This window comes from Blastopirellula sediminis (genome assembly GCF_020966755.1).
Classification (GTDB): domain Bacteria; phylum Planctomycetota; class Planctomycetia; order Pirellulales; family Pirellulaceae; genus Blastopirellula; species Blastopirellula sediminis.
Map to the genome: position 1 here is coordinate 2,534,905 of NZ_JAJKFT010000010.1, position 56,458 is coordinate 2,591,362.

At 58.5% G+C, this 56,458-nt stretch carries 53 protein-coding genes (2 of these 53 running past the window's edge); 23 read left to right on the top strand and 30 right to left on the bottom strand.

Annotated features, from left to right (window positions below; all coding sequences use genetic code 11):
* Together ilvD and LOC68_RS21905 are read left to right on the top strand one after the other, a co-directional pair.
* A protein-coding gene (ilvD, locus tag LOC68_RS21900; protein WP_230222695.1) for a dihydroxy-acid dehydratase crosses the window boundary here: on the top strand, positions 1 to 488 show its final stretch. Its footprint begins 1,195 nt before the window's first position; 488 of the gene's 1,683 nt are visible here — the last part of the coding sequence; its start codon lies off the left edge, out of view; its stop codon occupies positions 486 to 488.
* Between the two features lie 65 nt (positions 489 to 553).
* Complete coding sequence (locus LOC68_RS21905) at positions 554 to 955, top strand: DMT family protein (protein ID WP_230222697.1); 402 nt, start codon at positions 554 to 556, stop codon at positions 953 to 955.
* A gap of 275 nt (positions 956 to 1,230) precedes the next feature.
* Here LOC68_RS21905 and LOC68_RS21910 read toward each other — a convergent pair whose 3' ends face one another.
* Complete coding sequence (locus tag LOC68_RS21910) at positions 1,231 to 3,612, bottom strand: VIT domain-containing protein (protein ID WP_230222698.1); 2,382 nt, start codon at positions 3,610 to 3,612, stop codon at positions 1,231 to 1,233.
* 355 nt (positions 3,613 to 3,967) lie between these two features.
* On the opposite strand from LOC68_RS21910, the gene LOC68_RS21915 reads away from it, so the two are divergent.
* Complete coding sequence (locus LOC68_RS21915; protein ID WP_230222700.1) at positions 3,968 to 6,910, top strand: c-type cytochrome; 2,943 nt, start codon at positions 3,968 to 3,970, stop codon at positions 6,908 to 6,910.
* Between the two features lie 257 nt (positions 6,911 to 7,167).
* Here LOC68_RS21915 and LOC68_RS21920 read toward each other — a convergent pair whose 3' ends face one another.
* Positions 7,168 to 8,046, bottom strand: a complete 879-nt coding sequence (locus LOC68_RS21920; protein ID WP_230222702.1) for a LysR family transcriptional regulator — start codon at positions 8,044 to 8,046, stop codon at positions 7,168 to 7,170.
* 116 nt (positions 8,047 to 8,162) lie between these two features.
* Here LOC68_RS21920 and LOC68_RS21925 point away from each other — a divergent pair, with 116 nt between their 5' ends.
* On the top strand, positions 8,163 to 9,890 hold the full coding sequence (locus LOC68_RS21925; RefSeq protein WP_230222704.1) for an NADPH-dependent assimilatory sulfite reductase hemoprotein subunit: 1,728 nt from the start codon (positions 8,163 to 8,165) through the stop codon (positions 9,888 to 9,890).
* Positions 9,891 to 9,908: 18 nt separating this feature from the next.
* Positions 9,909 to 10,106 carry a hypothetical protein gene (locus LOC68_RS21930; protein WP_230222706.1) on the top strand — a complete coding sequence of 66 codons (198 nt, stop codon included), beginning with the start codon at positions 9,909 to 9,911 and terminating at the stop codon, positions 10,104 to 10,106.
* 17 nt (positions 10,107 to 10,123) lie between these two features.
* Here LOC68_RS21930 and LOC68_RS21935 read toward each other — a convergent pair whose 3' ends face one another.
* Entirely contained in the window at positions 10,124 to 10,351 is a 228-nt protein-coding gene (locus tag LOC68_RS21935) for a hypothetical protein (RefSeq protein WP_230222708.1), read from the bottom strand.
* A gap of 157 nt (positions 10,352 to 10,508) precedes the next feature.
* Positions 10,509 to 11,066, bottom strand: a complete 558-nt coding sequence (locus LOC68_RS21940; RefSeq protein ID WP_230222710.1) for a PEGA domain-containing protein — start codon at positions 11,064 to 11,066, stop codon at positions 10,509 to 10,511.
* A gap of 216 nt (positions 11,067 to 11,282) precedes the next feature.
* Between LOC68_RS21940 and LOC68_RS21945 the strand changes: the two genes are divergently transcribed.
* From LOC68_RS21945 to LOC68_RS21960, 4 genes are all read left to right on the top strand, one after another.
* Positions 11,283 to 12,632, top strand: a complete 1,350-nt coding sequence (locus LOC68_RS21945; protein ID WP_230222712.1) for a PP2C family protein-serine/threonine phosphatase — start codon at positions 11,283 to 11,285, stop codon at positions 12,630 to 12,632.
* A 114-nt stretch (positions 12,633 to 12,746) separates the two neighbouring features.
* Positions 12,747 to 13,916: an LptF/LptG family permease gene (locus LOC68_RS21950; RefSeq protein ID WP_230222713.1), complete on the top strand. Its 1,170-nt coding sequence runs from the start codon at positions 12,747 to 12,749 to the stop codon at positions 13,914 to 13,916.
* Between the two features lie 143 nt (positions 13,917 to 14,059).
* The gene (locus LOC68_RS28645) at positions 14,060 to 15,727 is read left to right on the top strand and encodes a sensor histidine kinase (protein ID WP_230222715.1); all 1,668 of its coding nucleotides are present in this window, start codon (positions 14,060 to 14,062) and stop codon (positions 15,725 to 15,727) included.
* A 4-nt stretch (positions 15,728 to 15,731) separates the two neighbouring features.
* A complete protein-coding gene (locus tag LOC68_RS21960) occupies positions 15,732 to 17,120 on the top strand; it encodes a sigma-54-dependent transcriptional regulator (protein WP_230222717.1) in 1,389 nt (462 codons plus the stop codon).
* A 179-nt stretch (positions 17,121 to 17,299) separates the two neighbouring features.
* Here the strand turns inward: LOC68_RS21960 and LOC68_RS21965 are convergent, their stop codons facing one another.
* On the bottom strand, positions 17,300 to 17,755 hold the full coding sequence (locus LOC68_RS21965) for a transposase (RefSeq protein ID WP_230222719.1): 456 nt from the start codon (positions 17,753 to 17,755) through the stop codon (positions 17,300 to 17,302).
* Positions 17,756 to 17,902: 147 nt separating this feature from the next.
* Positions 17,903 to 18,523, bottom strand: a complete 621-nt coding sequence (lexA, locus tag LOC68_RS21970; RefSeq protein WP_230222721.1) for a transcriptional repressor LexA — start codon at positions 18,521 to 18,523, stop codon at positions 17,903 to 17,905.
* 244 nt (positions 18,524 to 18,767) lie between these two features.
* Here lexA and LOC68_RS21975 point away from each other — a divergent pair, with 244 nt between their 5' ends.
* Together LOC68_RS21975 and LOC68_RS21980 are read left to right on the top strand one after the other, a co-directional pair.
* Positions 18,768 to 18,956: a Flp family type IVb pilin gene (locus tag LOC68_RS21975; protein WP_230222723.1), complete on the top strand. Its 189-nt coding sequence runs from the start codon at positions 18,768 to 18,770 to the stop codon at positions 18,954 to 18,956.
* Positions 18,957 to 19,175: 219 nt separating this feature from the next.
* On the top strand, positions 19,176 to 19,568 hold the full coding sequence (locus tag LOC68_RS21980; protein ID WP_230222725.1) for a hypothetical protein: 393 nt from the start codon (positions 19,176 to 19,178) through the stop codon (positions 19,566 to 19,568).
* A 20-nt stretch (positions 19,569 to 19,588) separates the two neighbouring features.
* Here LOC68_RS21980 and LOC68_RS21985 read toward each other — a convergent pair whose 3' ends face one another.
* From LOC68_RS21985 to LOC68_RS22000, 4 genes are all read right to left on the bottom strand, one after another.
* Positions 19,589 to 20,575, bottom strand: coding sequence for a PstS family phosphate ABC transporter substrate-binding protein (locus LOC68_RS21985; RefSeq protein ID WP_230222727.1), 987 nt, complete (start codon positions 20,573 to 20,575; stop codon positions 19,589 to 19,591).
* Between the two features lie 126 nt (positions 20,576 to 20,701).
* Positions 20,702 to 21,355, bottom strand: coding sequence for a hypothetical protein (locus LOC68_RS21990; protein WP_230222729.1), 654 nt, complete (start codon positions 21,353 to 21,355; stop codon positions 20,702 to 20,704).
* Between the two features lie 158 nt (positions 21,356 to 21,513).
* Positions 21,514 to 23,403: a glucosamine-6-phosphate deaminase gene (nagB, locus tag LOC68_RS21995; RefSeq protein ID WP_230222731.1), complete on the bottom strand. Its 1,890-nt coding sequence runs from the start codon at positions 23,401 to 23,403 to the stop codon at positions 21,514 to 21,516.
* A 262-nt stretch (positions 23,404 to 23,665) separates the two neighbouring features.
* Positions 23,666 to 24,412 (bottom strand): phytanoyl-CoA dioxygenase family protein, encoded by a 747-nt coding sequence (locus tag LOC68_RS22000; protein ID WP_230222733.1) that lies wholly within the window; start codon positions 24,410 to 24,412, stop codon positions 23,666 to 23,668.
* A gap of 32 nt (positions 24,413 to 24,444) precedes the next feature.
* On the opposite strand from LOC68_RS22000, the gene LOC68_RS22005 reads away from it, so the two are divergent.
* The gene (locus tag LOC68_RS22005) at positions 24,445 to 24,810 is read left to right on the top strand and encodes a hypothetical protein (protein ID WP_230222735.1); all 366 of its coding nucleotides are present in this window, start codon (positions 24,445 to 24,447) and stop codon (positions 24,808 to 24,810) included.
* On the opposite strand, the gene LOC68_RS22010 is transcribed toward LOC68_RS22005, so the two are convergent.
* From LOC68_RS22010 to LOC68_RS22065, 11 genes are all read right to left on the bottom strand, one after another.
* Positions 24,789 to 25,298 (bottom strand): hypothetical protein, encoded by a 510-nt coding sequence (locus LOC68_RS22010; RefSeq protein WP_230222737.1) that lies wholly within the window; start codon positions 25,296 to 25,298, stop codon positions 24,789 to 24,791. The genes LOC68_RS22005 and LOC68_RS22010 overlap by 22 nt on opposite strands.
* 49 nt (positions 25,299 to 25,347) lie before the next feature.
* On the bottom strand, positions 25,348 to 26,775 hold the full coding sequence (gene purB / locus LOC68_RS22015; RefSeq protein ID WP_230222739.1) for an adenylosuccinate lyase: 1,428 nt from the start codon (positions 26,773 to 26,775) through the stop codon (positions 25,348 to 25,350).
* Between the two features lie 268 nt (positions 26,776 to 27,043).
* Positions 27,044 to 27,706 (bottom strand): hypothetical protein, encoded by a 663-nt coding sequence (locus LOC68_RS22020; protein ID WP_230222741.1) that lies wholly within the window; start codon positions 27,704 to 27,706, stop codon positions 27,044 to 27,046.
* Positions 27,707 to 27,965: 259 nt separating this feature from the next.
* Positions 27,966 to 28,616, bottom strand: a complete 651-nt coding sequence (locus LOC68_RS22025) for a hypothetical protein (RefSeq protein ID WP_230222742.1) — start codon at positions 28,614 to 28,616, stop codon at positions 27,966 to 27,968.
* 358 nt (positions 28,617 to 28,974) lie between these two features.
* Entirely contained in the window at positions 28,975 to 29,466 is a 492-nt protein-coding gene (locus LOC68_RS22030) for a hypothetical protein (protein ID WP_230222744.1), read from the bottom strand.
* A 65-nt stretch (positions 29,467 to 29,531) separates the two neighbouring features.
* Complete coding sequence (locus tag LOC68_RS22035) at positions 29,532 to 30,491, bottom strand: DUF1559 family PulG-like putative transporter (protein WP_230222746.1); 960 nt, start codon at positions 30,489 to 30,491, stop codon at positions 29,532 to 29,534.
* 442 nt (positions 30,492 to 30,933) lie between these two features.
* Positions 30,934 to 31,347 carry a hypothetical protein gene (locus tag LOC68_RS22040; RefSeq protein WP_230222748.1) on the bottom strand — a complete coding sequence of 138 codons (414 nt, stop codon included), beginning with the start codon at positions 31,345 to 31,347 and terminating at the stop codon, positions 30,934 to 30,936.
* Between the two features lie 83 nt (positions 31,348 to 31,430).
* Positions 31,431 to 32,372 (bottom strand): DUF1559 domain-containing protein, encoded by a 942-nt coding sequence (locus LOC68_RS22045; RefSeq protein ID WP_230222750.1) that lies wholly within the window; start codon positions 32,370 to 32,372, stop codon positions 31,431 to 31,433.
* A 648-nt stretch (positions 32,373 to 33,020) separates the two neighbouring features.
* A complete protein-coding gene (locus LOC68_RS22050) occupies positions 33,021 to 33,497 on the bottom strand; it encodes a hypothetical protein (protein WP_230222752.1) in 477 nt (158 codons plus the stop codon).
* A 55-nt stretch (positions 33,498 to 33,552) separates the two neighbouring features.
* Complete coding sequence (locus LOC68_RS22055) at positions 33,553 to 34,497, bottom strand: DUF1559 domain-containing protein (protein WP_261360169.1); 945 nt, start codon at positions 34,495 to 34,497, stop codon at positions 33,553 to 33,555.
* 520 nt (positions 34,498 to 35,017) lie between these two features.
* Positions 35,018 to 36,001, bottom strand: a complete 984-nt coding sequence (locus LOC68_RS22065) for a beta-ketoacyl-ACP synthase III (protein ID WP_230222754.1) — start codon at positions 35,999 to 36,001, stop codon at positions 35,018 to 35,020.
* 226 nt (positions 36,002 to 36,227) lie between these two features.
* Here LOC68_RS22065 and LOC68_RS22070 point away from each other — a divergent pair, with 226 nt between their 5' ends.
* From LOC68_RS22070 to LOC68_RS22090, 5 genes are all read left to right on the top strand, one after another.
* Complete coding sequence (locus LOC68_RS22070; protein WP_230222756.1) at positions 36,228 to 37,187, top strand: aspartate carbamoyltransferase catalytic subunit; 960 nt, start codon at positions 36,228 to 36,230, stop codon at positions 37,185 to 37,187.
* An 8-nt stretch (positions 37,188 to 37,195) separates the two neighbouring features.
* Entirely contained in the window at positions 37,196 to 38,464 is a 1,269-nt protein-coding gene (locus LOC68_RS22075; protein WP_230222758.1) for a dihydroorotase, read from the top strand.
* A 96-nt stretch (positions 38,465 to 38,560) separates the two neighbouring features.
* The gene (locus LOC68_RS22080; protein WP_230222760.1) at positions 38,561 to 39,322 is read left to right on the top strand and encodes an NYN domain-containing protein; all 762 of its coding nucleotides are present in this window, start codon (positions 38,561 to 38,563) and stop codon (positions 39,320 to 39,322) included.
* Between the two features lie 448 nt (positions 39,323 to 39,770).
* Entirely contained in the window at positions 39,771 to 40,247 is a 477-nt protein-coding gene (locus LOC68_RS28650) for a hypothetical protein (protein ID WP_230222761.1), read from the top strand.
* A 221-nt stretch (positions 40,248 to 40,468) separates the two neighbouring features.
* On the top strand, positions 40,469 to 41,215 hold the full coding sequence (locus LOC68_RS22090; protein ID WP_230222763.1) for a tetratricopeptide repeat protein: 747 nt from the start codon (positions 40,469 to 40,471) through the stop codon (positions 41,213 to 41,215).
* A 10-nt stretch (positions 41,216 to 41,225) separates the two neighbouring features.
* On the opposite strand, the gene LOC68_RS22095 is transcribed toward LOC68_RS22090, so the two are convergent.
* The 5 genes from LOC68_RS22095 to LOC68_RS22115 all read right to left on the bottom strand — a co-directional run bounded on the left by LOC68_RS22095 (position 41,226) and on the right by LOC68_RS22115 (position 45,071).
* Complete coding sequence (locus tag LOC68_RS22095) at positions 41,226 to 42,356, bottom strand: sialidase family protein (protein WP_230222764.1); 1,131 nt, start codon at positions 42,354 to 42,356, stop codon at positions 41,226 to 41,228.
* 67 nt (positions 42,357 to 42,423) lie between these two features.
* Entirely contained in the window at positions 42,424 to 43,164 is a 741-nt protein-coding gene (locus LOC68_RS22100; protein ID WP_230222766.1) for a hypothetical protein, read from the bottom strand.
* A gap of 71 nt (positions 43,165 to 43,235) precedes the next feature.
* Positions 43,236 to 43,835 (bottom strand): hypothetical protein, encoded by a 600-nt coding sequence (locus LOC68_RS22105; protein WP_230222768.1) that lies wholly within the window; start codon positions 43,833 to 43,835, stop codon positions 43,236 to 43,238.
* Between the two features lie 381 nt (positions 43,836 to 44,216).
* Complete coding sequence (locus LOC68_RS22110) at positions 44,217 to 44,417, bottom strand: putative motility protein (RefSeq protein WP_230222770.1); 201 nt, start codon at positions 44,415 to 44,417, stop codon at positions 44,217 to 44,219.
* Between the two features lie 132 nt (positions 44,418 to 44,549).
* A complete protein-coding gene (locus LOC68_RS22115; protein ID WP_230222771.1) occupies positions 44,550 to 45,071 on the bottom strand; it encodes a 3'-5' exonuclease in 522 nt (173 codons plus the stop codon).
* Between the two features lie 192 nt (positions 45,072 to 45,263).
* On the opposite strand from LOC68_RS22115, the gene LOC68_RS22120 reads away from it, so the two are divergent.
* From LOC68_RS22120 to LOC68_RS22130, 3 genes are read left to right on the top strand one after another with little or no spacing between them, the layout of a single operon-like run.
* Positions 45,264 to 46,694, top strand: coding sequence for a sulfatase-like hydrolase/transferase (locus LOC68_RS22120; protein WP_230222773.1), 1,431 nt, complete (start codon positions 45,264 to 45,266; stop codon positions 46,692 to 46,694).
* Positions 46,695 to 46,735: 41 nt separating this feature from the next.
* The gene (locus LOC68_RS22125) at positions 46,736 to 48,223 is read left to right on the top strand and encodes an arylsulfatase (protein ID WP_255670762.1); all 1,488 of its coding nucleotides are present in this window, start codon (positions 46,736 to 46,738) and stop codon (positions 48,221 to 48,223) included.
* A 32-nt stretch (positions 48,224 to 48,255) separates the two neighbouring features.
* A complete protein-coding gene (locus LOC68_RS22130) occupies positions 48,256 to 49,398 on the top strand; it encodes a hypothetical protein (RefSeq protein WP_230222775.1) in 1,143 nt (380 codons plus the stop codon).
* A 70-nt stretch (positions 49,399 to 49,468) separates the two neighbouring features.
* Here the strand turns inward: LOC68_RS22130 and LOC68_RS22135 are convergent, their stop codons facing one another.
* The 4 genes from LOC68_RS22135 to ispF all read right to left on the bottom strand — a co-directional run bounded on the left by LOC68_RS22135 (position 49,469) and on the right by ispF (position 53,553).
* Positions 49,469 to 50,791, bottom strand: a complete 1,323-nt coding sequence (locus LOC68_RS22135; protein ID WP_230222777.1) for a leucine-rich repeat domain-containing protein — start codon at positions 50,789 to 50,791, stop codon at positions 49,469 to 49,471.
* 168 nt (positions 50,792 to 50,959) lie between these two features.
* Entirely contained in the window at positions 50,960 to 52,489 is a 1,530-nt protein-coding gene (cysS, locus tag LOC68_RS22140) for a cysteine--tRNA ligase (protein ID WP_230222779.1), read from the bottom strand.
* A 105-nt stretch (positions 52,490 to 52,594) separates the two neighbouring features.
* On the bottom strand, positions 52,595 to 52,969 hold the full coding sequence (locus LOC68_RS22145) for a GxxExxY protein (RefSeq protein ID WP_230222781.1): 375 nt from the start codon (positions 52,967 to 52,969) through the stop codon (positions 52,595 to 52,597).
* 95 nt (positions 52,970 to 53,064) lie between these two features.
* The gene (ispF, locus tag LOC68_RS22150) at positions 53,065 to 53,553 is read right to left on the bottom strand and encodes a 2-C-methyl-D-erythritol 2,4-cyclodiphosphate synthase (RefSeq protein ID WP_230222783.1); all 489 of its coding nucleotides are present in this window, start codon (positions 53,551 to 53,553) and stop codon (positions 53,065 to 53,067) included.
* 197 nt (positions 53,554 to 53,750) lie between these two features.
* Here ispF and LOC68_RS22155 point away from each other — a divergent pair, with 197 nt between their 5' ends.
* The 3 genes in view from LOC68_RS22155 to LOC68_RS22165 are tightly spaced (at most 24 nt apart) and all read left to right on the top strand, a layout consistent with a single transcriptional unit that may run on beyond the window.
* On the top strand, positions 53,751 to 54,764 hold the full coding sequence (locus LOC68_RS22155; RefSeq protein WP_230222785.1) for an ABC transporter ATP-binding protein: 1,014 nt from the start codon (positions 53,751 to 53,753) through the stop codon (positions 54,762 to 54,764).
* Between the two features lie 24 nt (positions 54,765 to 54,788).
* Positions 54,789 to 55,646 (top strand): ABC transporter permease, encoded by an 858-nt coding sequence (locus tag LOC68_RS22160; RefSeq protein ID WP_230222787.1) that lies wholly within the window; start codon positions 54,789 to 54,791, stop codon positions 55,644 to 55,646.
* 1 nt (position 55,647) lies between these two features.
* A protein-coding gene (locus LOC68_RS22165) for an ABC transporter permease (RefSeq protein WP_230222789.1) crosses the window boundary here: on the top strand, positions 55,648 to 56,458 show its 5' portion. Its footprint extends 47 nt past the window's final position; 811 of the gene's 858 nt are visible here — the first part of the coding sequence; it begins with the start codon at positions 55,648 to 55,650; its stop codon lies beyond the right edge, outside the window.

Sequence of the window (56,458 nt, forward strand, 5' to 3'; positions counted from 1 at the left end):
CCGGCAAGGAAGGTCTGCGTTTCCAAGGGACGGCCAACGTCTTCGACAGCGAAGAAGACATGCTGCACGCTCTGGAAGAGAACAAGATCAAAAAGGGGGACGTCGTCATCATTCGTTACGAAGGTCCGAAGGGGGGCCCCGGCATGCCGGAAATGCTGACCCCGACCTCGGCGATCATGGGCGCTGGTTTGGGAAGCGACGTGGCGTTGCTGACCGACGGCCGGTTCTCCGGCGGTTCGCACGGCTTCATCGTTGGTCACATCACCCCGGAAGCGCAAGAAGGGGGCCCGGTCGCGTTGGTTCAAAACGGCGACATCATCACGATTGACGCCGATACGAACTCGATCGACGTCGACGTGCCGGCCGAAGAAATGGCGAAACGCAAGGCCGCTTGGAAGGCGCCCGCCTACAAGGCGACCCGCGGTACGCTGTACAAGTACATCAAGAACGTGAAGAGCGCTTCGGAAGGTTGCGTCACGGACGAATAACCACGCAGCGAATTCCAACTCCAACACTACAGTTGAGGCGACGCCCTACGGGGCGTCGTTTTTTTATGGCTACCATCATCTTGCTGATTCTGTCGAACATCTTCATGACGTTCGCCTGGTACGGGCACTTGAAGTTCAAGAGCAGCGCTTTGTGGGTCGTGATTCTAGCGAGTTGGGGGATCGCGTTTTTTGAGTATTGTCTACAAGTGCCGGCCAATCGTTGGGGACACGAGCGGTTCAGCGCCGCTCAACTGAAGATCATGCAGGAGGTGATCACGCTGGTCGTGTTTTGCGTCTTCGCAGTGACCTTTCTCCGTGAGCCGCTGAAATGGAACTACGTGGTCGGTTTCGTGATGATCCTGCTGGCGGTCGTCTTCGTCTTTGGGTTCGACCGACCGACGAAAGGGGCGCCCGACGATTTGCCGAGCGTCGGTCAGATGGAAGAAGATCCGCCGGCCGAAGGGTGAAACGCGGTCACTAGCCCGAGGCGCAAGCCGAGGGAATGCGGTTTCATGCCTTCTTGAAGATGCGATTCTGATTCGAGCCGCAAACCAACTGGAAGCGATTGCTGAGCGTCCGTCCGCATTCCCTCGGCTTGCGCCTCGGGTTAGTGTGGAGTGGAAATTCGCCTGAGCGAACAAAAAAAGAGGATGACCAAGTTGGTCATCCTCTTTTCGGTTTCCGCTTCTCGCCGCGGCGCTTTAACGGCGCCGAGGCGAGCTTTCTCTCTTTGTTCCGGCCCCTATTTGATCAGGTAATACTGACCACGCAGGTTGCATAGCAGTTGTTCGCCTTGTCGCTGTTGGGCGAGCAATGCGTTCTGCTGCTTATTGTTCGCAGCGACCAACGCGAAATATTCCTTGCTGAATCGCTCGACCGTTTTGATCTTGTCCTTGTCCTTCGCCGGATCGACGTCGCCGGCGCTTTCCGCGATCCAGATCTTATCCCGCAGGAACAGGGTATCGTTGCCGATGTTGCGGACGTTCGACGCGACGACCGTGCGGTCATTTTCGACGTCCTGGAAGACAGCGCCTCCAGCGTAGGCGTTCGCCGCGGCGCCTGGAGTTGCGGCCGGCGCCGCTGGTCCGCTGGCGGCTCCTAAACCACTTTGGTTGCCTCCTCCAAAACCGCCGGCGTATCCACCAAAGCTGTCGCTAGCGGCTCGATCAGCTTTCCGGTAGGCGCCCTTCTGGGCACGTTGGGCGAAACCGGACCGGCCGGCTGATTCGGCCAGTTTCCGCGTCTCCGCTTCAGCTAGCTCAAAGCTATGCATGCCGCCGCGACGTGCGTCAGCTAGATCGCTGATTGTGGCGTTTTCGTCGGCCAGGAACGACGTGTACGGCGTGATGATGCCGTGCTTGGTCGAGAGGGCGACCAACTCTTTGACCAACTCGTCGTTCTTGCCGTTCAGATCGATGTCGTCGATGATCTCGCCGATGCGGCGCATCGCCCAGAGCTTCTCGACGAAGGCGTACGTCTGGTCGTCGCTCTCTTTGACGAACTTGGCCGGGAAGTCGACCTTCTGCTTCTTGTCGCCGACGTTGCCGACGATCGTGATCTTGGCGTCGCCATGCTTGCGATATCGACCGGCGACGATCAACTGTTCGCCGGCGAACAGGTCATGCGCGTCTTTCGGCTGCAAGCGATTCACGAAGTTGCCGCCGCCGTTTTCCAGGTCGTACTTGATCGTCACGTCGGTCATGACCGGTGCGCTGATCTTGCTATAGAGTCGTGCGACGTGCGTTTCGATGTCTTCGTTCGGGCGGACATATTCGCTTTGGCCGAAGCACTCCCGCGTCAAGCGATCGAGCAGCCGGCTGTTGACGTCGTAACCGACGCCGAAGCTGATTACCCGGGCTCGGATGTCGTTATGCTTCTTGGCGTTGGCGACGATCTTCGCTTCATTCTGTTCGCCATGAGTTGGCAGACCGTCGGTCAAAAACAGGATGTAGCTGGGACGCGTGTCGTCCTTAAGCATCGCCATCGCTTTCGAGAGGGCGCCGTCGATGTTGGTGCTGCCGCCGGCGTAGAGATTATCGACGAAGTCGAGGGCCCGCTTGCGCGACTTTTCATCAAGCTTTTGCAATTCCGGCTCGAACGATTCGACGTCGCTGTCATAAGCAATGATGTTGAAGGTGTCCTCTTCGTTCAGGTTGTTGAGGACGAATTTCGCCGCTTCTTTCGCTTGTTCGATCTTTTCGCCGCTCATGCTTCCCGAGCGATCGACGACGAAGATCACCGACTTTTTCGTCTTCACCTCGGGGTCCTGCTCAATCGGCGGACTGGCCAACAGCAGGAAGTAGCCGTCTTCGCCGGCGTCAGGACGATAGGTCAAAACGCTGGCGCTGAGATCGGTCTTGGCGGTGTCAAAGAAGAGCCGGAAATCGCTGGTCGGTACGCAATCTTTTTCTTCGATGGTGACGACCGCTCGATTCTTCCCTTTGCGTTCGACTTTGACGTCATGCGTCGGACTGTAGACGCTCTTCAGCTTGTCCTTGGTATTGACCGTCAGACGCATCCGCAGCGATTCGAGCGGCTTGTCGGTGAAGCGGGCCGTCGACAGCGGGAAGAGGAAGTCGGTCAGCCGATTATCTTTTCGCAGCAGTTGGCTGTAGGTGATCGTCACCTTGCGCGTGGCGCCGGCCGGAACCGGAAAGACGCTCGTTTGGAACATTCCGGTGCCGACCCATTCGAGCAACGCCGGATCTTGATTCTTGCGGACGATCGCTTCGTAGATTTCTCGCGCCTTATCTTTCGGCAACAGCTTGGCCGGATATTCTTTTCCGTCGACCAACAGCGTCAGGCTGTCGATCGCGCCGTCATACGGCAGAGGGAAGAGAAACGAAACTTGCAGTTGGCGACTGCACGTGTTTTCAAACGTTTGCGAAACCTGCACCTTGGCGATCTGGTCTTCGATGTTCGCGTCGACCTCCAGGCTCTTGATCTTGTACGACTCTGGAATCGGTTGCGGCGACGGCCGCGGAATTGGCCGCGGAAGCGGAATCGGGCGAATCGGATCGTGGATGATCACGACCGTTTGCGCAGATGCGTTCAGCGCTCCGCTGAATAGGGCGATCAACAGAGCCAGCGGACCCCAAAGAGAGAGGCGTACGAGACGAGACATGGCGGTGCTCCTAGCGACGAGATATCGGGCTTTGTAGCTTAGACGACGTTGGGGGCGGCACGGTTTTGCCAAGAATCGAAAAGATTCACGTCCCCTTTTGAGTAGGATTTCGGGGGTTAAGGAAATGAATTGCCCCTTAGTCCACTCAGGGTGCTGTAGATACTGGCGTCTCGCTACTCTTTATCTATAATCCTGCTAAGCCGACGATGATTCCTTTGCAAAAAATCTTCATCGGTTGAATCTTGTTAGTCGCGGCGACATTCTCCTCTCTCGGTCGTTTCTCCTGACAAGTTCGATTTCCCACCTACCGCAACTTCACCGAACATCCTCGCCCCTTTTCTGGGAGTCCTTCCGAATGCGTCGTCTAGGGTCATGGTTCGTCCTCTTATGTTTCGCATCGATTTCGTGCGCCCAAACGCCGATGTGGATCTGGAATTCCAACAGCGCGGCCGATAAAGAAACGGTCTACGCTCGCAAAGAGTTCAAACTCGCCGGTCCGGTCAAGGAAGCGACCTTGTACGCGACCGCCGACAACCATATTTCCGCCACCTTCAACGGCAAGCCGGTCATTCAACACGACGATTGGGCCAGTTGGGGCAAAGCGAACGTGACCGGCCTGATCCGCGACAAGGACGCTTTGGTCGCCGTTACCGGCAAGAATGATTCGGGCGCCGCGGCGATGCTGGTCAAACTGGAAGTCGTCTACAAGGATGGCAAGAAGCAGACCTTCGTCAGCGACGCCAGCTGGACCGTCTCGAAAGAAGCGGCTCCGGGTTGGGATCGCACTGACTTTGCCGCGGATTGGAAGAAAGCGACCGTTCTCGGCAAGCTTGGCATGCAGCCGTGGGGGAACGTCGGAACGGCGACGGTTGCCGCGGCTCCGGGCGAAGCGACTCCGGTTGAGAACATCAAATCGCTCGATGGCTTCGTGGTCGAACGTCTGTACTCGGTTCCGCTCGGCGAAGAAGGTTCGTGGGTCAGCATGACTGTCGATCCGAAGGGACGCTTGATCTGCTCCGATCAGTACGGCGGACTCTTCCGCGTCACTCCGGGCGCCGACGCCGACAGCACCAAGATCGAAAAGCTGAGCGTGCCGATTGGCGACGCGCAAGGTTTGCTCTGCGCCTATGACGCGCTCTACGTTTCGGTCAACGGAGGCGCCGCTCAAGGCTCCGGCTTCTACAAGGTGACCGACACCAACGGCGACGATCAATACGACAAGGTCGAACTACTGAAGAAGTTTAATGGCGGCGGCGAACATGGTCCGCACGCGATTCGTCTTGGTCCCGACGGCATGCTCTATGTGATCGCCGGTAACCACACCGACATTCCGCAAGGAAGCGAAGTGGGCGCCCCGCACAAGAACTGGGCCGAAGATCTGCTGCTGCCACGCAATCCGGACGGGAACGGTCACGCGACTGGTCGCATGGCTCCGGCCGGCTGGATCGCCCGCACCGACAAAGACGGTAAGCAGTGGCAGCTGCTCTGCGCCGGCTTCCGTAACCCGTACGACATCGCCTTCAACGCCGACGGCGAACTGTTCACCTACGACGCCGACATGGAATGGGATACCGGGGCGCCCTGGTATCGTCCGACTCGCGTCAATCACGCCGTTTCCGCCGCCGAATTCGGCTGGCGCTACGGTACCGGCAAATGGCCCGATTACTACGTCGACAGCGTCGGCTCGGTGGTCGACATCGGCCTCGGCTCGCCGACCGGTATCGAAATGGGCTTGGGCGCCAAGTTCCCGGCCAAGTACCAGACCGCGCTTTACATCAATGACTGGACCTACGGCGTGATCTACGCGGTTCACATGCAACCGCAAGGCGCCACCTACACGGCGACCTTCGAGAAGTTCATCACCGGTCGTCCGTTGCCGGTCACCGACATCTGCGTCAATCCGAAGGATGGCGCGTTGTACTTCACGATCGGCGGTCGCAAGACGCAATCGGGGCTTTACCGCGTGACCTACAACGGTCCCGAATCGACCGCTCCGGTCGCGACGACCGAAGGGGAAGAAGGCCGTGCCGCTCGCGCTCTGCGTCGTGAACTGGAAAAGCTCCACACGACCAACCCGGAAGGCGCCCTGGGCAAGATCTGGCCGAGCCTGGCCAGCAACGATCGTGCGATCCGCTACGCGGCTCGCGTCGCTCTGGAAAACCAGGACCTCGCCTCTTGGAAGAACAAAGCTCTGGCCGAAACCAACGTCAACGCGACGATCCAGGCTCTGACCGCCTTGTGCCGCACCGGCGACAAAGCGGATCAAGCGGCGGTTCTGGCCAAGCTGAATACGCTGCCGTATGACCAGATGAGCGAAGAGCAGATCCTCGACGCCCTCCGCGTTTATCAGCTCGCCTACATCCGCTTGGGCGGCAAGCAAAACGACGCCGCCAACGAAGCGGTGATCGCGCTGCTCAATCCGCGGTTCCCCGGAGATAGCGAAAAGGTGAACCGCGAGTTGCTCAACTTGCTGGTCTACCTGGAAGCCCCCGGCATCGTCGAAAAGGGGATGAAGCAACTCTTCGCCGGTCAGACCCAGCAAGAGCAGATGTTCTACGCGTTCGTCCTGCGTAACGCGGAGAAAGGCTGGAACATGGATCAGCGGAAGGCCTACTTCAGCTGGATGAACCTCGCCGAAAGCAAGTATCGCGGCGGTAACAGCTTCAAGAAGTTCGTCATGCAGATCCGCAACGACGCTTCGCAGAAGCTGGCCAAGTCCGATCTGGCCGAACTGAAGGAGATCATGGAAGGCGCCCAGACCGAAGAAGTCGCCAACCTCGAAACGACTCGTCAGTTCATTCACAACTGGCAAGTCGACGACCTGGTCGACATGTTGCCCCAGGTCGAATCGGGACGCAACTTCGAAAAGGGTCGCATCGCGTTTGAAGCGGCCCAGTGCACCAAGTGCCATCGGTACGCAGGGCAGGGGGGCGGAACTGGCCCGGACCTGACCGGCGTCGGCAACCGCTTCGCTCCGCTCTACGTGTTGGAAGCGATGGTCGTGCCGTCGAAGGTCGTTTCGGATCAGTACGTCAACACGATCTTCCAGACCGATTCCGGCGACATCCTGGTCGGCCGCATCATCAGCGAAACTGACGACGCGTACCAGATTCGGACCGGCCCGTTCGCCAAAGAACTGACCGTTGTGAAGAAGGACGAAGTCGAAGGGATGAAGCACTCGCCGCAATCGGAAATGCCGAACGGCCTGCTCAATACGCTGACCCAGGAAGAGATCCTCGACCTGATCGCTTACCTCCGCTGCGGCGGTAACGCGGACGACGCCGCTTTCAAGAAGTAAGCGTGTAGGTCAGGCCTCGGCCTGACGAACGAACGTCAACCACGGAAAATGGGCTGCCGACTATGGCAGCCCATTTTTTTTGTGTGTAGAAACTGGGTGCCGTTGCCACGTCTTCGTGGCAATGATTGTGCATGGATCATGCAGATTAAGTATGCACTGCAAGCATGTCGGAATGGAAGACGCACGAAATGGGAGTCGCTCCCTTGAATTGCCTGCCGCATTCATTGCCACGAAGACGTGGCAACGGCACCCCAGATTCAGAGATCGCACAGCACATCTCGAAAGGCCCGAGCCGCCGGTCCCGCAAAACGATCCTGCGCCTGAACCAGATGCAGCGGCCGCGGAATCTGCAAGTCGGCCAGCCGAATCGCACAGAGTTCGCCAGAGGCGAGCTCCGCTTCGACCGAGAGCCGCGACACGATCGCCAGGCCGACTCCTGCGGCGACCACGTGCTTGATCGCTTCGGTGCTGCTGAGGGTCATCACTTCGTTCACTTCCACGCCGCACATCGAGATCGCTTGTTCCTGCACCGCTCGGGTGCCGGAGCCGGATTCGCGGAGCACAAAGCTTTGCCCGCTTAAGTCCTCCGCTTTCACCTTGCGCTTCTTCACCAGCGGATGAGACGCCGCGGCGACGACGACCAACTCATCTTCGGCGAAGCTGGTCGAAGTTAGTCCCGCTTCTTTGACGAACCCTTCGGTCAGGCCGAGATCGACCCGATAGTCGAGCACTTGCTGATGGACGAAGTCGGTGTTGCCGACTGAAACGTGGACGCGGATCTGCGGATGTTGGTGGTGGAAGCGGGCCAACACTTGCGGCAACAGATAGCCGGCGATCGTGGTGCTGGCCCCGACGAACAATTCGCCGCGGCTCACCTCGCGCAGCTGCGCGACCGCTTGTTCCGCTTCCGCTTCCAGCGTGAAGATCTTCCGGGCGTATTCGTTCAGCAGCTTGCCGACCGTCGTTAGTCGCAGTCCTTTCCCGGTCCGGTCGAACAGCTGCTCGCCGAGAGCCGCTTCAAACTCGCGCAGCTGCTTCGACGCGGCCGGCTGGCTGATCATCAGGTTCTCAGCGCCCAAGCTGACGCTGCCGGTTTCGGCGATCTCATGAAAGATCGCGAGATGATGCAAATTCATGGTATAGACCTAGGTTATGCGGATCATGAATTTTATGTCTTTGATTTATGTACGGCAAGTCTCGATATTTACAGGCGTGGAAAGCAATTCTCCTGTTCACCGGACGGAATGAATCGATGAGCCAAACGACTCTCAGCAAAATCGAACTTCTGAAACTCGACAGCCGCCAGCTGCGGGGAACGCTAGCAGAGGAATTGCAGAACGATCGCCCCGACTTTTCGGCTGATGCGATTCAGATGTTGAAGTACCACGGCAGCTATCAGCAGGACGACCGCGACGTTCGCAAGCAGAAGAACGCCGACGGTACGAAGAAGGAGAAAGCCTACTCGTGCCTGATCCGGACCGCAGTTCCCGGCGGAAAGGTGACGGCCGAGCAGTTTCTGGCCGAACTTGATCTGTGCGATCGCTTGGGCAACGGCACGCTGCGAATCACCACTCGCCAAGGTTTTCAGCTGCACGGCGTGCTGAAGAGCAACCTGAAAGAGACGATCCGCACGATCAACCAGATCAAGTTGTCGACCTACGCCGCGTGCGGCGACGTCAGCCGCAATGTGATGTGCTGCCCGGCGCCGTTCAAGAACAACCCGGTGCGCGAGCAGATGCAGGCGGTCGCACACGAAATCTCGGTCCACTTTCGTCCTAAGTCGAGCTCCTACTACGAGCTCTGGTTGACCGACGAAGACGGCAACAAGGAAAACCACGCTGAGTTCCTACCGGTTGAAGAGCCGATCTACGGCGAACGTTACCTGCCGCGGAAGTTCAAGTTCGGCGTCGCCGAGCCGACCGACAACTGCATCGACGTTTACACGCAAGACGTCGGCCTGTTGGCGATCGTCGAAGGGGACCAGGTCGTCGGCTACAACGTCATTGTCGGCGGCGGCATGGGCAACACCCCCTCGGCCGAGAAGACCTTTCCGCGACTCGGCGACGAGTTGACCTTCGCGACGCCGGACAACGTGATCGCCGTGTGCGAAGCGATCGTCAAAGTCCAGCGCGACTTTGGCAATCGCGAAGATCGCAAACGAGCTCGCCTGAAGTATCTGCTGCATGATTGGGGAGTCGCCGCGTTCAAGGCGAAGGTGGAAGAGTATTACGGCGCGTCGCTTCCTGAGCCGCGTTACGCTCCGGTGACCGGCATCGACGATCACCTTGGCTGGCACGTCCAGGGAGACGGCAAGCTGTTTTACGGAATCAACATCGAAAACGGCCGGATCGCCGACGTCGGTGACGTACGGATCAAGAGCGGGCTACGAGCGATCTTTGAGCAATACGGAATGGAATCGCGTTTGACGCCGCTGCAGTCGGTCATCTTGTGCGACGTCGATCCAAAAGATCGCCGCGGAATTGAAACGCTGCTGCATGAGTACGGCATGAAGACGGTCGACGAGCTTTCGCTCGCCCGACGTTTCGCCGTCGCGTGCCCAGCGCTACCGACTTGCGGCTTGGCGATTACCGAGTCGGAACGGGTCATGCCGCAATTGATCGACCTGTTGGAACCGGTTCTCGCCGCACACGGGCTGGAGCAGACGCAGATCTCCATTCGGATGACCGGCTGTCCCAACGGTTGTGCTCGACCTTACGTGGCCGACGTCGGCCTGGTCGGCAAATCGGTCGGCAAGTACACGATTTACCTGGGGGGAAACCCCCAGGGGACGCGGATCGGCTTCGTCTATCAAGACGCGATTCCGCTGGAAGAGATTCCTGCCCAACTGTCGCCGCTGTTGGCCAGCTACGTGACGGAAAAAGTGAATGACGAGGGATTCGGCGATTACTGCGCACGTCTAGGACGCGAAACGTTGTTGGCCAAGGTTGGCCGCTCAGAAGCGATTACACTTCAAAACTAAAATCAGGGAATTGATCCAATGAAACGCTATTACTCGCTTTGGAAATCGACTTGGTGGCTGTGGGTGCTGATCTTCGGCGGCATGTTCTTTCTGTCGAGACTGAACGACATCCTGTTCTACGCCAGCATGGCCTACCTGCCGATCTGCCTCGTCACGTTCCTCTGGTTTGGCCTCGTCCGTTTTGACGACCATGGGAATGAAGTCGACGCGACGTAACGTCCCAGCCGACGTGGTTATTTTTTGCGAGCTGCGCGTTCGCTACGAACCCGCAGCGCCCAGAGAATCCAGACGATTCCAACGGGGATCGTAGTCGCCATTCCCATCCCGGAGCCAATCATACTCGCTCGCTCGAGATCGCGGCTTCGATTGGGATCGAGAAACAAAAAGATTCCGCCGCAGCCGAGAATGATCGTAAGAGCGGCGATGGCGATCGTCAGGATGATCGCAAGCTTGGTAGTCATGATTCGCGCCGAATTGCAGGATGGGAAGTTGCGAAAAGCGGCGGCTATTCTATGCGACTCGAAAGGGGGCTGCAGCAAGAAAAGAAGCGTCGCGAAGAGAATTGGAATTGCCAGATTGCAGCGGTGAAATAGGCGGATTCGCCGCTGCGGCGACTTCTTACTGGCCGAGCACCGGCGGCGGCAACACGTAGCCACCTTCCGGCAATGTCTCGGGACGCATCACCGGCGGCAACATTTGCTGCTGGCCTTGTGGCGCCACGTTGATGGCCGGATCGATCTGCGGGTTAAGCGGCGTAACGTAACCGGCCTGGGCGTTCGCCCGCAGTTGTTCGGCGCGGCTCCGCAGCTCTTCCGGCGGCACAATCCGCCGCGGCGTCATCGCGAAGTCGAGATCACGCGTATCCCGGATTTCCCAAGGCCAGAGGTTCTCGCTAAAGAACTCGATCACCGGGTATTGGTACCACGGGGCCTTAAAGGTGTGCAGCTGCGACACCGACTCGTAGCCATCTTTTTCCAGGCGAATCTCACGCGTTCCATAATGAACGTAATTTGCCGATACCGGCGTCACGCCGATTTCCTGATCGTCGACATAGACGACTGCTCCCGGCGGGCTCGTGCGGATATTCATCCGGCGACGAACGCAGCCAGTGCTGGCGCATGCGAGTAGCAACGTCAGCAGCAGAAAGTTACGAAAATGGAAAGTCCGGCGGTTCATGCCGATAGACCTGGTCCGATTTAAATAAGGGAAGCGGGGGCGAAGTTTAGCAATCTGCCGCCGCAGCGGCTAGACGAAATCGGGAATCGGATTTAAATCTTTTCGCAGTAAGTACTTGTTGCTGTGAAAAATCCGCTTTAACATCGCAAGTTTCCGTAAATAATAGGTAGGGCCGCTTTCCGGCGGAAATTATTGGGGAACGGAGAAGAGCGACGCATGTCGGTTGAGTCCCATACGTGGCATAACACGATTCAGATCGCTGCGCTCAGCGATGTGGGAATGCGCCGTAGCAACAACCAAGATCACTACGGCGTCGTTCTCTCGGCGAATTGGGACGAGTGGCGAAAGCGGGGGCACCTGTTTGTCGTCGCCGACGGCATGGGCGCGCATGCAGCGGGGGAACTCGCTAGCGAAATCGCGGTCGACCGCGTCGGCCATCTCTATCGCAAGTATGTCGAGAAGACCCCGCCCGATGCCCTGGTCGCCGCTGTCGAAGAAGCGAATGCGATCATCAATCGCAAAGGGGAAGAAAACTCCGCGTTCCACAAAATGGGAACGACCTGCAGCTCGCTGTTGATCTTGCCCCAGGGAGCGATCGTCTCGCAGGTCGGGGACAGTCGCGTCTATCGGCTCCGCGGCAACAAGCTAGAGCAACTTTCGTTCGACCACTCGATGGCGTGGGAGATTCGGGCCGCGACGGCAGGACTCGACGCCGCCGACGTTTACGATGCGATTCCCAAAAACGTCATCACCCGTTCGCTGGGACCAGGACCGACGGTCGAAGTCGATCTGGAAGGACCATTTCCGCTGCAAGTCGGCGATACGTTCTTCGTTTGCAGCGACGGTGCGACCGGGCCGCTCCGCAATGACGAAATCGCAATCATCCTGAAAACGCTTGATCCCGTGCATGCAGTGCAGTTGATGGTCGATCTGGCCAACCTGCGCGGCGGCCCCGACAACATCACCGTGATCGTGGTGAAAATCACCGGCGAAGCGATCACCCAAGATCCAACTCGCGGCGAGCCGTTGATCATGGAGGAAGCTCGCCCTGCGAATCCTCCCCCCAGGCAGAAGCTGCGTAATCCTCCGTGGACCGTTTGGGCGCTTCTCTTGCTATTCGGTTTTGCAACGGTGGTGCTCGCGTACCTGCAAAAACCGTTCGAGGCGGTGATCTCGGGGCTAGCGGCGTTTGCGGCCTTCGTATTTGGGGCGGTCTATATGTATTCGGGTCCGATCGAGGACGAGCCGATCAAGGCGACTCCAAAGCGTCGGCTTGGTCGTGGTCCCTATGAAGAAACGGCCTGCAATACGACCGAAAACGTCGCTCGCAATCTGGCGGCGACGGTTGTTGAACTGCGGGAAGCGTCGGAAACGAACAACTGGAAGCTCGACTGGGATCGGGTGAATCAGCTTCGTAGTCAGGCCCAGCTCGAGCTAGCAGCAGGGGACTACTTCAACGCGACGCGACTCTTTTTGATCTGCATCGGGGCGATGATGGCCCAGATTCGGATGCAGAGCAAAAAGAAGAATCCGCTGGAAGACGAGTCGAAAGTCGACCTGATCTAGGGACGCTCTCTTTGCGGACGATTCTGCGCCGAAATGCGACGAAATTGTCGTTCCTTTGGCGGGGGGAACTTGCTAGAGTTCGGCTCGATTTCGCCGTCTTCTCCGCGACCCGCAATGCGAATCATTACCCGCTACATCTTGTGGGAGATCCTCAAGATCTTCTTCATGGCGCTCGGCGCTTTGACGCTGCTGATCGTGTTGGTCGGCGTCGTCCAGCAAGCGCTGCGCGAAGGGCTCGGTCCCGGTCCGATCGCCCGAATCATTCCCTACATGATTCCCGACGCACTACGGTTCTCAATTCCCGGCACGATTCTGTTCGCCTCTTGCAGCGTTTACGGGCGTTTGGCGTCCGGCAACGAACTGGCGGCCTTAAAAGCGGCCGGCGTATCGCCGCTAGCAGCGATCTGGCCCGCCTATGCAATCGCCCTCTTTTTGTCGATCGCTTGCGTCTGGCTGAACGACGTCGGAATGTCGTGGGGGAATCAGGGGGTTCGCCGCGTCCTGGTGCAGTCGTTCGAGGAAATCGCCTACGGCATGCTGCGGACTCACAAGTCGTTCAGCAGCGATAAGCTGTCGATCCTGGTCCGTGAAGTGGACGGTCGTCGACTGATGCGTCCGCAAATCGTCTCCGCAGCGACTCCCACTTCGCCGCAGCTGCTGATTTCCGCCGCCGAGGCCGAACTGCATAGTGACGAAAACGACCGACTGATCATTACGCTGATCGACAGCCGAATTGAAAGCGACGGCGCGAGTCAGGGAGCCTTTGAACATCCCGGCAGACTTGATCACATCATCTCCCTGGACGACGAAACTTCGCCCGAGTATCGCAGTCCGTCGAAGATCGCCACCTCCCGAATTCCGGAAGTGCTGGAAGAAGAACGACAGATTATCAAGTCGCAAGAAGACGCTGACCTGGCATGGAGTTCCTTTTCGCAGTTAGTGTTCCTCGACACGGATCAACGGGCGCCTCGCTTAAACACTCCGTACATTAATTCGCAGATCAATCGCCTGCGGACTGAGCCTTGGCGCCGCTGGGCGAATGGATTCAGTTGCTTGTTTTTCGTGCTGGTAGGAGTTCCTCTGGCGATCAAGCAGCGGAATCCTGACTTTGTGACCAGCTTCTTCATGACGTTTCTGCCGGTGCTGCTCGTCTTCTATCCGCTGCTAGCATTCGCCGTCGACCGGGCGAAAGATGGAGCCTTGCCGCCGCAAGCGGTCTGGTTCGGAAACGTCGTGTTATTGGCGGTCAGCTTATATTATTTGCGGACCGTCTGGCGTTATTAGCGGGTAGCCAGGGGGAAGTTGGCGGGTTCGGCTTGTCCCGGCAAGGCGAAGCTTGCTACACTCACCGGGCGTTCGCCTGCCGCGGCGAGACGACGGATGTCTCGCCACTTTTGGGGCGATCCGTTGCGACAAGGAGGTCGCTTGTGTTTACCCGACGCCCGATTCGGGACAAGATGCTGATTGGAGCGGGGCTGCTGACCGCGATTGTGCTTGGTCTCGCCGCTACCGCCGTCTGGTGCAGCTACAGCTATCGCGGCTTGGCTCGTAGCGTCAGCGTACGCGCCAACGAATTGCCGCTGGCGATCGACTTCAGCCTGGCGGTCACCGATCTGCGGCACATGCTGGGGCAATCTCGCGAAATCAATCACGACGCGTTTCCGCAGTCATTCAATCCTTCGCCGGAACGGAAAGAAGGCGGGCCAATTCCTGATTTCGATCCCTCGATGCAGCGTGAGGAATTCGCCGCTCGGCTGATGCAGGTCGAACAATCGCTAAAGTTATATAAGGATCAACTGACCCAGCAACGGGAGTCGAATGACGCGCTCGTCAACGACATGAGCGATTATTCGTACGAGCGGGATACGATCAAAGAGATCGACGATTTGATCGCCAAGATTCAGACTGACGCCAACGACGGCGATTGGGTGCTCGGGTTGATCGATAAGACCGCCTTGAAACGTGATCTCGACAGTCTGCACACGCTCGCGATGCAGTTGCCGAGCAATTTGATTCAGCGCATGCAGCAGTTGAAAGACGAAGCGCACAATCAGTATCGGGCGGGGATTGTGATTTCGGTTACCGCCACACTCGTCGGCGTCACCTCCTTAGGCGTCTTCATGTGGCTCTGCTGGGTTTGGATCTTCTATCCGCTGCGAGTCTTGATGCAAGGTTCGCGTCTGGTCGCCAACGGCAACTTCTCGCACCGCATCCATCTAAACACGCATGACGAAATGAGCGTGCTGGCTGATGCGATGAACGCGATGACCCAGCGGTTTGAAGAAATTCGCCGCAACCTCGACGGCCAGGTGCAAGAGCGAACCAAGCAAGTGGTTCGCAGCGAACAACTCGCGAGCGTCGGCTTTCTGGCCGCCGGCGTCGCGCACGAAATCAATAACCCACTCGCTTCGATCGCCTTCTGCGCCGAGTCGCTGCAAAGTCGCTTGGCCGAAGCGCTGCCGGCCGAAGGAGCGGACAAGGCGAGTTGCAGCGTCGACGACGTCGAACTGCTCCGCAATTACCTGGGCATGATTCAGGACGAAGCGTTCCGCTGCAAAGAAATCACCGAGCGACTGCTCGACTACTCACGGCTTGGGGATGTCGAAAAGGTCGACACCGATCTGGGAGATCTCGTCCGCAACGTGATCGACATGGTCAGCCATCTCGGCAAGTACCGCGAAAAGAAGGTCCACTTCCATTCGCGCGACGCTGCGATCGCCCCGGTCAATCCGCAAGAGATGAAGCAGGTGATGTTGAACCTAATCACCAACGCGCTTGATAGCTTGGACCCCGGCGGAGAGGTAAACGTCGAACTAGCGTCGCTCGACGACGATCAAATCGTCGTTACGGTTCGGGACAACGGTTGCGGGATGACGGAAGAAGTGAAGAAACACTTGTTTGAACCGTTCTTCACTCGCCGCCGTAACGGACAGGGAACAGGGCTGGGATTATCCATCACGTATCGCATCATCGCCGATCACGGCGGGCAAATCGACGCGCACAGCGAGGGACCGGGGTGCGGGTCGGAATTCAGAATCACGTTGCCCGCTAGCATTCCAGGGAAGGAGCAACACCATCGCTACCAAGCAGCCTAGTCGGTTGAAGATCCTCTTCGCCGACGATGAAAAATCGTTGCAAAAGCTTATGAGTCTCGAACTGCCTCGTTTGGGACACGAAGTCACCGTCTGCCCCGACGGTTTGACCGCAGTCGCTGCGCTGGAACGCAACACGTACGACTGCATCCTGGTCGACCTCGACATGCCGGGCCTCAACGGGATCCAGGTCATCGGCAAAGCGAAAGAGCTTTCGCCGGAGACCGAAGCGATCGTCCTGACCGGCAAATCGTCGACCGAATCGGCCATTTCGGCGCTGCGGTTCGGCGCGTTCGACTACCTGACCAAACCGTGCCGCCTGGTCGAATTGCAGGCGCTGCTGGATCGGGTCGCCGACAAACGGGAACTGACTCGCAAATATCGCGCGGTGAAAAGTCGCCTGGAAAAGCTGGAAGGGAAGTCGAACCTGATCGGCGATTCTCCCAGCATGCAGCAGGTAGGACGCCTGATCGCGAAAGTGGCGCCCTCCAACTCGACCGTGCTGATCCGGGGCGAAACCGGCACCGGTAAAGAACTGGTCGCTCGCGCTTTGCATGACCAAAGCCATCGCGTCGAGATGCCGTTCGTCGCCGTGAACTGCGGCGCGCTGCCGGAGAACCTGATCGAAAGCGAACTGTTCGGACATCGGAAGGGCTCGTTCACCGGCGCCGAAGATACTCGCATCGGTTTGTTCGAAGTCGCCAACGGCGGCACGCTCTTCCTGGACGAAATCGGCGAACTGCCGAAATCGCTGCAAGCCAAACTGTTGCGGGTGCTGGAGACCGGCGAAATCCGCCGCGTCGGCGATAACGACTCGATGAAGGTCGACGTCCGGATCGTCTGCGCCACGCATCGCGACGTCGAGCAAATGGTCGCCGAAGGCGACTTCCGCGAAGACTTGATGTTCCGCATCAATACCTTCGAGATTCATCTGCCGCCGCTACGTGAACGGACCGAAGACATTCCGCTGTTGGCCGAGCACCTTTGCCGTCGGTTCTGGCCCAACGTCCCGATGACGCAAACCGTCTTCTCGTCGGACGCCATCCGAGCCCTCAAGTCGCACGACTGGCCGGGGAACGTCCGCGAACTGGCGAACGTCGTCGAACATGCGACGATCCTGTGCGAAGAGCCGCCGATCGAACCCGATCACCTACCTCGCCGCTTTGGTCGTACCGGCGGCGATGCGATGATTGGCTCAAGCGGGCCTGCCCCGGGCAAGCCGGTCTTGAAAGCGATCGGCCCGCTGTCGCTGCGTGAATTGGAAATGCAAGCGATCTACGAAGCGCTCGAACGCCACGAAGGAAATAAACCGCAAGCGGCCGAAGAGTTGGGCGTCAGTTTGAAGACGCTCTACAACAAGCTGAATCAGGCGTCGACGATGGAAAAGTCGGCCTGAAGAGATTAAGCCAATTCCAATCGATCAAAAAGCCGTCGGCGACACGAATCGCCGGCGGCTTTTTTATTTTTTGGGACAAGGTAGTCGAACTCTTCGCCCTGGAAGGGCGACTCAACCTAGCCCAGGGCGCAGCCCTGGGTAAAGGATCGGAAATAGAATCGAAGCCCCAACGGGGCGCTCTAATCCCACGCGTATTGTTCGTTCAACACAATGCCGTGCCGCTCGCATAAAGCGCGGAACTCAGTCTTGAAGTCAAATCGACGATGATGTTCCTCTTGGCCGCGAACATAGGCCGTGACGTCAGGAACCTTCGATTCGCTTACCGAAAACGCTCCGTATCCGGCTTGCCAATAGAATCCTTGATATGGGGTTCCGAGCGTCTTCAGCCACTTTGAGGAAGAAGTTTTCAATTCGATGACGAGGTCCGCCAGCGAGATCGAACGCGAAAGGCAAAAGAGGAGATGAACATGGTCATCGACACCGCCGACGATTTGCGGTTCTGATTTTGCATTCCCGAGGCAGGTCGCTAAGTAGGCGTGGAGCCGAGCGCGTACGTCCACATCGCGCAGAAGCGGTTCGCGATGCTTGGTCGAGAAGACCAGATGACACCAGAGCCGGGCATACGATTGCGGCATGGTGGTCCTCCGATTTGGAACCGATTCGATTGGGTTCGCCCCTCCGGGGCTTTCGATCGAATTGACGGCGGTTTACCCAGGGCTGCGCCCTGGGCTAGGTTCGAACGCCCCTCCGGGGCTAAGACGTAAAAAGACGCTCGCTTTGCGCTACCCCATCTTCCGCACAACGCCGACGACCACGCCGCGGACCTTGGCGTTCTTCACGTAGATCGGATCCATTGATGAGTTCGCGGGCTGTAAGCGGATACGGTTCTTTTCGGGGAACCAATATTTGAGGGTCGCTTCGCCGTCGTCGGTTTCGGCGACGACGATCTGACCGGTTTGGGCGCTGGTCTGTTTACGAACGACGACGTAGTCGCCATCTTCGATGTGCGCTTCGATCATCGAGTCCCCTTTGACCGCCAGCACGAATTGATCATGCCGCGCGAACATCTCACGGAAATCGATCAGCTCTTTCTGCTCGATCGCTTCATGCAGGACGCCGGCCGCGATCTGGCCAACAAGGGGCAAACCGACTTCATCTTGCTCGTCGCAGGTAAGCTGGATGGCCCGCGACATATTCGGCTCGCGGGAGATCAGCCCTTTTTTCTCCAAGGCCTTCAGATGACACATCACGCCGTTTGGAGAGCTGATTTCAAACTGATCCCCAATTTCCCGCACCGTAGGACCGTAGCCGCGAGAGACGATTTTCTCTCGGATGAAGGAAAACACGTCCCGTTGGCGTTGCGTCAATTGATCGAGAGCGCTGGTGCTGTTGGAAGAGGCCATGAAGCCGGTCTCCAGGGGTGAGGTAGCTTACCTACCGACAAGCATAATATACGGCTGTACATACGGCAATAGCATTTGTACACCGTCGACCCCACGAAAAGTCAATAATCTCTCCCCCCGGCTTTTGCTAATTTGCCGATTGTGAACTAGGGTTCCAATACAACCAACTTCCTTTATTTAAAGATCCTGGTGGTTCCTGGGACACGTAAAAACCGGGATCAATAACCTATCCGGGAACCGAGTCATGTCTCACCTGATCCACTTCTTGCTATCCGAAGACGGGCCAACCGCGGTTGAATACGCGGTAATGCTCGCGGTGATCCTGGTCGTATGCCTCACGGCGATCGGCTTTATGGGTCAACAGGTCGGAGCGGGCTACCAGCACGCGTCCGACGAATTTGCCCGCACATTTCCCTCTTCGATTTCGCCATAACATCGCTCGCTCGCTTACCGCCACGACGATGAATAAGCCGCGGTCCTTCGGGACGGCGGCTTTTTTCGTGGCGGTTCTGACGGTTATGCGACCTCCAAAATCAACCCGATTCGACCCCGATTGAGCGGAACGACCTCGCGCCGTGCTACATTTTTGGGAAGTCCACGTACTGCGCGTCGGCCCGTTGAAACTCCCCCTCCGCTTGTTTGGAGTCTCGCCATGTTGAAGAGCCTGCTCTCCGCTTTTGTTTTGGTCGCCCTGACGTGCGGCGTCGCCGCAGCGCAGCAAAACGAGAAAGAACGTTACGTGGTCATCCCGACCGACGACAAACCGTTCTCCGTCGATCAAAGCAACTACGTCCGCCTGGTCGGCGAAGGGATCTCCGGCGCACGCATCAAAATCGAAATCAAAGGCCCGGCCGAAGTCGACATGATCTCGTTCATCAAACGAGTCAAAGGAGGCAACACGCTGCTTGGCGCCCAGGTCAAACAGTACGACCTGAAACTGACCGGCAAGGGAAAAGTGACCGCGACGATCACCGTCGTCTTCCCCGACTCGACTTCCGAGCCGAAGGTGAAGAAGTATGAGTTTGAAGTGACGGGGCAGGACTAACGGCAGAACGCGACGCGTCGTTATTCGGCCGCGTCCGCGATGTTCGCTCGTTGTCGTTCCCGCTTTACCGAGGAAGCGGCCAACGGGACCAGCCCGTCCTGGGCGACGAGATCTTGTCCGTCGCCGCTCAGTACGAACTTGAGAAACTCTCGCCGCAAGGGATCGATCTGCTCTTGCGGCGGGACGTTCAAGACCAGGTAAAACTTCTGCGTCAGCGGATAAGCGTCGATGTTCTCAGCGGTCGGCGTTACCGGTTTGCCGCCGGCGACTAGCGGAACCGCCCGCACTCCTTGCGCTTGATAGGCGATGCCAGCGTAACCGCAGCCGGCGGTGTCGACGGCGATCTGCCGGACGATCGCGGCGCTGCCGGGCAGCTCTTGCACCGAAGGCTTGAAGTCGCCGCTGTTGAGCCCCTTCGACTTGAAGATCCCGTAGCTGGTAGCCAGGCTGTTGCGGCCGTAAGGATGAATCGATAGTTTCGCCATCGGCGCGGCCGGCGGCAGCAATTGATTCCACTGCTCCAGATTGCCGCCGCCCAGTTTGCGCGTCGCCGAGAAGATCGCGTCAACCTCCGACCGCTCCAACTGCGTCAGCGGGTTGCGGGCATGGACGAAGACCGCCAGCATCTCGCAGCCGACCAGGATCTGCGTCGGCGGGTAGCCGAACTTCTCCTCAAACGCCGCCAGCTCTTTCTCTTTCAACGGGCGACTGATCGTGCCGATGTCAGCTCGACCGGCAATCAACGCGGCGGTCGCCGTCGATGATCCTTTCCCTTCGATCACGATCTGTACGCCGGGATGCCGTTTCTCAAACTCGGCGCCCCACAAGGTCACGATGTTGTTCATCCAGTCGGACCCGACCAGGCGAATCTTGCCGGACAGCTTTTCTTCGCCGGCGACGTAATGCGGCAAGTCGGGATCGGTCTGAACTTGTGCCGCCGCCAGCGACGGCAAGACTAGCAGCGAAACCAGGGCGACGTAGCTGCGACGTTGAATTCTGGAATTCATCGAGGGAGCGCTCCAGCGGTTGGCGAAGTCGCTTATCGTGACGTATCCGCGTTAACGTTTTGTGAAGCGACGGGAAATGTCGCTCGATTGCGTCGAGCGTAAATTCGCAGGTATCCGCCGGGCTCTCTAGGTCGCCACGTTGAACGTGATTACCGTCCCGCACGATTGGCAAAGGACGAAGCAGAAGGCCATGTACGCTCCTTGGAATTCATACCAAAACTCGTCATCTCCGTTGACCGGAATCGGCGAAATCATCGCGATCGTTTGAAACGAAATCGGCCGTTCAAAATGATCGCAGGCTGGGTTCTTACAGATGATTTCGCCGGCGTTTTCAATGTCTGCTTGTTCGCCGCCGCACTGCAGCAGATCGTTGCCGCTCCAAGCGTTGTCGGCAGCGAGAGGAATCATGTCGAGTCGCAGCGAAGGGAGTTCATCTACCTGCACGTATTGCGAATCCGGTTCATTCGGTTGCTCATCGTCCAGCCAGAGTATCCGGATCTCGTCGTCTGAGACGATCCCGTACTGCATCGACGCTCCGCCGTATCCGTATTTCAACGGGTGGTAGAGAGGAAGTCTGGTAAGCGCCGGCTCGGCTTGGAAGGGAACATTCTCAGCAGTCAAGTCGAGCGACGCGAGCAACTGTACGGGAACGTCGCTGCCGGTCGGGCAGAGTCCTTGATAGGGAAGGCTTCCGCCGAATTGATGACGCCCGGTCGCAGCAGGAACAAGCCGAAACGATTGTTGGCTCTTGGTTGCGATTTTAGCGACCGGCTGCGTCATGGTTGTGCTTTATCGAAGGAGGCGACGGGTTTGATCAGAGTTGCTTCAGTCGTCCCATTATTGCAGAAAGGCCGCAGTCCATCGACTGCGGCTCTTCCCAAGTTTTCCATTCCGGAAAGCGGCGTTCAATCCATCCGCTTTCCCATTTCCGCTTTTCTTTACAGCGGCACGCCGTTCCAGCGGACGAAGGCTTCGATCGCGAAGTACTCGGGCAGGCCGATCTGGTTGTAGTTGTCGGCGGTTCCCTTGTTGCGATCTTCGGCTCGTTGCCAGAACTCGCGCGGGTCGCTTCCCGGGAAGAGGGCGCGGTCCTTTTGGCTTTCGTGCATGAAGATCGCGTGTCGCTTCAGGCTGATGTCGCCCGGGCTGAGCGGGACGGCGATTTCGATTTCGTGCAGCGGGTACTCTTGCCAGGCGCCGCGGTAGAGCAACGCGTCAGGACGCGAGCCGGTTTCGACTTCGATCCGCTTCAAGGCGCGGAAGATCGCCATCGCACAGACGCGGTGCGTGCCGTGCGGGTCCGACAAGTCGCCGGCGATGTAAACCTGGTCGGGCTGCTCACGCATCAACAGGTCGTAGATGATGTCGATATCTTCCTGGCCGAGCGGGTTCTTCGAGACGGTGCCGGTCTGATAGAACGGCAGGTCGAGGAAGTGGAGATGCTCTTCCTTGCAGCCAACCTTCAAGGCGCCAGCCTTCGCTTCGCTGCGACGGATCAGCCCCTTGATGTTCATGACCGACAGGATGTCCGGTTCGCCTGGCTTCTTCGAGGCGAGCGAGCCGGCCACTTCCTGTTCGACTTCCAGCGAACGCTGGCCGTCGATGCCGAACATCCGGTTGTATTCGCTGACGAAGTCGGCGTAACGCTGGGCGTCGTGATCGAAGACGGCGATGTTGCCGCTGGTCATGTAGGCGATGTGGACCTCGTGACCATCTTCGACCAGGCGAATCAGCGTGCCGCCCATGCTGATCACGTCGTCGTCCGGGTGGGGACTGAAGCAGATCGTCTTCTTCCGCACTTTGCCGGCCGGGTGATATTCAATCGTCTCTTGCATCCACTTGAAGACGCGATGAGCGAGCGTGCTGGCCGGGCCATGATGGCGAAGCAACTGGTGCAAGTTGAACTTGCGGAAGTCGTCGTCGTCCAGCTTCAACAGCGCCTTGCCGGTCTGTTGGCACAGCCAGATGACCGCCTTCTTGATCAGCGAGTCGGTCCATTCGACGCTTCCCAAGGCCCACGGCGTCTTGACGTCGGTCAGCTTGCTGGCGGCCGCTTCGTCGATCAAGACTTGCGCGTCCGGGTGATCTTGCAGGAAGCTGGCCGGGATGCGGTCCGAAGGAGTCGCTTCGACCGTTTCGCGAATCACGGTCGACTTCCCTTCGCCGAGGGCGAGCAGCAAGATGCGCCGCGCGTCCATGATGGTGGCGATCCCCATCGTGATGGCGCTGGTCGGGACGTTTTCTTCCTGGAAGAAATCGCTGGCGGCCGACTTCCGGGTGACCGGGTCAAGCGTGCACAGCCGAGTGCGGCTGTTGCGGATCGAGAACGGTTCGTTGAAACCGATGTGGCCGTTGCCGCCGATGCCGAGCAACATCAGGTCGATGCCGCCCGCTTCTTCGATCTGGCGTTCGTACTCGCGGCAGTAGGCGTCGATCTGGTTGTGCGGGACGTTGCCGTCGGGGATGTGGATGTTCTCGGCCGGAACGTTCACGTGATTGAAGAACGTTTCGTACATCGTCCGGTGATAACTTTGCAGCTGCGTCGGGCAGATGCCGTAGTACTCGTCCAGATTGAACGTAATGACGTTCGAGAAGTCGAGGCCTTCCTCGTGGTGCATGCGGACCAGTTCGCGATAAACGCCGGTCGGGGTCGACCCGGTCGGCAGACCGAGGACCGCCTTTTGACCATACGAATTACGCTCGCGAATCACGGCAGCGACGATTCGAGCGACGTGGCGGGCCAGCTCTTCGCTGGTGTGGAAGGTGAAAGTGGGGATGCGCACGCCGCGGACGGGGGCCGCGGTCGGCAACGAGGCGCTGTTGGTCATGTTTTGAATCATAGAATTCCGGTTCAGGGCATCGAGCGGTTACCGAGCCATTAAGTATGGATGGTGGGGAGTAATGGCTCCAGCCTCACCTTTGCGCCCTCCATGCGTCTCTGTGCCGAGGGGCAATAACTGCGGGAATCCCCGCATCAGGCGAGCAAAAATACCGCTACGAATCGCCGTAATTTGCGAGAATTTCAATTTCCCGCCCAGCGACCTTCCCATTGTTGGCAGTACGGACCACCGTCGCAAGTTGCCAGAAAACCTACGTAACCGACTGGAATAACTGCCAGGCGAACCCTTCTTCCAGCTGCGGCGTCGCCGCAAACTCCAAATGCAGAATCCGCCGATGACGTCGCGTCTCGGCCGCCGATTCGCCGCTGGCATGGGAGAGCAAAGGACGCATCGCCAACACGTCGCCGCGACGACAAGCGACAAGATGGGGCGTACCGCTAGCTGCCGCTTTGCCGGTTTTATGCGATCCGGGTAGCACTTGAAGTGCGCCATTGGCTGCGTCGACGTCGTCCAGGTGAATGCGGAGCGTCAGCATTTGCTGCAGCAAGTCGAGCGGCGCTTCGACATGAGGAACGCCTGCCTTGAGGGTCGGCTTTTCGTATCGCCCGCTGGCGGCGACATGCTCTCGCACCGCGATCGTCAGATCTTTGTGCCAAGGAAGCGACCAGGTCTTCTCCGGCGGTTTGTCGAAGTAGAGAACGCGGACCAGGCCGCAATGGGCGCCGAGTACCTCCAATAGCAAGTCAACCAACGACGACTTGCGCCAAACCTGCGCGACGGCAGGATATACTGACAGGACGTTGCGAGCGGCATACGCGGCGCCGGCTCTTGTACGGATCGATTCTCCGTCACGCTGCGATTCCGCGATCGCCACAGTCAGATCGGCAGTGATCTGATCCAACTCTTCCGCCGTGAACGGGGAAGGGAGGAGGGCGAACCCGTTTTGATTCAGGCGGCTTACGCAGACATTACTTGCCAAGTCGTCGTCGATACTCATTCGGTTTTCTGAGTTTTCCGCGCGAGGAATCTATGAGCTACAACGTCGGACTGTTGATCGAAGCGGCGCCTGTCGACCACGACGAAGCAATGCGATACTTTCATGAGCTTTACGAGCATAGCGAATTCGGCCAGCCGCACTCAACGTTTGTCGAAATGCACGATGAGCTGACGACGCCATTTCCCTGTTTGTGCGCCATGCCGGATGACGACATTGATGACCGCGTCTGGTCGGACGGGCCGCTCATTAACAACTTCGGCAGTCGGACGGCCGTAATCGGGATTTCGTATTCGCGCGCCGACGAGGTGTTGCCGGTCGTGCTACGTTTGGCAAGTCGCCTGGGCGTGACCGTTTTTGACTGGCAAACCAACCTGATTCATCGGCCCGGTGAGACTTGATTCTCCGGCGTCGCTGTGCCGATGTGAGGATCGACATATTTCGACCAGATCGCGTCGAGCAAGTCGAAGGGAGCCTTCGTGTTCGTTTCCAAGACGCTCCCAAACTCCTCCTGGAATTCGTCTATGCTGATCGGAATCGGTTGCACGTCACCGGGGCTCTCGCCGACGAAGAGGGCGACTTCGTCCTGCCAGCGAGCAAGATGGGTCATCCGCAAATCGATTTCGTCCTTCAGCAGCAGGTAGACGTCATGGCTGTTCTGATAGGGAGAGTTTGCCGGCTGTCGCAGCAGGTAAACGACGACCGGCCGGCGATCTTCGCAAACGAGGAACGCTTCGTACTGGTCGGTCGCTTCGGGGCGTGCGTCGATGCCGACGGTTCGGAAAATCGTCGGCGGCAATTGCGAGATCGGTCGCTGCGCGTAGTAGACAAGCCACGCGGCGGCCAACAGGAACGCCACGACTGCCAGGAGAGTCAGTTTTAGTTTCATGGTGGGCCGGCCGCATTCGCTTGCTTGCGTTGCGGGCTCGTAGCGGAGGTTAAACTCGCAACTCTTCTTTTTGCGCCAGTTGCGACTCGAAGCGGCTGCGGATCGGGGCGACGATGTTGGCGAGGAACTCGTCCACTTGTTCCGGCGAGCGGCCGACGTACTGCGACGGTTCGAGGACCTTTTCCATGTCGATCTCGGGGAAGTCCTCATCGGCTTGCAGACGCTGGAGCAAGTCGTTGGGTTTGCCTTCGTTCTTGACGATGGCGCCGGCGTTGATCGAATGGACGCGGATCTTTTCGTGCAGTTCCTGGCGATCCCCGCCGGCCTTAACGGCCGCCATCAGGATGTTCTCGCTCGCCATGAACGGCAGCTCTTCGTTCAAATGCTTGGCGACCATCGCCGGATAAACGACCATGCCGCTGGCGACGTTCTCGAGAATGATCAAGATCGCGTCGATCGCAAGGAAAGCTTGCGGCAACGTCAGACGGCGGTTGGCGCTGTCGTCGAGCGTCCTTTCCATCCACTGCGTCGCCAAGGTGTTGGCGCCGCTCGACTGGAGGCTCATCACAAAGCGAGCCAAGGCGCAGATCCGTTCGCTCCGCATCGGGTTCCGTTTGTAGGGCATCGCCGACGAACCGATTTGATGCTTTTCAAACGGCTCTTCCACTTCCTTGCGATGTGACAAGATGCGGAGGTCGGTGGCGATCTTGTGAGCCGACTGGGCGATGCCGCTCAGCGCGTCCAGAATCTGCGAGTCGATCTTGCGCGAGTAGGTTTGCCCCGTGACGGCGTAGGTGGCGTCGAAGCCCATCTTCTCAGAGACGCGTTTTTCGAGCTTGGTCACCTTGTCATGATCGCCGTCAAACAGCGTCAGGAAGCTGGCCTGCGTGCCGGTCGTTCCTTTGCAGCTGCGAGCCTTGAGCGTCGCGAGACGATGCTCCAGCTCTTCCAGGTCCATCACCAGGTCGTAGTTCCACAAGCAAGCGCGGCGACCGATCGTGGTGGGCTGCGCCGGTTGCAGGTGGGTGAAGCCGAGACATGGCAGCGAGCGATACTCTTTGGCGAAGTCGGCCAGCTTCAAGATCACCGCGGCGAGACGCTTTTCGGTTAGATGAAGCGCGTCGCGAAGGAGGATCAGGTCGGCGTTGTCGGTGACGTAACAGCTGGTCGCGCCCAGGTGAATGATCCCTTTGGCTTGCGGGCAGACGTCGCCGTAAGCGGTGACGTGCGCCATCACGTCGTGCCGCAGCGCCTTTTCATGTTTGGCGGCGTTGTCGAAGTCGATGTCGTCGATGTGCTGCTTCAGCTCTGCGATCTGGGCGTCGGTGATCGGTAGGCCGAGCTCCTGCTCCGCTTCGGCTAGTGCGATCCAGAGCTTGCGCCAGGTCGAGAACTTGCGCTGAGCGCCCCAGATTTGGCTCATCTCTTTCGAGGCGTAGCGAGAAATCAACGGGTTTTCGTACTGGTCGTGCGACATCGGCGTTTCCACAACAGGCAGCGGGGCAGGGAAGAAAACCTGCATTTTAGCGAGATTCGGGCCGCTTGGTCAGGCGCCTCGGAAGAAGAATGGAACACGGAGGCCACGGAAAAAGGACGGAAAGACACGGTCGGAAAAGAGCAGGGTAGGGGGAGCAAGCGGGTTGCCGCGGGCTCCACGGGTGGCACTGCTGGCTTGTCCAGCAGTGCGAACTTTCGTGTAGGGCTCCACTGCTGGACAAGCCAGCAGTGCCACCCAAGAAGTTCGTCTACAGGTCGAGCGCCTTGGTGCTTGGATCCAAGTCAAACGGCTGCGGCTGCGGGCGAACGATCGGCGCCGGATTTACCGGTGCGGTTCGCGGCGGAATGATCCGCGGTGCGATCGGCGTCGTTTCGCGCTGAATCACGCGGTTGTAGATCAGCGGAGTGGAGTAGATGTAGGTTCTCCGCTGAATCGACGGTTGGAAGTAATCGAACGGCGGCGTCGCGGCGAAGTCGGCGTGTCGGCCGAAGTAGGGATCGACGGTGTCGTAGCCGAACAGATTGTAGTAGAGCTGGTCGTACGACTTCTGTAGATCTTGCCACGCGATGCGGATCACGTAAGGGCGAGGTTCCGGCAGTCGGCTGTCGAGTTCCAATTCAAGTTCTTTGTAGGCGGCGGAGACGTCGCTGAAGCGACGCTGCAGATAGTAAGGATTGGCGTTGCGGCCAGCGTCTTGGCGATATCGCTCCATCATCGCGGCGAGCGCATTGGCCGCCGAGGCGAGCTCCGTTTGATCGGCGGAGGTCAACTCGGCGCCAAGCTTGGCGGCCGACTGCTGGAGCATGTTCGCATCGGGCGTGATGCGATAGAGATTCGGGAAGAGACTTTGGGCGTTGACCGTACCGCTTGCCAGCAGTGCCGCAAGCAGCGAAAGGATGGCAGTTCTCATCGGTTTTCTCTCCCAGTAAAGGTAACCCCTATGTTTGATTCTAGAGGGGGCGCTTTGGTCAGGGCAAACAAAAAGCCGACGCACCCGGGGAGGAGGTCGGCCTTTCGTAGGTTAACGTTTTGTCGCACCGCGACTATGGCAGCTTGTTGCAAAACGCCTTCCAGGCAGCTTGCAACTTCGCCATGTTCTGAGCGAAGCTCTTCACGCGTCGCTCAAATGGGATCGCGTCCCTGCGATCCCGCAGCCTGGCGACAGGCTGCTAGTTTTTAAAGCCCTTGTTGAAGTGGTTGTTCCACTTCGGGCTGGGGTCGGAAAAGACCTTTTTGGTCTGAATCGTCACGGGGCCAAGCTTGATCGAACCGCCGACGTGCGGCTGGTTGATCGGGAACTTCTGCACGTTGTGCGGAAATCCGCCCACGTTATTGTGGTGACCGTGGTGATGATCATCGAAATGTCCGCCGCCGATCTGGCAGGTGTAGCTAATGAACCCGCAGTGACGCGAGTAGAGGTCGTAGTAAACGCGGTCAAAGGCACGTTCCACGTCAGCCCAGGTTTGCTGCACGAGCCAATCGTTGCGTACGTGGCAAGCGTGAAGCAGTTGCGACTGAACATGACGCAGTTCGCGGGCGGTCTCGTTGAAATCGGCTCGCAGGTGCGAAAGCGATCCGCCGAGGGCCGCGGTTTCGGCGAAGTGGGCGGCCGCTTCGTCCAGGTGGTGCGCTTCATCGTCGAGGTGCGAAAAACCAGTCCGATGATGGATCAATTCGTGCAGGCGATGGGTCGCCTGATGCAGGTAATAGGTATCGCTTTCCAGGCGACCTTGATGCTCCCAGTGGCCCGCTTTGGCGAGCTGCGGAGCGGCGAACAAAATGGCGGCAATGATCGAAAACAAGGCGATTTGGCGTTTCATAGCTTGGTTCCCCCAGCGTTGCGTCTCGATAGTCAGGAGCGGCGACTTTGCCGCTCGGGCGTCGACAGGGGGTAATGGCATCGCTGGCGCCAGAAAGTGCCAGCAAGCGAGAGCGATTCGCGTAAGTGCTTACTGCATAATGAATTGTCGAAATTGAATTTTTTGCAGAAGAACCGGCCTAGGCAGAATCGAGGGACGCCGGAGGAGGAAATGATGTCAGCCTGACAACGCGATTCTCACGAAGAGACATGGAGAATCGCTGGAATAGGGATTGCGCCGGGGCGGGATATGGGGACAAAAAAACGCCGAGCGGAATTCGCTCGGCGTTTTAAGTTGGAAACGAGTTGTCGACGTTGGTCTACGTATCGGACGAGACGGGAGCCAGCGCGGTGGGGCCTTTGGCGGAAGGACGCGGCGCCCGGAACCCGGCCGGCGGTTTGTCGCTGGCCGAGATATCGAGGGCAAACTCATTCGGACCGCTGGAGGTGACGGTCACTTCCAGGCCGCTGTCTTGCACCGACCAGTAGTGAGGGGGAACCTTCGCCAGGATGCCGGTGGTCGGAGTCCCCATGCCAGGCGCGGCTGCCGGAGCGACGAACGCGACGTTGTAGGCGCCCACTTTAATTGGCGCCGGCGATTTGAACTGACCATCGGCAGTGGTGGTGAAACCTCCGCCGCCGCCGGTCGGGCTGTAGAAGCGGACGATGATGTTGGATAGAGGCTCTCCATCCATGCGGACGGCGCCTTGGACGTCGACCTTTTGAACGCCGTCGGCAGCCGAGCAGCCGATCAGCGCGCTGCAAGCAAGCAGCGCGAAAGCTGGTAGGAGTTGGAGGGTGAAACGTTTCATCGTAAAAGCGACTTTCAATAAATACGAAGTAGGACTGGGATACGCACCGCGCCTGGATCGGCCGCTTACTGCTGCGAAATGACAAGTCCATCCGATTTCATCGCCATGCGACGGAACTGCACCAGGTCGATCGTATCGGTCACAAAGCGCACCGAACCGTCGACTTGGGCGAACTGGGCGCCGCCCGGATGTTCGGAGTTGACCATGACCGAAGTCAAGTAGCACGCGTCGCAGTTGAAGCCGGAGCGATTGCTGCAGGTCGCGTTCGGCGTGTCCTGGATCGTGACGATCCCACCGCCGCCGTAATCGTAGTTGCTGTCGAACTTGCCGCCGCTTCCCGAACCGGCCCAGCCGCCGAACAGACCATAGACGTTGTCGCCGTTGTTGGCGACGGTCAGGTCGCGGCCGGCCACTTCGCCGATCAACAGCGTGTTCGAGGTGCCGTCCGTGAAGGAATGGAAGCCGGTGATCTCGTTGTACATGAAGGCGCCGTTGTTGCACTTCCAGCCGTAGAAGCTGTTGCACTTGCCGGAGTCAGCGTTGTTGGAGGGAGCCGATTCGTTGAGGGCGCCGTTGATGCCGACGTAGCTGTGGTACTGATGATTGCGAGGATTGTAGCCGAAGACGTTGTTATTGTTTTTCGGCTTCACGTTCGACGGGCAGTTGAACGCGCTGATGATCACGCCGTTAAGCAGGTTCGAGTTGACCGTGTTGTCGGTGCTCTTGAAGCTCTGCGTCCAGTCAAATTGATCAGAGAGATTGCTCTGTTCGAGGAACGGCAGCACCGAGAGTTTCCAGGTCACCGTTTTCGCTTCGCCAAACGGCAGGAACTGGTAGGTGTCGTGGTACATGTGGCAGGCGAGCGCCAATTGCTTCAAGTTGTTTTGGCACGAAGAGCGACGGGCCGCTTCGCGTGCTTGTTGCACGGCCGGCAGCAGCAGCGCGATCAAGACGCCGATGATGGCGATGACGACCAGGAGTTCGACTAACGTGAACCCCATACGACGGGTACGTAGTTGTGACATTGATAGACCTCATAAGACGTAAGAATGAAAACCAACAAAGCGCGAGCCGTGAAGAGGCGTGCTTGTGGTGAGGTCTAATAACAAGAAGTGTTCCAAAGAATGGCCAATTTCGGCAAATAACGGGAAAATGGTTCGTTTTCTGGAGTAGGATAGTCCAGAGGAAGGGGAGGTTTGGCGAAATCCTATACGATTGGGTGGATATATTTCGCTGTCGCCACTTTTTGCTCAGATTGATGAGAAATACCTACTGCGCAAACCTATGGCACAATTGCATGCAAATGCATCACCAGAACTTGCAATGTAGCGCCAAGTGTAGAGATCGAATTGAATTTGTTTGCGAAGTGACTCTTCTAGCGCATAAAAAAACGCCGAGCGGATTCGCTCGGCGTTATCGTTCGTTTTGTCGTTTATTCCCACAGGCAGGGAGTGGGACGGCCGCTCACTACGTGCCTGACTTAGAGATCGCCAGCTCAAGCGAGGTATGTCCCGACGTAATGTCGACCTGTTGGATCTCGTCGTAGTACTGTTCCGGGAAGGGGAGCTTCCGCTTGCCGCTGCCGGCGGTCGGAACCGTTTCGGGCGGAACCAGTTTGACGACGCATTGGCCGAGACGGACCCCTTTGCGAGTAATCGAGTATTCCGCCTCAAACTGCCCTGCAGCGTTGGTCGTGGCGGTACTGCCGCGAACCCCTTTTTCGACCGGGTCAAACTCCAGGTTGATCCCAGCCCGCGCTGGTTGTCCATCCACGAGAAGGATGCCGGTAACCGTTCCCAGGCTCGCCTGGTTGCTGCTGCCGCATCCGACAGTCGCAATCAGCGCCAACAGTAACAGGGCTGACAATTTCATTGTGCTCATAACTGTTTACTTTTCCGTGTGGGGCGAACCAGCGCCGCCATCAGGCGACGCTGAGGAAACTTTGCAGAACGCGAACGCCGCAACTACGGCAGGCTGACCACTTGTCCGTCGTTACGAATGCCGAGCAACTGGTAAACGCCCATTCCGCTCGCCTTGGCGTAAACGTCATTGTTCACGGTATCGCCGCCATACCAACCGTTGGCGACCCCGTTCTTATCGAAGTCGATGTCTTCCGAGATGAACTGCACCGAACCATCGCAGAAAGCGAAGAAGGCGCCGCCCGGATGCTGGCTGGTGAAGCCCCAGTGAGCGGTGTGGTTCATCGGGAACGAGACGCAGCGCGACAGCGTGTTTTGACGTTCCAGATAGCCGTTGCCCGGCGTACCGGCCCAGAAGGCCCAACCGCGCGGACCCGAATCCCACCCGCCGGCCTTGGCCGAAACTTCGCCCAGGGCGAAGGTGTTAGATAGACCGTCGGTGATCGCCGAGAAGTTCATCCCTTCGTAGTTGATGGCGCCGTTGTTGGCCGCTTTGTCCTGGTCCCAACCGGCCTGACCGTAGCCGCGGCTCGCGGCGTAGCTGATCACGCCATAGACGACGTTATCGGTATGCGTGTAGGTTTCGGGAGCAGTCGTCGAGGGGCAACGCAAGCTGGTGATCACCGTTCCGAGCGACAACGTGGCGTTGGCGTCCGGCGTTCCGCTAACCGCTTGCGGGTAGGTATAGCCTTGGACGCCGACCGCATCGCTCAGGTTGTTCTGTTCCAAGTACGGCAGCAACTGAGCGGCCCAACCCCAGAACGTGTTGTTGCGGCGATAGGCGGGCATTTCCAGATAGGTGTCGTGATAGGTGTGGGTCGCCAGAACGGCCTGCTTCAAGTTGTTGCGGCACGACATGCGGCGAGCAGCTTCGCGAGCTTGCTGAACAGCCGGCAGCAAGAGTGCGATCAAGACGCCGATGATGGCGATCACGACCAACAATTCAACCAACGTGAAGCCCGCGCGGCTTCGATTAAAACGACTCATCACTTGCGGTTCTCCAGAGAACGAACGGGGATGATGTAAGGAGAAAAAACGTCAACGAGATGCCACTTCTCCGTTCACGCTTGCGCCACTCGAATTGTCGAAGAGCAAAGTTGTGCGATTACTAAAAAGAAATAGTAACCGCGATTTGCATTCGTCAAAGCCTTCGTGGGCATGTAGGGATTAACCTCACATTTCGTACCAAACGAACGCCGTTAGAAAAAATCTGCGGCAATCTGTGCGATTTGCGACCTCGCTGGGGGGGCGGCTTGTATCGAATCCCTGCTATCGCGATTTTTTTGTTCTTCGCCGTCGCGAACGCCCGGAACCTTGCTCAAGGTTTGTGCTCATTTCTTCCGCATAGAATGTGCATATTTTTTTTACACGGGCGTGGAAACCCGCAGTGGGCTTGCGCAATGAGTGAGAAATTTGCGCGCAGAAATGCGCTGGGCGAATGGCGAGGTCGCGCAAGAACGAATGGCGTGACGAAGAGATTCGCCCCCAATGTCGTGAACCGTAACCGCTTCCGCGGGGCACCGACCGAGGGTGAAGAGTCGCCAAACAGGTACCGCTTGCGAGCCGAGTGATCGGTCTCGTAAGAAGCCTTACGCCGAGCGCAACAGCGCGCGGCGTAAGGCGTCATCGAACGGTTTACTTGTTCTCGATGCCAGGAGGCGCCGGAGGCGGCGGAGCCGGCATCGACTTCGGTTTGAAGCCAGCCGGAGCTTTCGAACTCGACGAAATGTCGAAGGCGAAGTCGTTCGTGCCGGTGACGGCGACGCTCGCGCTCAGTCCGCTGTAGTTAGGAGCCCAATAGTGCTTGGGCACTTTGGCCAGGTCGCCCGAGAGAGGACCTCCCGGCATGCGACCGATCGGATAGTCGACGGCGACCTGGTACGCGCCGGCGCGGATCGGAAAATCGGAGACGAAATGTCCCGCTTCATCGAGCGGGAAAGCGGCCGATCCGGCGTTGTCCGAATGAAATCGAATGGTTGCGCCGGTGAGCGGCTTGCCATCGAACGCGACGACGCCCGAGACGTCCGCCATCGGTGGACCTTGCGGCTGACTGCAGCCAACCATGCTCGCCGCGCCCATCAGGGCGACGGCGGCGAAATTGCATACTCTCATGGTATTAGCTCGGTTTAGTTGAGGGATGATAGCGACGAAACTTGGAGTCAAGAGACTACGGCATTTCTGCGACGGCGCCGTCGCCTCGCATCGCCACACGTCTAAGGATCACCATGTCGGTCGTATCGGGAATAAACCGAACCGAACCGTCTGCCAGGGCGAATTGAACGCCGCCCGGATGGAAAGAGTTGTAATTGGTCGAGTTGACGTAAGCGACGCCGCAAACCCAGAAGTCGCCCGAAGAGCAAACCGAGTTCGGCGGATTCACGATTGGCGCCATACCGCCGCCGATACCGTACATCGTCCCGGTCGTGCCGCCCCCGGCGCCATGCCAACCGCCGTGATAACCTTGCTTCGTCCCAGAGTTGTTCGCCGCCATGCCGGGGTCATATCCCGACTGTTCGCCGAGAAACAGCGTGTTCGACGTGCCGTCGGTGATCGACTGGAAGCCGAGTTCCTGGTTGTAGCCAAAGGCGCCGTTGTCGCAGTTGAAGCCGTAGAACTGTTGGCATTTGCCCCAGTCGGCCGAGTTCGCAGCGGCGCTACGATTGGCGGCGCCATTCACGCCGCAGTAGCTGTGGTATTGGTGCTGGCGAGCGTTCCAAGGGTAGCTCGACGGCGGTTGCGTCGACGGGCAGACGAACGCGTCGAGTTCCACTTTCTCCAGCAACACCGCATTGGCGGTTGTTTGGTCCCCTTGGAACGACAGGCTGTAGTCGAACTGATCCGACAGGTTACGCTGCTCGATGAACGGCAGGATGCTGACGCGCCAGTTGATGTTGTTGAGGTTGCCGAACGGCAGGACCAGGTAAGTGTCGTGATACGTGTGGCAGGCGAGTGCGAGTTGCTTCAGCTTGTTGCTGCACGACATACGGCGAGCAGCTTCGCGCGCTTGTTGTACCGCAGGCAAGAGCAACGCGATCAACACGCCGATGATCGCAATCACGACTAACAATTCAACAAGAGTAAAGCCCTTAGGGCTTCGAACAGAACGACTCATTGGTGGCAGTTCTCCGAAAGACAGATGGATGAAAGCAAAGGAGATCGAACGCAAACGAAAATGCCGCTTCTCAGTTCGCGTATTAGCTGCTGCCCAAATCCTGCCACGAGTGAGGGCGAAGAGTCCTACAGTTAGCAGTAGGAACATCCCATTACCTTCATTCGCGACATGAATTGATAAGGGATCCTCTATTTCACATTCCGTACCAATCTCACGGCAATTCGATGGAATTACCTCATTTTTCATCCCGCGATCTCGTTCATGCTTTGAGGAGGGGGAAGATTTGTATCGATTCGTCAATTCTCTGAGTTATTAGTCGCAGACTCCGCAAGTGCTTTGCGCACCGCCTGTATTTTGTGCTCAATAAATCGGCAGTGTGGCTGCACGTTTTTTCAACGAAACGCGGAAAACGCGGCGACAGGCGCGCAAGGATGCGAAGAATTAGCGCGCAGAAACGAGAAGGCCCACGAGGTTAGGCCAAGAGTGGTTGTGAAAATCAACCGTGTCGTACGAAGGCGCTTTACCAGCGCATCAGCGTCGTGCCCCAGGAGAGGCCGGCGCCAAAGCCGGAGAGAAGGACGAGATCGCCGCGGCGAATCTTGCCCGCCTGGTACGCTTCGTCCAGGACCAGCGGAACGCTGCCGGCCGACGTGTTGCCGTAGCGATCGAGATTGATCACGATCTTCTCGCGATCGAAGCCGAGATTCTCGCAGGCCGCGTCAATGATCCTCACGTTCGCTTGATGCAGCAGCACCAGCGAGACTTCATCAGCCGTTACGCCGGCATGCGTCAATACGTCGCCGATGCTGTCGGCAATGACACGCACGGCCCATTTGAAAACGCTGCGGCCATCCATGTGCAGATAAGCTTGGCCAGCGGCCAGGCTTTGATTGTCGAGTCGATGAGCCGAACCGCCCCCAGGCACGCAGAGGAGTTCGCCCCCTTCGCCTTCGCTTCCCAGCGTGTAGGAGAGAAAGCCTTGTTCTTCCGATCCGGCGCCCAGAATCACGGCCCCAGCGCCATCGCCAAACAGCGGATAGGTCTTCTTATCATCGGGATTGGCGATTCTCGACAACAGGTCGGCGCCGATCACCAAGGCTCGGCGACTCGTACCGGTTCGCACGAATTGGGCCGCCGTGATCATCGCATACATGAACCCAGCGCAGGCCGCACTGACGTCCATCGCGGCGCAACGAATCCCCAAGCGATCTTGCAGAATGCAGGCGGTCGAGGGGGTCGGCATATCAGGAGTGAACGTTCCGACGACGATCAGGTCGATTTCGCTGACGTCGATCCCGGCGTTTTCGATCGCCGCACAAGCGGCCGCATAGGCCATATGGCTGGTCGCCATTTCTGGCGGCGCGTGCCGTCGCTCGCGGATTCCAGTCCGTTGAACGATCCATTCGGGGTCGCAGCCCAAGGACGAGAGATCTTCGTTCTTGACGATATTCTCCGGCACATAACTGCCGACGCCCAGAACTTGCACGCCTAGCAGTTGCCGCAAGGGACTGCGATTCGAGAGTTGTGAAGCAGACTGCCCATGAGCGGCAGTCGAACTAGCCGACGGCATGTACGGGGAATTCCTGGGGGTAGCAAACTTTTTTGCGCGAATAGCCAGTATAACAAGCTTCGATCAATTTTCCCACTTGCGTGCGACTGGTTGCTGGAGCGGGTAATACCACCTAAAATCTCACGCCAGCAATCGCCAGGCAGCCCAGTATACTGACGCCATGATCGAACTTCCCCCGGAACTGGAGTCGCCCCCCGTCCCCTGGACGCGGCGGCACTTACTTGACCTCGAGAGTCTCTCCGCCGAGGAGATCACCACGGCTCTCGACGTCGCCCAGCGTTTTAAAGAGGCGACACGGGACTGTAAAGTCAAATTGTCCGCCTTAGCCGGCGTCACGTCGGTGAATCTTTTCTTTGAAGATTCCACTCGGACACGCACCAGCTTCTCCTTGGCAGCCCGCCGTTTGGGGGCCGACAGCGTCGAATTCTCCGCTTCCAGCAGCAGCGTCTCGAAGGGGGAAACCCTGCTCGACACCGCCAAGACGATCGAGTCGATGAAAATCGACGCGATGGTGATCCGGCATCGTTCGCCCGGCGCCCCGCAGATGTTGGCGAAAAATCTCGATTGCTGCGTGATTAACGCCGGCGACGGCCCGCACGAACATCCGACCCAGGGGCTCCTCGATATCCTGACGATCCGCCAACATCGGGGAACAGTCGCAGGTCTAACGGTTGCGCTGGTCGGCGATATCGCCCATAGCCGCACCGCACGCTCGAACATCTGGGGTCTGAAAAAGCTGGGCGCCCATGTGATCGTCTGCGGCCCCTCGACGCTGGTCTCGAAGCAGTGGGAAAAGCTGGGCGTCGAGGTTTCGCACGACCTGGACGACATCGTCGCTCGCTGCGACGTCCTCAACTTGCTTCGCATTCAGTTCGAGCGGCAATATACGCGACCGTTTCCCTCGGTCCGCGAATACGCGCTCCTCTACGCGATGAATCGCGAACGGATGCGCCGCGCGAAAGAGAACATCCTGATCATGGCGCCCGGCCCGATTAATCGCGGGGTCGAAGTGACGCCGGAAGTGGCCGACGGTTCGCAGTCGGTCATTCTGCATCAAGTGAATAACGGGTTGGCGGTGCGAATGGCCGCGTTGTATCTGGTTACCAAAGCGTCGCGGTAAAGAAGAACATGTCGACCATCTTGCTGAAAAACGGCCGCCTGATCGATCCGAGTCAACAAACGGATCGCGTGACCAGCGTTCTCTTGAAGGATGGCGTCGTCGCGTCGCTGGACGCCGGTGACGCTACCGCCGAATACGTGATCGACGTCACCGGCAAGATCATCGCGCCGGGCCTGGTCGATATGCACGTGCAACTGCGCGAGCCTGGCTGCGAAGAAGACGAAACGATCGCCAGCGGCGCCGCGTCAGCGATTGCCGGCGGCTTCACGTCGATCGCGTGCATTCCGAATACCGAGCCGCCGCTCGATACGGCGGCCGGTATCGAATACGTGCGTCACAAGGCGGCTCGCGCCGATAAGTGCAACGTCTACGTCATCGCCTGCGTCAGCAGCGGCCGCAAGGGAGAGCAGCTATCCGAGATCGGCACCCTGGTCGAAGCCGGCGCCGTCGGCTTTAGCGACGCTTCCCGTCCGATCGCCAATCCGGAGCTGTTGCGTCGCGCGCTTGAGTACACGCAGATGTTCGACAAGCCGGTCCTCAATCGGCCGGAACTGGTCGAGCTGACGCATAACGGCGTAATGCACGATGGGATGGTCTCGCTGGTGTTGGGACTAGCGCCCCTTCCGGTTGAAGCGGAAGAGGTGATGGCCGCTCGCGACATCTGTTTGTGCGAAGCGACCGGCGGCCGACTTCACTTGATGAGCGTCTCCTCCAGCGGCACGATCGAGATCCTCCGTCGCGCCAAATTGCGCGGCGTCCGTACGACCGCCGAGATTCATCCCTGCAACTTCTCGCTGACCGACGAAGCGCTTCGCTCGTTCGATCCGAACTGCAAAGTCAATCCGCCGCTTCGCTCGGCCGATCATATCGAAGCTTGCATCGCAGCCCTGGCTGACGGCACGATCGACGTCATCTCGAGTGGTCATGCCCCGCGGGCGTCCGAAAAGAAGATGCACGAAATGACCGACGCGCCGTTTGGGATCGTCTCGCTGGAGACGACTCTCGGGCTGACGTCGACCAAGTTAGTGCAGCCGGGGCATTTGACCTGGAGCCAAGCGATCGACAAGCTGAGCACGACGCCCGCCAAGATTTTGGGACTGTCGAAGGGAACGCTCGCCGTCGGCGCCGACGCCGACGTGACGGTGATCGATCCCAATCTGACGTGGACGGTCGACGCCTCGAAGTACCTCTCACGCAGCTCGAACTGCCCGTTTGACGGCTGGGAACTGACCGGCAAGGCGATTCACGTGATCGTCGGCGGCGTCATCAAGATGTAGGACGAATCGGAAAAACCGATTAGTTCGGGTCGATACGTTCGCCGAGAGAACGTAGAATTCCGCGCAGGCTTCTATCCTTCTCGTGCGGAATCGACCATGCCCCTTATCATCGACGGCTACAACTTGCTCTACGCAGCCGGCGTGGTCAGTTCGCTCGACGGGAGCGGTACGTTCGAGCAGGATCGACTGGCGCTGCTCGAACTGATTCGTTCGGTGGTCGATGACGAGGAGATTCGCCAGACGGTCGTCGTCTTCGACTCGGCCAAAGCGCCCCCCGGCTTACCGCGGACCGTCCGCTATCACGACATCGTCGTCCACTTCGCTTCCGAGTATGCCGACGCGGACGAAATGATCGAAATGCTGATCGAGCGGCATGCGACTCCACGGCGGCTGACCGTTGTTTCTAGCGATCATCGCGTGCAAAGGGCCGCTCGACGTCGCAAAGCGACGGCGATCGACAGCGGGCACTGGATCGACCTGATGCGGCGGAAGCGGCGGGCCCAAAACAAAGCGGCCCAGATTCCGACCAAGCCGATAGCGCCCCCATCCGAATCGGAAGTCTCACGCTGGATGCGTGAGTTTTCCGAGATCGACATCGATCAGATCTCCCGCGAGCTCAAACCGCTGAAGCGTCCGACTCCGCCGCCCACTCCTCCGAAACCGGTCGATCCCGAGCAGGCCAAGTCAGCTGGAGAAGAGGAATCGGAGAAGCCGGACGTTATAAATCCGTTTCCCGACGAGTTTGAAGACGATATCCGGCAACTTGGGAGTCAGCTGGGGGGATCGATTTTCCCGGCCGACTATCTCGACCAGATTGCCCGCGAGTTCTGGGACGACGACGATAAGCCGTCGAGGTAGGTCGGAACTGGACCTATCTATGTAATGCGCGGGCGCCATGGCCACGGCCTTGCGTGGCCATGATTGGACGTGAGTTCCTAAGTCCCGGCGGAAGCAGTCAAAGAGCGTTCTCTCAAACGGGTTTCTTGGGCCATCTGCCAGCTATTTGGTGGCGGCAATCATGGCCACGCAAGGCCGTGACCATGGCGCCCATGTTTTCGTTTCCCCCGAAAACCCACCCTCATAGGTTCCGTTCCGAGCCTGATCTAGCGACTTTTCCCGCTTCTAAGCCGATTTCTTGCGGCGTAATCGTGCGCGATCCCCTGATCCGTAAAAACCGGACCATCCGGCACAGCTGCGCAAACCGCTCCTTTTTCCTAGGTGTTGCATTTTAGCCACATGTTACTCCGATCCCATACTCTGTAAGCGACACGTTCCCTCCCTCTCGCGTCCGTTGGAGATCCTACTCGTGGCCAAAGCCCAAACCAGCAAATCGACCCCGCGTAAGACCGCTGCGAAAAAGAGCACCCCTGCGAAGAAGACCGAAGCCAAGCGTAGCCCGAAGGCCGCCGCTCCCAAGAAGCGGGCCACCAAGGCTGTCGCCGCCAAGGAAGAAAAGGTCGCCGCGAAGCCGGCTGGCGAACAGGAAGTGATGATTGATCGTCGCCGCAGGGATGAGCCGGTCGCGATCGAACGCCGAGCCAAGGTCGCTCGTCGCCGTCAAATCGACCCGACCACCTGCGAACGTGATTACAACAACGACGAAATCGAATTCATGCAAGCCTTGGACGCTTACAAGCGTACCAGCGGCCGCATGTTCCCGACCTGCAGCGAAGTGCTGGAAGTGCTGAAGGGTCTCGGTTACCAGAAGAACGTCGGCGGCGGCGAAATGCCGGTCGTCGAAGAACTGGAAGAAGCTCCGATCATGGAAGAAGTGGGCGGATAATCGCCTGCAAACGCTATCATTGCTTGCTACCTGCGGAACAGGAAGACCTTCCCCTCGGTCTTCCTGTTTCGTTTCTTGAGCGATTCTCTCTTGTCTCGGCGAAAAAATCTCTCTACTCTCCCGACGCGCGAAGAGTCTTTCTTCCGCCGGCAGGTCGCCGTTTCCCGTTTTGGGGGCGATGACGCAAAGATCCCGCACACCAAAGTACGAGGGCTCGCAACGTGAGCGAACCATCAAAACGATCGACTTCGTCCAAAACCTGGCTCTATCGCGCAGCGATGCTCGTGGCCTTGGCCTGCACCGGCTGCCAGATGGCTTCCACCAGTTCCAACGTCGCCGGCGTTCGCGCGGTGCAAAACGGACAGCCGATGGTCGCGGTCAATCAATTCCAGCAGGCGCTGGCGAACGATCCAACGAACGCCGACGCCCTCTACAATATGGCGGCCACTTACCACGAGATGGCCAAGACCAACAACGATCAAGCGATGTTGCAGCAGGCCGAGTATTTGTACAACCAATGCCTCGACCAAGATCCGAATCATACCGATTGCTATCGCGGCCTGGCCGTGCTGCTGATTGATACCAAGCAGCCCGACCGCGCCTACAAGCTGATGGAAGGTTGGGCGCAGCGTAATCCGACTTCGGCCGATCCGAAGGTGGAGCTGGCGCGGCTCTATCAAGAATTTGGCGACGACCAAACGGCCCTCGCCCAGCTGAACCAGGCCGTTGCGATCGATGCGAACAACGCCCGCGCTTGGGCGGCGCTCGGCAGCTTGCGAGAAAAGTCAGGCGACTACAGCCAGGCCTTGGCCAACTACCAGCGCTCGCTGGCGCTCAACAATTTTCAGGACGGGGTGAATACCCGCGTCGCCACCTTGGTTCGCCAAGGGGTGCAAGCCGATACGCCGCTCTCGCCCACCGGCGATACCCGCATCGTGCAAAACCCGAACACGACGCAGCGTTATTAATCGGTTGGTTCTACTTCGCGTAAAACCAATCGACCGGCAACCGCTGCACGTTGGTCGTCTGCAGCCCGTTCCCTTGGCCTTTTCCTCTTAGGCCGGCGCAGTACGCCATCAAGACCTGGTCTTGGTCAAACGCCACCGCCAGGTAGCAGTACCAACCGTTGGGATTCTCTTCCAACGTCTTTACGTGCGTCCAGGTCTGACCGTCGTCGCTCGAAATAGCGCAGCGAAGCGGCGTCCGCTTGCCGCGCAGCGAATCAGGGACGTCATGATGATCGTTCCAGAAAAGAAGCAGGTCGCCGGTCGAGGGAATCCGTTCGATCGTCGCCGGAGCGAGAGGCGAGATCATGTCGGAGGGCTTCAGCTGCGACCAGCTTTCGCCATCGTCACTGCTGTACGAAACGAACTGGCTGCCGGCGTCGGTGCGGCACCAGAGCATCAGCCGGTCATCTTTTAAGGCGACGACGCCAGGCTCCTGCGTGATCACATCCTGGCCGTCCCGTTTCGGAGGTCGCGGCGCCGCCGCGCTTCGCTTCCACGTTTGACCGGCGTCGTCCGAGTAGTAACAAAGGATCAGCCCCGCGTTGTTCCGCTCCGGCATGCCGGGGCCGCGATGCTGCGCGACCGGCAACAAGATCCGACCGCTGGCAAGTTGAACCGCGCGGTCGTTGTTCAGGATGTAGTAGCCGATGTCGGCGTCGGGGATCGTGCAGATCGGCTCGCTCCACGTGGCGCCTTCGTCCTCGCTATGTCGCAAATGAGGACGGCAATCGTCCTGAGCGTTCTTGCGCAGGTAGAAGAGGGCGATCCGGCCATCGGCCAACCGAAGCAGCGAGACCGACATCACGTTCAGGCCCCCTTCGTTCGGGACCACAATCTTGTCTTCCTGCGACCAGGTCTTCCCACCGTCGTGGGAAATGCGGCTGGCCAAGTGGGCCTGGGCGTGATCGCCCGATCCGCCGTAGAAGTGGGTGTAGATCAAGAGGACGTCGCCGTTCTTCAAGACGACGAAGTCCCCTTCGCTGTTGCGCGGGTTTCCTTCGCGTGGAGGGAGCAGGACTTGCGACTTCGGCGGTTCGGCCCCGGTCACGGCGGTGGAGATCAACACGAAGAGGAAGCAGAGGCAACAAAGCGGCGATCGCATGCGACTTGGCTCGGATAGGGCAGGGGGCGGGAGGATTTGCGGTACGCCCAGTTTAACCGAAGCCCAACTAGATCGCCGGAGTTAATTTCCAAACGCCGTATGGATTGTAGTAGAGATCGCCAGGAGGGAAGCGGCGGCACTCTTCGCGGCTGATTTCATAGGAGGGAGCGTCCTCTTCCGTCCGAAAGTTCTCGCCGCTGTGGAGGACCGGCTCTTCGAGCAGCATGTACTTGAGGAAAGCGTCGATCGTTTTCGCAGCGGACTGCGAGTCGATCCCGGCGTCCATCACGCAATCGGGATAGCCGATGTTGTGCATGCCGCACGAGTAGTACCCGTCGTTGATGTTGCCGACGAAGACCACGTAGGCCCAGTACAGATTCATCCGATGCGGATTGGCCGCCATGTCGGTCCATTTTGCGGCCGAGTGGGCGACGCCGGACGATTCGATCTTCACCGCGATCCCGCCGCACTTCAGCAATGCGGCGGCGGCTTGCATGATATTCTTGGCCGCCTCTTCCGACCCGCCGTTGGCGATCAGATAGACGCAGGACCGATGGGCGTCGATCTGGGCGAGCGTCTTTTCATCGAGCCAGTCTTTTCCAACCGCCGCGAAGGCGGCGGCCATGCGCGGATTCCGCTCTTCAAACTGGACGGTGAAGGAAGCTCGCGACTCCATGTGCATCATGGCGACGCCGGCGTACAAATAGCCGCCGCTGTACTTGCCGACGGTCATGATCAGATCGTTGCGCGTCGCCCACGGACCAGGAATGCAGATAACCGTTTCAGGGAGTCGATCCGGGGAGCTCATGAAAAATTCCCCGTCGCGGAGAAGGAGGACGGATGGGGGAGTCGCCCGAGTAGCGGGGCGAGCTCGAGTTTCTAGAACGCCGCTCGCTTGTCAAACCCCAGCCGCGACTTCGCCAGCAGCGAGCGGAACTTGGAAGCGGGACGTGGACGAGCGGTCGGCAGGGCGCCAGCCAGGTGCGTCACATCAAAGTGGAGCGTTTGGTCGTTGTCGCAGTGAACGGCGTCGATCAGACGGTCGGCTTGCCGCAATAGCTGCTGTCCGACGCGCTGCGAATTTCCCTGGGTGACGCTGAAATAGGCCAGCAGGTCGTTTTCGTCCGAGAGATGGGTGATCCGGTAGGGAGCGGCGGCCGAACCGTCGCCGGTGGCCAGGATCCCTTCCAACATCGTCTGGAACAGGAATCGTTCCAGATCGGCCTCGCCGTAGCAACCCATTTCGCTGGCGGCGACGCCGGCAAAGAAGTGGGCGGCGGGACTGGCGACCCAGGCGAACGGCATTTCGGTGGTGCGCCAGTACGCTTCGCGGAAATCGCCGCGCTGACAAGCCGCTTCTAACTCGAAAGCGAAACCGCCTTGCGGATCAAAATCGGGTTCCGCGGCTACCTCGGCCTGCAGCTGGGCGAAGCCCTCGCTGGTTGGCGCTTCGAGATAGTTGCGATAAACGTCCGACATTCAAAACCTCACCAAGGGGTCGACAAAACGGATGTTCGAGTTCGTTATCAGCTTCTCTAGAAGCTCTCGACATCGCGCGTGCGTCTTGTCTTAAAGGAGCCGCGCACTCAGTTAACTCTATTTAGACTAACGAGCGCTCTATCGAAAGGCAATAACTTTCGTGCATGCTGCGCGGCAATTTTTCTGCGCTGCGTTTGGTTCAATCAGCGCGCGATGGTCGCTTGATGATGCGAAGACTCGCTTTCGCAGCGCGCTCGAAGGTCGTTCAAAGCGCTGCGCGGTAATGCGGCCAAGAAACAACAATGGCCGCGAAGATGAACTCATCGCGACCTCGTTCTCGAGCAAAGTTTGGTCGTCAGACGACCAATTCAGCCATTGCGATTAGCCGAAAGCGTCGAAGGAAGCCCCTTTACCAGTCTCTTTGCCAATGCGACCCGCCGCTTCGATCAACGAAACTACCGCTTGGCCTTGCTGCTCTTGGGCGTCGAGTCCTTTTTTCGCCACCGCGAAGCTGATCTGCGACTGCGTCGCCGCTTCTTTCGCCGCGAGGACGCTCGAAATCGCCGGATCCAAACCTGTCATCTCTACCCCTTCTGAATACAACAACGCTTATTCAGGGTATCGACCGCCACGAAGCGGAAACTTGGGCGAAAACAGGGCTCTCCCCTGGTGCGGGTTGGCGCGATCATGCCGGCTAATCGGTCTAATCGCGCTCTACTGCAAGCGGATCTTCAGTCCCAGCTCCGCTTTCATGTGGAGCAGGGCTTCGGCGTTCCCTTTCGCGTCGTCGACCGGGTGATGGGTATGCTTCGTCTTCCGCAGATGCTTGAAATTGACGAAACAGTCCTTCTGCATCCCTTTGTAGAGCGAGCCAAGGTTGGTCGAGCTGTGACCGAACGGGTTTTTCCCCACCAAGTGGTGGAAATACCAGTTGATGAACTGCCAATCGAAGCCGTTGTTGTCCGAAATGAACATCGGCTGTCCCTCGGTCGTCTCGCCGATCCACTGAGCGAAGCGTTTCATTTCGCTCTCAGCGGTAGGGAACTCCAGCGTTTCCTCTCTGGAGAAGCCGCTGACCGCCAGCGCTTCGGGAATCCACTTGTCCGAGATCGGGCGAAGACGCCCATAGAACGTCTGTTCGAGACCCGGCGTCACCAGCACGGCGCCAAAACAGACCATCGAGTAGTCGCCGGGGATCGGACCATCCGCCTCGACGTCAATCATGTAGTAACTCATCGATTTCTTTTCCTCTTTCACTTTCTTTCTTTGCTCTCATTCAACCCACGTCTTTGCCGCAGGGCAACATTCTTCGCACCCGCAGCATCCTGAGAGAGGAAAAAAAGAGTCGATCGGCGTCGATTTCCTTTTACAATAGGGAACTTAGATCCCCTCTTTCGTCCCGCCACTGCGTCCCGCCGAGAAGTCTCCATGCTCAGATCCGGTTCAATCGCTCTGTTGTTGGCGCTCTGGGCGTTGCCTGCGATCAGCGCAGCGGCCGATCCGAACGGTGCGAAGCCGAATTTCCTGCTGATCCTGACGGACGATCAGAGCTACGAAGCGGTCGGCTACCGCGGCATGACCCAGGTGCAAACGCCGCATCTCGATCAGCTCGCCAAGCGGTCCCTCTCCTTTACGCACGCCTACAACCAAGGCTCGTGGAGTCCCGCCGTTTGTTTCGCCAGCCGCTTGATGCTCAACACCGGCCGCTTTGTCTGGCACGCCGAGCCGCACTTTCAGACCGCGGAGAAAGAACGTCAGGCCGGGCGGTTCTGGTCAGAAAGCATGAAGCGAGCCGGATACGACACCTACATGACCGGCAAGTGGCACCTGCGAGCCAACGCCCAGAAGGCGTTTGATCATGTCGGGACGCTCACGCTCCCTCTGCACACGCCAGAGCAATACAACCGCCCCTTAAGTGAGGATGACGTCACGTGGCAGCCCTGGGATCGAAAGTACGAGGGCTACTGGAAAGGGGGAAAACATGCCAGCGAAATCGTCGGGGACGAAGCGGTTGAGTTTCTCCACCAAGCCGCCCAGCGAGAGCAGCCCTTCTTTATGTACGTCGCCTTCAACGCTCCGCACGATCCGCGGCAGTCGCCCAAGCGATATGTCGACATGTATCCCCGCGATCAAATCGAGGTGCCGGCCAATTATCTGCCGGAGTACCCCGAGAAGGATCTGATCGGGCTCGATGATCAGCGGCGCGACGAACGCTTGGCGCCATTTCCCCGGACGCGACTCGCGGTGCAGACCCATCGCCAGGAATACTTCGCCATCATTACTCATATGGATGAGCAGATCGGGAAGATCCTCCAGGCCTTGCGCGAGTCCGGCAAAGAAGAGAACACCTACGTCTTCTTCACCTCCGATCACGGGCTTGCGGTTGGGCATCATGGCCTGATGGGGAAGCAGAACATGTACGACCACAGCAGTCGCGTACCGCTGCTGATGGCCGGACCGAGCGTTGAGCCTGGAACAAACGACGCCGCCGTTTACCTGCAAGACATTCTGCCGACGACGCTGGAACTGGCCGGCATCGCCAAGCCGGAGTACGTGGAGTTCCAGAGCCTGACGCCGCTCATCTGGGGCGGCGAGACGCAATCGTACGACGCCATCTACAACGGCTATCTCGACCTGCAACGGTCGATCACCCAAGATGGCTTTAAACTGATCATGTACCCGCCGGCCGGGGTCGTAAAATTGTTCGACCTGCGGCGCGATCCCCTGGAAATGAACAACCTGGCCGCCGATCCGTTGCAAGCGGTCCGGCGGAAGGACCTCTACCAGGCGTTTCGCAAGTGGCAACAGAAGACGGGCGATTCGCTGGTGATGCCGGAATCGATCGTCAGCCAGATTTAACACCCCTCATTCACCCCGGACCAAGAAATATTGGAGTGCGTATGTTCCTGCGATCGCTCTGCGTTTTTGTCGCCGCCTTTGGATCTCTGATCGGCTTCGCCGAAGCCGCCGATTCGAAACAGCCGAACGTCATCCTGATCATGACCGATGATCAGGGATACGCTCCGGTTGGACGTCACGGGCATCCGTGGATCGAAACGCCCAACATGGACAAGCTGTACGACGAGTCGGTCCGCTTTACGCGGATGCTGGTCGCGCCGACCTGCTCGCCGACTCGTTCGGCCCTGATGACCGGTCGCCACCCGATGCGCAACGGCATCACCCACACGATTCTGGAGCGGGAACGGATGACGCTGGATGCGGTCACGCTGCCGCAGACGCTGAAGAAAGTGGGCTACACGACCGGCATCTTCGGCAAGTGGCACCTGGGGGATGAAGACGAATACCAGCCGAATCATCGCGGCTTTGACGAAGCGTTCATTCATGGCGCCGGCGGCATCGGTCAGGCGTACGATTGCAGCTGCGCCGACGCTCCAGGCAATAAGTACTTCAACCCGGCGATCCGCCACAACGGCAAGTTCGTCAAAACCGAAGGCTACTGCACCGATCTCTTCTTCACCGCCGCTCTCGGCTGGATCAAAGAAAAGAAGGACGAGGACGCTCCGTTTTTCGTCTACCTGGTGACCAACGCTCCGCATGCTCCGTTCGTCTCGCCGAAGGAGAACGCCGAGCGGTTCACGAAGCTCGGGTTCGATGAAAATGCGGCCGGCTTTTACGGCATGATCGAGAACATCGACGAAAACCTCGGCCGCATGATGCAAAAGCTCGATGAGTGGCAACTGGCCGACGACACGGTCGTCATCTTCATGTCGGACAACGGCATGTCGGGGGGCGTCTCGGGTAAAAAAGGAAAGCCGCTCGGCAAATCGGCTGACGGCAAAGATCTGTGGGCGTACAACGCCGGCATGAAGGGACTGAAGGGGTCGAGCGACGAAGGGGGCGTGCGCGTTCCGTTCTTCGTCCGCTGGAAAGGAAAGATCGCTCCCAACCGTGACGTCGACCGCATCGCCGGGCACATTGACGTCTTCCCGACGATCGCCGCTTTGGCCGGAGCGCCGCTACCGGAAGGTCAGGTCGAAGGTCGCAGCTTGCTGCCGCTAGTCGAAAACGAAAACGCCGACTGGAAAGATCGCTACCTCTTCACCCACCAAGGTCGCTGGCCGACCGGCGCCGAGCCGAATAACTACGAGTGGAAGACGTTCGGCGTCCGCAACCAGAAGTATCGCCTGGTCGGCGAAGACGCCTTGTTCGACATGGAAGCCGATCCTGGCCAGACGACCAACGTGATCGACCAGCACCAGGACGTCGCCGCGGCGATGAAGACGGCGTACGATGCGTGGTGGAAAGGAACGCGGCCGATGATGGTCAACGAAACGGCCAAGATGTCGCCGACCCGACCATTCTGGGAAGCGTACTACGCCCAAGAGAAAGAGGGAGGAATCCCGGCGTGGGTTCCGCCGCAACTGTAAGCAAGAGCCCCGACTGACCAGGAGGAAGTCCCTTGCGGATACCGTCGTTAGCGATTCTATTCGCCGCATTGCTGGCGGTCTGCAATTTGTCGCAGGCCGCCTTCTCGCAATCAACCGATCCGCACAACGTTCATCTGGGGAGAAATGAGCGGGGAGAGGTCGTCTCGGCCGACTACAGCGGGAGCGGCGGTCTGCGGGCTGCGCGACTTCATGATTATCCCCAGCTCGAATCGCTTTATGTTAGTTATGGTCTGACCCTGACCGCCGACGATATCGCCTATCTCGCCACGGTCGAGCAGTTGAAGTCGATCGAGGTCGGCTTTGCCGGCGCGAGCGGTGAGGAGGTCAAAATCGAAGCCGATTTGGCCCCACTGGCGAAGCTGAAACGGTTGAAGTGGGTCCATCTCAGCAAAGAGCAAATGCAGGACGACGACCTGAAGTTCGTCGCCGCTCTTCCCGAACTTGAGTATCTCGAGTTCCGCGGGGATACAAATCCCTGGGGCGAGAAGGGGCCGGTCGTGACCGATCGATCGGTCGACTATCTAAGCAGAGCGTCGACGCTCAAGCACCTGTTGATTTGTAATGCGGCGCATCTTAGCGACAAGTTCGTCGAGCAAATAACCCGAGGCGTGCCGGGTCTGGAGCATCTTGACGTCGATTCGCCCGATTTGACCGATGAGTCGCTGCGGCTATTAGCGACGCGTTGTCAAAACCTGAATTGGCTCGATCTCAGTTCGGGGCAGATTACCGATGACGGCGTCCGGCATCTGGCCAACGCCAAAAACTTAGAAATGTTGTGGCTCCGTTCGGCGGCTCTCACGGGAAGCTGCGTCGAATCGGTCGCCGGACTGAAGAAGCTCCGCCATCTGGAATTGACGGTCCCGACAGTCGACCAGCGAGGAGTCGAGACGTTGGCCGCACTTCCCAAGCTGGAGATACTCGCTCTCCGCCGTCCGCCGCTAACCGACGAGCAGTTCGCCCGGTTTCGAAATCATCCGTCGCTCGAGTCCGCATTTCTCAACGGATCTCAGCTGACGGAGAAGGAGACCCTGGCGACGATCGCGGCGCTGCCGCTGCTGAAGTACATCTCTTTTTACGGTAACGAACGGTTGGAGGGAGTGGTCGGCAAAGTACTGGCCCAACGTTCCCAGCAGCCTTCCGTCGAACGCGAATAGCTAGAAAACGGGGTCAGGAATCGTCGTCGCCGTAAACGACGTTATCGGTCCGACTCTCTCGGGCGAACGCTTACAACGTCGTACGCACATTACTGGTTGTTCCGACCAGCGTAATCTTGCACTGCGGCAGCGCCTCTTTCAGGCGGGCGGCGCCTTCCTTGGTGATCTGCGGTCCCAAGATGACTTCGCGCAACGTTTTGATCTTCGCCAATTCGTCGATCCCGTCGTCGCTGATCGCCGAGCCGCCGAGGTTCAGGTATTTCAACTTCGGCAGACCTTGCAGCGAGGGGATCACTTTGTCGGTCACCTTGTCGCTTTCGATCGTCAGGCTTTCCAGCTTCGTCAGTTTGGTCAGGTCGGCGAGCGTCGCGTCCTGAAATCCTTCTCCTACCGCCAGCGACGTCAGGTTACTTGCCGTCGGAATCGTCGTGAAGTCGGCGACGCCGCGGACTTTCAAGAGCGAAAGCTGGGTCAAGTTGGTGAGCGCTTCCATCGAGGGCCAAGCGTCGAGCGGCGGATCGCATTTGAGCAAACCGACGTCCAGCGTTTCTAGCGATTGGATGGCGACCAGCTCTTGGACCAGTTCCGGCGAAACACGCACGCCGTCGAACGAGGCTAGCTCGCCAAAGTCGATAGCGATTCGTTTAAGATTCGGCAGTTCATGCAGCGTCGGCGCCGCCCCGGCAGGCGTTTTCGACGAGGTGATCCGCAGCGACTCGAGCTGCGAAAGCTTGCCGATCGCTTGCCACGCTTCTTCGCTCGGCCAGCGAACTTGATAGAGGAACAAGTCGCGGACCGAATTGAGCTTGGCGACCGCGGCGACCAGTTCCGGCGTCATCTCGGCGTCAATCAACGTCAGTTCCGTCAGACCGCGACAGTTGGTCAGCGGCGCCAGGTTCTCGGGTTTGGTTTCGCCGCCGACCAGCGTCAGATGGTGCAGCTTCGACGCCTTGGCGATCGACTCGTATCCCTTGACCGTCAGCGAGGTGCTGTCGAGATCGAGCTCTTCAATCGCGGAACGGCCGATCACCGCCGCATCGTCGTCGCTGATTCCTTTGCCGTAGGCGTTCAAACAGACCGGCGAGTCGAAACCGATAACCCGTCCGACCAAACCTGGCGCCGGCTGATTCAGGAAGAGAGTCACTTCTTCCAGCTCCGCAAAGGCGTTGGGGCCGAAGACGCCGTCGGCCCAGCTTGGCTCGGGCCGTACGCTTGGATCTTCGCCAATCTCGGAGGTGAGGGTCAGTGCTCCGCCGGAGGCTTGCAATTCGTTCTGGAGGCTGTCGAAGCGGGCGGAACGAACTCGATAGTAGCCGACATAGGCCAACACGACGGCCGTAACCGTCACCACAACCATCAACGCGAAGAGCGAGAAGCGGAAGAATCGTTTCATGTCGGACGAGCGTCTACCGATTGCCGATGGAAAGAAGAGCTAGATCGTTGATTGTACTGGCCCCGACTTGTTGAGGCGAATGACAAAGAAAAATAGGGAGAACCGGAATAAAAAAGCCGCCGAGGATACCTCGGCGGCTGTCGATCGGTTCTTTCTCTAGACGTCAGGCTAACCCAAGCGCCAGGTCGCCCCTTCTTTGCGGTCTTCCAGCGTCACTCCAATCGCCGACAAGCGATCGCGGATGACGTCGCTCATCTCGAAGTCCTTCTTCGAGCGAGCGGTCGCGCGGACGTCGATCAACAGCTGCATCAGTTGGCCGACTAGTTCGCTGTCGCCGCTCGACGACTTTTCGGGCGCCTTGACGAAGATCCCGAGGATGCCGGTCAGTTCGCGAAGGACCGAGAACGCCTTTTTGACGCTGGTCAAATCGGCCGACTTGTTCTCTTCCAGCTTCTGCTGGTCGATCGTCTTGTTGATCAAGCGGGCGATCTCGAACAATTCGCTGACGGCGCCGCCGGTGTTGAAGTCGTCGTCCATCTTTTCGAGATAGGCGTCGCGATGCTTGGCGACCACGGTCAGCAATTCGTCCTTGCCGGGAGCGAAGTCCCCTTCTTTCCGCGTCTTGGCGGCGGCCAGGTCGTAGAAGCTTTCGCCGGTCAGACGTTCGTACCGCTCAAACAGACGATAGAAGCTGTCGAGGCCGACGCCGGCTTCGGCGATCGCTTCTTCGCTGAAGAGGATCGTGCTGCGGTAGTGCGTCCGCAGGAGGAAAAAGCGAATCCGCTCGCCCCCTTGGTTCGCGATCATCTTGGCGAGACCGCCGGCGCCTTTGGAGCGGCTCATCTTGCCGCCGGCGTCTTCGGCCGCATCGCTCTCACGCTCGGCGCGACCGCCGATCTTGCCAGCCGCCGAATCGCGACGCAACAGACCGTTGTGCATCCAGTATTTGACCATCGGCTTGGCGTGGCAGCATTCGCTTTGGGCGATTTCGTTTTCATGGTGGGGGAAGATCAGGTCGAGACCGCCCCCGTGAATGTCGAAGGTCTCGCCCAGGATCGCTTTGCTCATCGCCGAGCATTCGATATGCCAGCCGGGACGTCCTTCGCCCCACGGACTCTTCCAGCTCGGTTCTCCCTTTTTCGCCTTCTTCCAGAGGGCGAAGTCGCCGGGAGAGCGTTTGCGGGAAGCGGCCTCGCCACCTTCCCCTTGCATCGCGTCGACAGTCCGGTTGGTCAACTTGCCGTATTCCGGGTCTTTGGTGACTTCAAAGTAGACGTCCCCTTCCGACTCGTAGGCGAACCCTTTCTCGATCAGGTCGGCGACCATCGCGATGATGCCGTCCATCGTCTCGGTCGCTTTCGGCATCTGGTCGATCTGATCGACGCCCAGCGCCGACAGATTGTGCAGGTAGTCGGCGATGTTTTCCTTCGCCACTTCTTCCATGCTGATGCCGCGTTCGATCGCCTTTTTGATCAGTTTGTCGTCGACGTCGGTGATGTTGACGACCAAGGTGACGTCGTAACCCGAGTAAGCGAGATAACGCTTGATCGTGTCAAAAATGACCGGGCCGACCATGTGACCGATATGCGCCTCGGCGTAAACCGTCGGCCCGCAGAGATAAATCCCTACCTTGCCCGGTTCGACCGTTTGAAACTCTTCCTTGGTTTTCGACAACGTGTTGTAAACGCGAATGGTCATGGCTTTGAGCGGTTTTCAGATAAAGAGAAATAGAACACGGAGGCCACGGATGAATCACGGACAAGCACGGTAAGAGCCGGATGCAGCGGGCCAACGTCTCCAGGTTTAGGTTTCGGGGGTAAGTATTTTGCGACGGACTTGCGGCTTGGGGCCAAAATTGAGGAGCAAACCCAAGGGAGTTTGCGTTCCTCGCAAGTAGTTCACTAGCTGAGCTTCGTGAGCCGGTGAGATCGAATCCGCCGCTTCGATTTCGACAATCACTTCTTTGTTAACGAACAAATCGGCGAAATACTCGCCGACAATCACGCCATCATAAAAGACTTGAATTGGATATTGAGGTTCGACAGCCAGTCCTTGGATCGTCAGTTCGTGGAACATCGCTCTCTCGTAGACTTTTTCGAGAAAGCCGGAGCCAAGCGTTTGATAGACTCGATAAAACGCATCAATAATCGGTTGAGTTCGCTGCTGATCAACAAGCATCGCCTTCTCTCCGACCGTGTCTTACCGTGGCTCTTGCCGTGTCCTCCGTGTTCTATTCTGTTTTCTTCCGTCTTCCTTCATCCAGCTTCGGGGCGTCAGATTAACTCGTCGATCCGTTCCAGTAGGACGACGCATTCCGCTTGGATCGCTTCTTGGCGGCCGACGGGGCCGACATGTTCGCCGGTTTTGGATTTGATGCCGATCTGTTCGGGATGGATGTCGAGGACCGCCGCTAGCGCGGTTCGCATCGCTTCCTTGTAAGGCGAAAGTTTCGGTTCCTGGGCGAAAATCACCGTGTCGATGTTGATGATTCGCCACATTTCTTCGTTCACCTTGTGGTTGGCGAAGCGGAGAAAGTCGGCCGAGTCGCGCCCCTTGTTTTCGGCCGAGCTGTTCGGAAACAACTGGCCGATGTCCGGCAAATTGGCGGCGCCCAGTAACGCGTCGGTAATCGCGTGCATCAAAACGTCGGCGTCGCTGTGACCGACCAAGTGATGGTCGTACGGAATATCGACTCCTCCCAGGCGCAGCGGGCCCCCTTCGGCAAGCCGATGGGTATCATGCCCTAATCCGATTCGGATCATGATGGGTCTGCCTGAGCTGGGAAGGTAACCTTAAAAAACGTCAGAGTTTGCGCTCCTTACGCGAACTCCCAATGGCGGGCGATTATAGCCCACATGGCGAAAACCGACAACGCGAACGAGCGAGGGTCGAATTCGGGCGTTTTTCGCCGCGGGCTTCCCGCACTTCCTCTATGACCCGTCAGGGTTACAATCGAAGCATGCCCCCAATTATCGAAATCCAGCAACTGACGAAGTCATACGAGGTCTACCAGAAGAAAGAGGGGCTTCTTGCCTCGATTCAGGGGCTGTTCCACCGCGAATACAAGACCATCGAAGCGGTCCGCTCGATCGATCTGACGGTCGACCAGGGGGAATTCGTCGCCTTCCTCGGTCCGAACGGCGCCGGGAAAACGACCACCCTGAAGCTTCTCTCCGGCGTCATTAACCCCACCAGCGGCAGCGCGACCGTCATGGGATACGTCCCCTGGAAACGCGAAAATGGGTATCGCCGGCGGTTTGCGTTGGTGATGGGGCAGAAGAATCAGCTGTGGTGGGACTTGCCGGCTCAAGACAGCTTTCGGCTCCACCAGAAGATCTACCGGGTCGATGAGAAAGAGTTCCAGCGAACCGAAGACGAACTGACCGACCTGCTCGACGTCCGCCGTTTGCTGAATCAGCCGGTCCGCAACTTGTCGCTCGGCGAGCGAATGAAGATGGAACTGATCGCGGCGCTGTTGCACTCGCCGGACGTTCTCTTCCTCGACGAACCGACGATCGGGCTCGACGTCGTCGCCCAGCACAATATCCAGCAGTTCCTGAAGCATTACCAGGAAGAGCGGAAGATCACCGTTCTGCTGACCAGTCACTACATGAAGGATATCGCCGCCCTCTGCAAACGGGTGGTGGTGATCGCCGGCGGTGAGATCATCTACGACGGTTCGCTCAATGGCATCATCGATCGGTTCGGCGGTCACAAGATCGTCACGCTGCAGTTCGATCAAGAAAGCGTTCCCGGCGACCTCGCCCGATTTGGCGACGTGATCGAGATCCAACCTCCGCGGGCCAAGATCCGGGTCGATCGCAATGCGGTCGGACGCGTCCTCGGTTCGATCCTCGATCAGTACGAACTGGCCGACGTCAGCGTCGAAGATCCGCCGCTGGAGCAAGTGATCGCCGACGTCTTCTCGTTGTCACGCGGATCGGCGTCGCCCGAACCTGCGGCGACTCACTAGTCACGAAGCGAAGGAGCATACGTCATGAGCGAATTGGCGGCCCGCGCTTCGACCTGGTGGGCGATCTTCAAAATCAATTTTCACGAGAAGCTGGTCTATCGCGGCGACTTCATGCTCGGCACGCTGATGCGATTTCTGCCGATCGTGACGCAGGTCTTCCTGTGGTACGCCGTCTTCGGTTCGATCCGCGCCCACATGAGCGGCGATGGCGATCAGGCGAAGATCGCCGGCTACACGTACGACAACATCGTCGCCTACTACTTGCTCTCGACCATCAGTCGCGCCTTCAGCAGTATGCCGGGCCTGGCCTCGGGCATTGCGCTGCAGATTCGGGAGGGGGAGATCAAGAAGTACCTGATCCAACCGCTCGACTTGATTTCGTTCATGTTTTTGAACCGGCTGGCTCACAAGCTGACTTACTACATCGTCGCCGCCGCGCCGTTCGCACTGGTCTTCTGGCTGTGCCGCGACTTCTTCAGCGGATGGCCGCCGCCGCATATCTTGGCGGCGTTTTTCGCATCGCTGCTGATGAGCTTCGCACTCGGGTTCTTCCTGGAAGCGACGATCGGCATGATCGGCTTCTGGTTCTTGGAAGTGAGCTCGCTGCTGTTCGTTTACATGCTGTTCAACTTTTTCCTTTCCGGGCACATGTTTCCGCTCGACATGCTCGACAACGTCAGCGGGCCGTGGGGAATGATTGTGCGGGGACTGCCGCTGATGTACCTCGCTTATTTTCCGGCGGCGGTGTTCCTGGGGAAGATTCAAGGGACCGAACTGGTGATCGGCCTGGTCGTGCAGTTGGCCTGGGTGATCTTCTTTTACGTCACGTGTCGGTTGTCGCTCTACTACGGCGTCAAACGATATAGCGGGTACGGAGGTTAGGATGTCTTCGGAACGCGCCGCGTACGGTTCAGTTTTTTATACGTTCGTCCGGAACAGTCTGATCCGCGACCTTAGCTATCGCAGCAACTTCTTCATCGAGTGCGCGTCGAGCATGTCGTGGGTGCTGATGAACCTGGGGTTCTACCTGCTGATCTTCAGTTTCACGACTGAGATCGGCAACAACACCGGTTGGCGGAAGTTCGAGTTCTTCGTCTTCCTCTCGACGACGTTGTTCATCAATAGCCTGATGCAGACGTTCTTCATGCCGAACGCTCAGGAATTCTCCGAGCTGATTCGGACCGGGCGACTCGACTTCGCGTTGCTCAAGCCGATCGATACCCAGTTTCTGATTTCGTTTCAGAAGGTGAACTGGCCGTCGATGTCGAACTTTTTGTTCGGCATCATCCTGCTCAGCGTTTCGCTCTGGAACCTGACGCAGCGGCCGGAGAATCCACTGGTAATCACCCCGTACATGATCATCGCCTATCCGATGTTCATTCTGTGCGGCGTCGGCATTTTGTATAGCTTGATGATTGTGCTCGCTGCGACCAGCATCTGGCTGGGCCGGAACCAATCTCTTTACGACTTCTGGTTCTACATCACCAGCTTTTCCCGCTACCCGATGGAAATCTACGAAGGGGGAATCGGGGGAACGCTCCGGTTCATCTTCACGTTCATGATTCCGATCCTGGTGGTGGTCAACGTCCCGGCCCGGATCATGGCGAAGCCGGTCGGCATTTCGTCAGTCGAGAATATCGAGCTGGCGATCTTCGCCGTGATCGCGACCGCCGGATGCATCCTGGGATCCCGCT

What these genes read in the sequence shown, in the direction of transcription:
- LOC68_RS21980 (WP_230222725.1), top strand. Translation starts at nt 19,176, where the DNA reads ATGTTGAAGAGCCTGCTCTCCGCTTTTGTTTTGGTCGCCCTGACGTGC.
- LOC68_RS22025 (WP_230222742.1), bottom strand. Translation starts at nt 28,616, where the DNA reads ATGAAACGCCAAATCGCCTTGTTTTCGATCATTGCCGCCATTTTGTTC.
- LOC68_RS22160 (WP_230222787.1), top strand. Translation starts at nt 54,789, where the DNA reads ATGAGCGAATTGGCGGCCCGCGCTTCGACCTGGTGGGCGATCTTCAAA.
- LOC68_RS22050 (WP_230222752.1), bottom strand. Translation starts at nt 33,497, where the DNA reads ATGAGAGTATGCAATTTCGCCGCCGTCGCCCTGATGGGCGCGGCGAGC.
- LOC68_RS21965 (WP_230222719.1), bottom strand. Translation starts at nt 17,755, where the DNA reads ATGCCGCAATCGTATGCCCGGCTCTGGTGTCATCTGGTCTTCTCGACC.
- LOC68_RS22000 (WP_230222733.1), bottom strand. Translation starts at nt 24,412, where the DNA reads ATGAGTATCGACGACGACTTGGCAAGTAATGTCTGCGTAAGCCGCCTG.
- LOC68_RS21905 (WP_230222697.1), top strand. Translation starts at nt 554, where the DNA reads ATGGCTACCATCATCTTGCTGATTCTGTCGAACATCTTCATGACGTTC.
- LOC68_RS22100 (WP_230222766.1), bottom strand. Translation starts at nt 43,164, where the DNA reads ATGAGCTCCCCGGATCGACTCCCTGAAACGGTTATCTGCATTCCTGGT.
- LOC68_RS22045 (WP_230222750.1), bottom strand. Translation starts at nt 32,372, where the DNA reads ATGAGTCGTTTTAATCGAAGCCGCGCGGGCTTCACGTTGGTTGAATTG.
- LOC68_RS22080 (WP_230222760.1), top strand. Translation starts at nt 38,561, where the DNA reads ATGCCCCTTATCATCGACGGCTACAACTTGCTCTACGCAGCCGGCGTG.
- LOC68_RS22010 (WP_230222737.1), bottom strand. Translation starts at nt 25,298, where the DNA reads ATGAAACTAAAACTGACTCTCCTGGCAGTCGTGGCGTTCCTGTTGGCC.
- LOC68_RS22035 (WP_230222746.1), bottom strand. Translation starts at nt 30,491, where the DNA reads ATGTCACAACTACGTACCCGTCGTATGGGGTTCACGTTAGTCGAACTC.
- LOC68_RS21985 (WP_230222727.1), bottom strand. Translation starts at nt 20,575, where the DNA reads ATGAATTCCAGAATTCAACGTCGCAGCTACGTCGCCCTGGTTTCGCTG.
- cysS (WP_230222779.1), bottom strand. Translation starts at nt 52,489, where the DNA reads ATGACCATTCGCGTTTACAACACGTTGTCGAAAACCAAGGAAGAGTTT.
- LOC68_RS21910 (WP_230222698.1), bottom strand. Translation starts at nt 3,612, where the DNA reads ATGTCTCGTCTCGTACGCCTCTCTCTTTGGGGTCCGCTGGCTCTGTTG.
- LOC68_RS22135 (WP_230222777.1), bottom strand. Translation starts at nt 50,791, where the DNA reads ATGAAACGATTCTTCCGCTTCTCGCTCTTCGCGTTGATGGTTGTGGTG.
- LOC68_RS22070 (WP_230222756.1), top strand. Translation starts at nt 36,228, where the DNA reads ATGATCGAACTTCCCCCGGAACTGGAGTCGCCCCCCGTCCCCTGGACG.
- ispF (WP_230222783.1), bottom strand. Translation starts at nt 53,553, where the DNA reads ATGATCCGAATCGGATTAGGGCATGATACCCATCGGCTTGCCGAAGGG.
- LOC68_RS22030 (WP_230222744.1), bottom strand. Translation starts at nt 29,466, where the DNA reads ATGAAACGTTTCACCCTCCAACTCCTACCAGCTTTCGCGCTGCTTGCT.
- LOC68_RS22120 (WP_230222773.1), top strand. Translation starts at nt 45,264, where the DNA reads ATGCTCAGATCCGGTTCAATCGCTCTGTTGTTGGCGCTCTGGGCGTTG.
- LOC68_RS22155 (WP_230222785.1), top strand. Translation starts at nt 53,751, where the DNA reads ATGCCCCCAATTATCGAAATCCAGCAACTGACGAAGTCATACGAGGTC.
- LOC68_RS22095 (WP_230222764.1), bottom strand. Translation starts at nt 42,356, where the DNA reads ATGCGATCGCCGCTTTGTTGCCTCTGCTTCCTCTTCGTGTTGATCTCC.
- LOC68_RS21925 (WP_230222704.1), top strand. Translation starts at nt 8,163, where the DNA reads ATGAGCCAAACGACTCTCAGCAAAATCGAACTTCTGAAACTCGACAGC.
- LOC68_RS22020 (WP_230222741.1), bottom strand. Translation starts at nt 27,706, where the DNA reads ATGAGAACTGCCATCCTTTCGCTGCTTGCGGCACTGCTGGCAAGCGGT.
- LOC68_RS21940 (WP_230222710.1), bottom strand. Translation starts at nt 11,066, where the DNA reads ATGAACCGCCGGACTTTCCATTTTCGTAACTTTCTGCTGCTGACGTTG.
- LOC68_RS21920 (WP_230222702.1), bottom strand. Translation starts at nt 8,046, where the DNA reads ATGAATTTGCATCATCTCGCGATCTTTCATGAGATCGCCGAAACCGGC.
- LOC68_RS22055 (WP_261360169.1), bottom strand. Translation starts at nt 34,497, where the DNA reads ATGAGTCGTTCTGTTCGAAGCCCTAAGGGCTTTACTCTTGTTGAATTG.
- lexA (WP_230222721.1), bottom strand. Translation starts at nt 18,523, where the DNA reads ATGGCCTCTTCCAACAGCACCAGCGCTCTCGATCAATTGACGCAACGC.
- LOC68_RS21935 (WP_230222708.1), bottom strand. Translation starts at nt 10,351, where the DNA reads ATGACTACCAAGCTTGCGATCATCCTGACGATCGCCATCGCCGCTCTT.
- LOC68_RS21930 (WP_230222706.1), top strand. Translation starts at nt 9,909, where the DNA reads ATGAAACGCTATTACTCGCTTTGGAAATCGACTTGGTGGCTGTGGGTG.
- LOC68_RS22115 (WP_230222771.1), bottom strand. Translation starts at nt 45,071, where the DNA reads ATGAGTTACTACATGATTGACGTCGAGGCGGATGGTCCGATCCCCGGC.
- LOC68_RS22145 (WP_230222781.1), bottom strand. Translation starts at nt 52,969, where the DNA reads ATGCTTGTTGATCAGCAGCGAACTCAACCGATTATTGATGCGTTTTAT.
- LOC68_RS22125 (WP_255670762.1), top strand. Translation starts at nt 46,736, where the DNA reads ATGTTCCTGCGATCGCTCTGCGTTTTTGTCGCCGCCTTTGGATCTCTG.
- LOC68_RS21975 (WP_230222723.1), top strand. Translation starts at nt 18,768, where the DNA reads ATGTCTCACCTGATCCACTTCTTGCTATCCGAAGACGGGCCAACCGCG.
- LOC68_RS21915 (WP_230222700.1), top strand. Translation starts at nt 3,968, where the DNA reads ATGCGTCGTCTAGGGTCATGGTTCGTCCTCTTATGTTTCGCATCGATT.
- LOC68_RS21945 (WP_230222712.1), top strand. Translation starts at nt 11,283, where the DNA reads ATGTCGGTTGAGTCCCATACGTGGCATAACACGATTCAGATCGCTGCG.
- LOC68_RS22040 (WP_230222748.1), bottom strand. Translation starts at nt 31,347, where the DNA reads ATGAGCACAATGAAATTGTCAGCCCTGTTACTGTTGGCGCTGATTGCG.
- LOC68_RS22105 (WP_230222768.1), bottom strand. Translation starts at nt 43,835, where the DNA reads ATGTCGGACGTTTATCGCAACTATCTCGAAGCGCCAACCAGCGAGGGC.
- LOC68_RS22075 (WP_230222758.1), top strand. Translation starts at nt 37,196, where the DNA reads ATGTCGACCATCTTGCTGAAAAACGGCCGCCTGATCGATCCGAGTCAA.
- nagB (WP_230222731.1), bottom strand. Translation starts at nt 23,403, where the DNA reads ATGACCAACAGCGCCTCGTTGCCGACCGCGGCCCCCGTCCGCGGCGTG.
- purB (WP_230222739.1), bottom strand. Translation starts at nt 26,775, where the DNA reads ATGTCGCACGACCAGTACGAAAACCCGTTGATTTCTCGCTACGCCTCG.
- LOC68_RS21990 (WP_230222729.1), bottom strand. Translation starts at nt 21,355, where the DNA reads ATGACGCAGCCGGTCGCTAAAATCGCAACCAAGAGCCAACAATCGTTT.
- LOC68_RS22110 (WP_230222770.1), bottom strand. Translation starts at nt 44,417, where the DNA reads ATGACAGGTTTGGATCCGGCGATTTCGAGCGTCCTCGCGGCGAAAGAA.
- LOC68_RS22005 (WP_230222735.1), top strand. Translation starts at nt 24,445, where the DNA reads ATGAGCTACAACGTCGGACTGTTGATCGAAGCGGCGCCTGTCGACCAC.
- LOC68_RS21950 (WP_230222713.1), top strand. Translation starts at nt 12,747, where the DNA reads ATGCGAATCATTACCCGCTACATCTTGTGGGAGATCCTCAAGATCTTC.